General features: G+C 73.7%; 50 protein-coding genes (1 of these 50 cut by a window edge). 28 read left to right on the top strand and 22 right to left on the bottom strand.

Annotated elements, in window-relative coordinates; genetic code table 11:
• Together ASF50_RS10360 and ASF50_RS10355 are read right to left on the bottom strand one after the other, a co-directional pair.
• Positions 1-1,343, bottom strand: the 5' portion of a protein-coding gene (locus ASF50_RS10360; protein WP_056904437.1) for a sensor histidine kinase. 910 nt of this gene lie to the left of the window's left edge; 1,343 of the gene's 2,253 nt are visible here — the first part of the coding sequence; the start codon lies at positions 1,341-1,343; its stop codon lies beyond the left edge, outside the window.
• A gap of 393 nt (positions 1,344-1,736) precedes the next feature.
• The gene (locus ASF50_RS10355) at positions 1,737-2,330 is read right to left on the bottom strand and encodes a flavodoxin family protein (RefSeq protein ID WP_056904436.1); all 594 of its coding nucleotides are present in this window, start codon (positions 2,328-2,330) and stop codon (positions 1,737-1,739) included.
• Between the two features lie 276 nt (positions 2,331-2,606).
• Between ASF50_RS10355 and ASF50_RS19265 the strand changes: the two genes are divergently transcribed.
• Entirely contained in the window at positions 2,607-3,200 is a 594-nt protein-coding gene (locus ASF50_RS19265) for a universal stress protein (protein ID WP_162242379.1), read from the top strand.
• A 162-nt stretch (positions 3,201-3,362) separates the two neighbouring features.
• On the opposite strand, the gene ASF50_RS19470 is transcribed toward ASF50_RS19265, so the two are convergent.
• From ASF50_RS19470 to ASF50_RS10330, 5 genes are all read right to left on the bottom strand, one after another.
• Positions 3,363-3,530, bottom strand: a complete 168-nt coding sequence (locus ASF50_RS19470; RefSeq protein ID WP_165699016.1) for a hypothetical protein — start codon at positions 3,528-3,530, stop codon at positions 3,363-3,365.
• A gap of 69 nt (positions 3,531-3,599) precedes the next feature.
• A complete protein-coding gene (locus ASF50_RS10345; protein WP_056904434.1) occupies positions 3,600-5,810 on the bottom strand; it encodes an MMPL family transporter in 2,211 nt (736 codons plus the stop codon).
• A 94-nt stretch (positions 5,811-5,904) separates the two neighbouring features.
• Positions 5,905-6,738 carry a sulfite exporter TauE/SafE family protein gene (locus ASF50_RS10340; RefSeq protein ID WP_056904433.1) on the bottom strand — a complete coding sequence of 278 codons (834 nt, stop codon included), beginning with the start codon at positions 6,736-6,738 and terminating at the stop codon, positions 5,905-5,907.
• Positions 6,739-6,778: 40 nt separating this feature from the next.
• Positions 6,779-8,239: an MBL fold metallo-hydrolase gene (locus ASF50_RS10335; protein ID WP_156718240.1), complete on the bottom strand. Its 1,461-nt coding sequence runs from the start codon at positions 8,237-8,239 to the stop codon at positions 6,779-6,781.
• 5 nt (positions 8,240-8,244) lie between these two features.
• Complete coding sequence (locus ASF50_RS10330; protein ID WP_056904432.1) at positions 8,245-8,550, bottom strand: rhodanese-like domain-containing protein; 306 nt, start codon at positions 8,548-8,550, stop codon at positions 8,245-8,247.
• 140 nt (positions 8,551-8,690) lie between these two features.
• On the opposite strand from ASF50_RS10330, the gene ASF50_RS10325 reads away from it, so the two are divergent.
• The 5 genes from ASF50_RS10325 to ASF50_RS10305 all read left to right on the top strand — a co-directional run bounded on the left by ASF50_RS10325 (position 8,691) and on the right by ASF50_RS10305 (position 15,633).
• The gene (locus tag ASF50_RS10325) at positions 8,691-9,101 is read left to right on the top strand and encodes a DUF302 domain-containing protein (RefSeq protein ID WP_056862643.1); all 411 of its coding nucleotides are present in this window, start codon (positions 8,691-8,693) and stop codon (positions 9,099-9,101) included.
• Positions 9,101-9,364, top strand: a complete 264-nt coding sequence (locus ASF50_RS10320; RefSeq protein ID WP_056862644.1) for a metal-sensitive transcriptional regulator — start codon at positions 9,101-9,103, stop codon at positions 9,362-9,364. Before ASF50_RS10325 ends, ASF50_RS10320 begins: the two co-directional genes overlap by 1 nt.
• A gap of 373 nt (positions 9,365-9,737) precedes the next feature.
• The gene (locus tag ASF50_RS10315; protein ID WP_082503099.1) at positions 9,738-11,285 is read left to right on the top strand and encodes a DUF3375 domain-containing protein; all 1,548 of its coding nucleotides are present in this window, start codon (positions 9,738-9,740) and stop codon (positions 11,283-11,285) included.
• Positions 11,282-12,115 carry a DUF4194 domain-containing protein gene (locus ASF50_RS10310; protein WP_082503098.1) on the top strand — a complete coding sequence of 278 codons (834 nt, stop codon included), beginning with the start codon at positions 11,282-11,284 and terminating at the stop codon, positions 12,113-12,115. Before ASF50_RS10315 ends, ASF50_RS10310 begins: the two co-directional genes overlap by 4 nt.
• Positions 12,112-15,633 (top strand): ATP-binding protein, encoded by a 3,522-nt coding sequence (locus ASF50_RS10305; protein ID WP_235557636.1) that lies wholly within the window; start codon positions 12,112-12,114, stop codon positions 15,631-15,633. The genes ASF50_RS10310 and ASF50_RS10305 overlap by 4 nt, the downstream gene beginning before the upstream one ends.
• Before the next feature lie 217 nt (positions 15,634-15,850).
• Here ASF50_RS10305 and ASF50_RS10300 read toward each other — a convergent pair whose 3' ends face one another.
• A complete protein-coding gene (locus tag ASF50_RS10300; RefSeq protein ID WP_056862646.1) occupies positions 15,851-16,516 on the bottom strand; it encodes an AIM24 family protein in 666 nt (221 codons plus the stop codon).
• Between the two features lie 202 nt (positions 16,517-16,718).
• On the opposite strand from ASF50_RS10300, the gene ASF50_RS10295 reads away from it, so the two are divergent.
• Positions 16,719-17,093: a YciI family protein gene (locus ASF50_RS10295; RefSeq protein ID WP_056904431.1), complete on the top strand. Its 375-nt coding sequence runs from the start codon at positions 16,719-16,721 to the stop codon at positions 17,091-17,093.
• Between the two features lie 99 nt (positions 17,094-17,192).
• Complete coding sequence (locus tag ASF50_RS10290) at positions 17,193-18,191, top strand: hypothetical protein (RefSeq protein WP_056904430.1); 999 nt, start codon at positions 17,193-17,195, stop codon at positions 18,189-18,191.
• Between the two features lie 75 nt (positions 18,192-18,266).
• Here the strand turns inward: ASF50_RS10290 and ASF50_RS10285 are convergent, their stop codons facing one another.
• Complete coding sequence (locus ASF50_RS10285; RefSeq protein WP_056904429.1) at positions 18,267-18,806, bottom strand: YaeQ family protein; 540 nt, start codon at positions 18,804-18,806, stop codon at positions 18,267-18,269.
• A 136-nt stretch (positions 18,807-18,942) separates the two neighbouring features.
• Here ASF50_RS10285 and ASF50_RS19010 point away from each other — a divergent pair, with 136 nt between their 5' ends.
• The 3 genes from ASF50_RS19010 (at position 18,943) to ASF50_RS10270 (ending at position 21,087) form a co-directional block, all read left to right on the top strand.
• Positions 18,943-19,473 (top strand): hypothetical protein, encoded by a 531-nt coding sequence (locus ASF50_RS19010; RefSeq protein WP_156718239.1) that lies wholly within the window; start codon positions 18,943-18,945, stop codon positions 19,471-19,473.
• Between the two features lie 154 nt (positions 19,474-19,627).
• Positions 19,628-20,137, top strand: coding sequence for a hypothetical protein (locus ASF50_RS10275; RefSeq protein ID WP_056904427.1), 510 nt, complete (start codon positions 19,628-19,630; stop codon positions 20,135-20,137).
• 8 nt (positions 20,138-20,145) lie between these two features.
• Positions 20,146-21,087, top strand: a complete 942-nt coding sequence (locus tag ASF50_RS10270) for a hypothetical protein (RefSeq protein ID WP_056904426.1) — start codon at positions 20,146-20,148, stop codon at positions 21,085-21,087.
• 243 nt (positions 21,088-21,330) lie between these two features.
• Here the strand turns inward: ASF50_RS10270 and glnA are convergent, their stop codons facing one another.
• Positions 21,331-22,755: a type I glutamate--ammonia ligase gene (gene glnA, locus ASF50_RS10265; protein WP_056904425.1), complete on the bottom strand. Its 1,425-nt coding sequence runs from the start codon at positions 22,753-22,755 to the stop codon at positions 21,331-21,333.
• A gap of 207 nt (positions 22,756-22,962) precedes the next feature.
• Between glnA and ASF50_RS10260 the strand changes: the two genes are divergently transcribed.
• Together ASF50_RS10260 and ASF50_RS10255 are read left to right on the top strand one after the other, a co-directional pair.
• Positions 22,963-23,388 carry an RDD family protein gene (locus ASF50_RS10260; protein ID WP_056904424.1) on the top strand — a complete coding sequence of 142 codons (426 nt, stop codon included), beginning with the start codon at positions 22,963-22,965 and terminating at the stop codon, positions 23,386-23,388.
• A gap of 89 nt (positions 23,389-23,477) precedes the next feature.
• A complete protein-coding gene (locus ASF50_RS10255; protein ID WP_056904423.1) occupies positions 23,478-24,359 on the top strand; it encodes a DUF6612 family protein in 882 nt (293 codons plus the stop codon).
• Between the two features lie 77 nt (positions 24,360-24,436).
• On the opposite strand, the gene ASF50_RS10250 is transcribed toward ASF50_RS10255, so the two are convergent.
• The 5 genes from ASF50_RS10250 to lipB all read right to left on the bottom strand — a co-directional run bounded on the left by ASF50_RS10250 (position 24,437) and on the right by lipB (position 29,455).
• Complete coding sequence (locus ASF50_RS10250; RefSeq protein WP_056904422.1) at positions 24,437-25,174, bottom strand: DUF4191 domain-containing protein; 738 nt, start codon at positions 25,172-25,174, stop codon at positions 24,437-24,439.
• 34 nt (positions 25,175-25,208) lie between these two features.
• Positions 25,209-26,150 carry a lipoyl synthase gene (gene lipA, locus ASF50_RS10245; RefSeq protein WP_056862687.1) on the bottom strand — a complete coding sequence of 314 codons (942 nt, stop codon included), beginning with the start codon at positions 26,148-26,150 and terminating at the stop codon, positions 25,209-25,211.
• A 108-nt stretch (positions 26,151-26,258) separates the two neighbouring features.
• On the bottom strand, positions 26,259-27,251 hold the full coding sequence (locus ASF50_RS10240; protein WP_056904421.1) for a hypothetical protein: 993 nt from the start codon (positions 27,249-27,251) through the stop codon (positions 26,259-26,261).
• Positions 27,251-28,255, bottom strand: coding sequence for an ATP-binding cassette domain-containing protein (locus tag ASF50_RS10235; protein WP_056904420.1), 1,005 nt, complete (start codon positions 28,253-28,255; stop codon positions 27,251-27,253). The genes ASF50_RS10240 and ASF50_RS10235 overlap by 1 nt, the downstream gene beginning before the upstream one ends.
• A gap of 438 nt (positions 28,256-28,693) precedes the next feature.
• Positions 28,694-29,455: a lipoyl(octanoyl) transferase LipB gene (lipB, locus tag ASF50_RS10230; RefSeq protein ID WP_056904419.1), complete on the bottom strand. Its 762-nt coding sequence runs from the start codon at positions 29,453-29,455 to the stop codon at positions 28,694-28,696.
• Positions 29,456-29,564: 109 nt separating this feature from the next.
• On the opposite strand from lipB, the gene ASF50_RS10225 reads away from it, so the two are divergent.
• Positions 29,565-30,230, top strand: coding sequence for a hypothetical protein (locus tag ASF50_RS10225; RefSeq protein ID WP_056904418.1), 666 nt, complete (start codon positions 29,565-29,567; stop codon positions 30,228-30,230).
• A gap of 59 nt (positions 30,231-30,289) precedes the next feature.
• Here the strand turns inward: ASF50_RS10225 and ASF50_RS10220 are convergent, their stop codons facing one another.
• The 3 genes from ASF50_RS10220 to lpdA all read right to left on the bottom strand — a co-directional run bounded on the left by ASF50_RS10220 (position 30,290) and on the right by lpdA (position 34,829).
• Positions 30,290-31,186 carry a TIGR01777 family oxidoreductase gene (locus ASF50_RS10220; RefSeq protein WP_082503097.1) on the bottom strand — a complete coding sequence of 299 codons (897 nt, stop codon included), beginning with the start codon at positions 31,184-31,186 and terminating at the stop codon, positions 30,290-30,292.
• Between the two features lie 206 nt (positions 31,187-31,392).
• Positions 31,393-33,303 carry a 2-oxoglutarate dehydrogenase, E2 component, dihydrolipoamide succinyltransferase gene (sucB, locus tag ASF50_RS10215; RefSeq protein ID WP_056904417.1) on the bottom strand — a complete coding sequence of 637 codons (1,911 nt, stop codon included), beginning with the start codon at positions 33,301-33,303 and terminating at the stop codon, positions 31,393-31,395.
• A gap of 122 nt (positions 33,304-33,425) precedes the next feature.
• On the bottom strand, positions 33,426-34,829 hold the full coding sequence (lpdA, locus tag ASF50_RS10210; protein ID WP_235557635.1) for a dihydrolipoyl dehydrogenase: 1,404 nt from the start codon (positions 34,827-34,829) through the stop codon (positions 33,426-33,428).
• Between the two features lie 114 nt (positions 34,830-34,943).
• Between lpdA and ASF50_RS10205 the strand changes: the two genes are divergently transcribed.
• Positions 34,944-35,321, top strand: a complete 378-nt coding sequence (locus tag ASF50_RS10205; protein WP_227489137.1) for a hypothetical protein — start codon at positions 34,944-34,946, stop codon at positions 35,319-35,321.
• 55 nt (positions 35,322-35,376) lie between these two features.
• Here the strand turns inward: ASF50_RS10205 and ASF50_RS10200 are convergent, their stop codons facing one another.
• Positions 35,377-36,882 carry a leucyl aminopeptidase gene (locus ASF50_RS10200; protein ID WP_056904415.1) on the bottom strand — a complete coding sequence of 502 codons (1,506 nt, stop codon included), beginning with the start codon at positions 36,880-36,882 and terminating at the stop codon, positions 35,377-35,379.
• 42 nt (positions 36,883-36,924) lie between these two features.
• On the opposite strand from ASF50_RS10200, the gene gcvT reads away from it, so the two are divergent.
• Genes gcvT through ASF50_RS10175 form a run of 5 tightly spaced genes read left to right on the top strand, consistent with a single transcriptional unit; the run spans position 36,925 to position 40,636 of the window.
• Positions 36,925-38,124, top strand: a complete 1,200-nt coding sequence (gene gcvT, locus ASF50_RS10195; protein ID WP_082503096.1) for a glycine cleavage system aminomethyltransferase GcvT — start codon at positions 36,925-36,927, stop codon at positions 38,122-38,124.
• Positions 38,125-38,129: 5 nt separating this feature from the next.
• Positions 38,130-38,387, top strand: coding sequence for a hypothetical protein (locus ASF50_RS10190; protein WP_156718238.1), 258 nt, complete (start codon positions 38,130-38,132; stop codon positions 38,385-38,387).
• The gene (locus ASF50_RS10185; protein ID WP_235557634.1) at positions 38,384-39,304 is read left to right on the top strand and encodes a PhzF family phenazine biosynthesis protein; all 921 of its coding nucleotides are present in this window, start codon (positions 38,384-38,386) and stop codon (positions 39,302-39,304) included. Before ASF50_RS10190 ends, ASF50_RS10185 begins: the two co-directional genes overlap by 4 nt.
• 10 nt (positions 39,305-39,314) lie before the next feature.
• Positions 39,315-40,127 carry a thymidylate synthase gene (locus tag ASF50_RS10180; RefSeq protein ID WP_056862697.1) on the top strand — a complete coding sequence of 271 codons (813 nt, stop codon included), beginning with the start codon at positions 39,315-39,317 and terminating at the stop codon, positions 40,125-40,127.
• A complete protein-coding gene (locus ASF50_RS10175; protein WP_056904414.1) occupies positions 40,124-40,636 on the top strand; it encodes a dihydrofolate reductase in 513 nt (170 codons plus the stop codon). Before ASF50_RS10180 ends, ASF50_RS10175 begins: the two co-directional genes overlap by 4 nt.
• 300 nt (positions 40,637-40,936) lie before the next feature.
• Here ASF50_RS10175 and ASF50_RS10170 read toward each other — a convergent pair whose 3' ends face one another.
• Positions 40,937-42,988, bottom strand: a complete 2,052-nt coding sequence (locus tag ASF50_RS10170) for an ATP-binding protein (RefSeq protein ID WP_056904413.1) — start codon at positions 42,986-42,988, stop codon at positions 40,937-40,939.
• 93 nt (positions 42,989-43,081) lie between these two features.
• Between ASF50_RS10170 and ASF50_RS10165 the strand changes: the two genes are divergently transcribed.
• The 4 genes from ASF50_RS10165 to ASF50_RS10150 all read left to right on the top strand — a co-directional run bounded on the left by ASF50_RS10165 (position 43,082) and on the right by ASF50_RS10150 (position 49,937).
• Complete coding sequence (locus ASF50_RS10165) at positions 43,082-44,017, top strand: LLM class F420-dependent oxidoreductase (RefSeq protein ID WP_056904412.1); 936 nt, start codon at positions 43,082-43,084, stop codon at positions 44,015-44,017.
• 42 nt (positions 44,018-44,059) lie between these two features.
• Complete coding sequence (gene dapA / locus ASF50_RS10160) at positions 44,060-44,977, top strand: 4-hydroxy-tetrahydrodipicolinate synthase (RefSeq protein ID WP_056904411.1); 918 nt, start codon at positions 44,060-44,062, stop codon at positions 44,975-44,977.
• A gap of 161 nt (positions 44,978-45,138) precedes the next feature.
• On the top strand, positions 45,139-47,889 hold the full coding sequence (locus tag ASF50_RS10155) for an FtsK/SpoIIIE family DNA translocase (protein WP_082503095.1): 2,751 nt from the start codon (positions 45,139-45,141) through the stop codon (positions 47,887-47,889).
• Positions 47,886-49,937 carry a helix-turn-helix domain-containing protein gene (locus ASF50_RS10150; RefSeq protein WP_056904410.1) on the top strand — a complete coding sequence of 684 codons (2,052 nt, stop codon included), beginning with the start codon at positions 47,886-47,888 and terminating at the stop codon, positions 49,935-49,937. Before ASF50_RS10155 ends, ASF50_RS10150 begins: the two co-directional genes overlap by 4 nt.
• Positions 49,938-50,445: 508 nt before the next feature.
• Here the strand turns inward: ASF50_RS10150 and ASF50_RS10145 are convergent.
• Together ASF50_RS10145 and ASF50_RS10140 are read right to left on the bottom strand one after the other, a co-directional pair.
• Positions 50,446-51,123 carry a response regulator gene (locus ASF50_RS10145; protein WP_228942034.1) on the bottom strand — a complete coding sequence of 226 codons (678 nt, stop codon included), beginning with the start codon at positions 51,121-51,123 and terminating at the stop codon, positions 50,446-50,448.
• A 10-nt stretch (positions 51,124-51,133) separates the two neighbouring features.
• Positions 51,134-52,873: an ATP-binding protein gene (locus ASF50_RS10140; RefSeq protein WP_200920111.1), complete on the bottom strand. Its 1,740-nt coding sequence runs from the start codon at positions 52,871-52,873 to the stop codon at positions 51,134-51,136.
• Between the two features lie 181 nt (positions 52,874-53,054).
• On the opposite strand from ASF50_RS10140, the gene ASF50_RS10135 reads away from it, so the two are divergent.
• The 4 genes from ASF50_RS10135 to ASF50_RS10120 are packed head-to-tail and all read left to right on the top strand — an operon-like array spanning position 53,055 to position 56,612.
• Positions 53,055-54,020, top strand: coding sequence for a Bug family tripartite tricarboxylate transporter substrate binding protein (locus tag ASF50_RS10135; protein ID WP_056862704.1), 966 nt, complete (start codon positions 53,055-53,057; stop codon positions 54,018-54,020).
• Positions 54,017-54,577, top strand: a complete 561-nt coding sequence (locus ASF50_RS10130) for a tripartite tricarboxylate transporter TctB family protein (RefSeq protein ID WP_082499968.1) — start codon at positions 54,017-54,019, stop codon at positions 54,575-54,577. Before ASF50_RS10135 ends, ASF50_RS10130 begins: the two co-directional genes overlap by 4 nt.
• On the top strand, positions 54,577-56,139 hold the full coding sequence (locus tag ASF50_RS10125; RefSeq protein ID WP_056862705.1) for a tripartite tricarboxylate transporter permease: 1,563 nt from the start codon (positions 54,577-54,579) through the stop codon (positions 56,137-56,139). The genes ASF50_RS10130 and ASF50_RS10125 overlap by 1 nt, the downstream gene beginning before the upstream one ends.
• The gene (locus ASF50_RS10120; protein ID WP_082503092.1) at positions 56,136-56,612 is read left to right on the top strand and encodes a universal stress protein; all 477 of its coding nucleotides are present in this window, start codon (positions 56,136-56,138) and stop codon (positions 56,610-56,612) included. The genes ASF50_RS10125 and ASF50_RS10120 overlap by 4 nt, the downstream gene beginning before the upstream one ends.

The following is a 56,612-nucleotide window of genomic DNA, read 5'->3' as shown; positions in this document are numbered from 1 at the left end:
GCGGTGATCTCGACCGGTAGCACGCTCCCGTCGGAGCGGCGGAAGCCGTGCTCGGCGTCGCGCACGGCCCGGCCGCCCAGCGCGGCGTCGAGGGCGCAGAGCGGCTCGTCGACGACCGGTCCGGGGGCCGCCGTCGCCGCGGCCACCGGGTGCTCGGCCGCGGCGTGCACACCGTGCAGGCGCGGGCACGCGGGTGCGCCCACCAGCGCCGCCGCCGTCGACCCGAGCATCCGGGCGCCGGCGTCGTTGACGAAGTCGATGCGGCCGTCGGCGTCGAGGCCGAGGATCCCCTCGCCGACGGACTCCAGCAGGTGCACGTGGCGCGCGGTCAGCGCGAGGTTCTCCTCGGTGCGCTCGGCCACGCGCTGCTCGAGCCCGACCCGCAGGCGGTGGTTCTCCCACCCCAGCCAGACCTGGCGCACGACAGCGAGGACGACCACGAGGAGCACCAGCCGTGCGCTGGCCCCCTCCGACCCACCGACGGCCAGGGTGGTGGCCAGCGCGCCCAGCACCGCGAGGTCGGGGGCGGCGGCGCTGAGGAGGCGGGCCCGGGCCGAGGGCGTGCCCGGCTGCTCGGGGGGTGGGGCGAGGGCGGCCAGGCCCAGCACCAGGGGGGCGGCGATGTAGGGCACGTCGGTCAGGAGCATCGACTCGTAGGACCCGTCGAGGGTCACCAGCGCGAAGGCGGAGTCGGCCACGGCGTAGCAGATGAAGCCCAGCCCCAGCAGGGCCAGGTCGGCGCGGGGGCGGGCAGCGCCGCCGCGCAGCAGCAGCAGGCTCGCGACGCACACCAGCAGGACGTCGAGGACGGGGTAGCCGGCGTTCACCGCCGCGCCGAGGCCGCTGCCGAGGGAGGAGAAGACGTCGCGCAGCAGCACCATGAAGGCGACCAGGACGACCGCGCAGCACACCACGGCGGAGTCCAGGAGCACCCGCGCCCGGCTCACCGCGACCCCGCGACCGACGGGGAAGAGCAGCAGCCCGGCGAGCGCCGGGGGCGCTGCGAGCAGGTAGAAGAGGTCGGCGACCGAGGGGTAGGGCACCGGGGTGGAGGCGATGTCGTAGGCCGTCCAGACGCCGTCGGCCACGGCGTAGGCGACCAGCGCCACCAGCACCAGCCCCCAGGCGCGTCGCGCCGGGCCGGGCCGGCTGCGCCGCACCCGCAGCGCGACGGCGGCCACGGCGACGAGGTCGGCGAGCATCGTCGCGGCGTCGGCGGCGATCCAGGCGCGGTCGGGGCCGCTCCACGGCCCGAGCATGAGGGCCGTGGCCACCACCAGCACGGTGCCGGCCGCCGCTGCCGCCCACCGGAAGAGCCGCCAACCCTCGTCGTCTGCGCGCACCCGTGCCTCCCCTCCCGCCCGCCGTACGCCGGGCCCTGTCCGGCCCGGCTCCTCCGGGGCGATCGTCCCACGTGGCGCGCCCGGTCGGGACCGACTCAGTGACACCCGCCGCCTCGACCAGCAGCGGGGGAGCGAGGTGCGGCTGCGGTCGCCGTAGGTGGGCCGGTGGGTCGGGCGCGGTGGTGGCGTGCAGGCGCTCGGCCCCGTCGAGGGTGTCGTGGAGTGCGCCGGAGCCGTCGACCACCGGCAGCGTGGTGGCCGCGGCCCCGGCGAGCAGGGTCTCGGCCTGCTCCCGCCACCCTCGACCTGCGCGGGAGCGCCCGTCGGCCGGCGCCCTGGTGCCACGACTCACCGGGTCCACGGCGTCCCGGGCGCCTGTCGGTCGCGGTGCGCTCAGGCCCGCGGGGAGCGGCCACGCGCCACCTGGGCCGCGCCGAGCTCGGCGCCCCACTCCTCGGCGCGGTCGACCTCGCCCGCGACGAGCGGGCCCTGCAGGTCCTCGACGTAGAACGACCGCGGGGCGTCCTCGACGAGGTAGTGGTGGCGGCGCAGGATCCGCGCGGCCTTCACCGCGGCCGAGCCCGGCAGGTGCCGCACCTTGGTGACACGGGTGTCGAACGTCGCGGCGTGGTGCGCCCCGGGCGGGGGCTCGGGCACCTCGGCCAGCCACTCGCGCATGCCGCGCTCCTCGTGGTCGAGGGGCGCCCCCTGCTCGATCGCCTGCGCGCGCGAGGAGGCGCGGCTCAGCGAGAAGGCGTGGGTCGGGGCGCCGACCACCAGCACGTCGTAGTCGGGCACCGTGGGACCCACCGCGCCGGCCTCGGCCACGTCGACCACGTCGGTGCTGACACCGGCACGCTCGAGGCCGCGGGCGACGGCGTCGGCGACGAGGCGGGTGTTGCCGAACATCGACTCGTGGGCCACGAGGGCCCGGGCACCGCGCCCCCGGTCGCGGGCCTGGTCGGGTGCAGGGTCGGGCCGGTCCATCGGGTGCTCCTCGTGGGGGGGCTGCTGCCCCCAGGCTCGTACGTCGACCCTGCCGACGCACCGGCCGGGCGCCCCGGGTCGGCGGGCCGAAGGTCCCTGCGCGCCCGCCGACCCGCCGGCCCGCCGGCCCGCCCGCGGGAGTGCTCGCCGCTCGGGACTGAGGTCCGCCGGGGCGGGACGTACGTCCCTGTCGGCCCCGGCCCCCGTCGAGCAGGCTCGAGGGGCGTCGTCCCCGGCCGTCGGGGGCCCGGGCGCACGACCGAGGTGGGGAGTGCGGTGGCAGCCAGCAGGCGCGCGGAGCGGGGCAGCGGGGCCGGCGCGGACGTGGGCGTGGTCGCGGCCCTGGGCCGGTGGCCCGGTGACGAGGCGGTGCTGCGCCGGGCGGTCGAGGGGGCCGTGCGGCGCGCGACCTGCGTGACGGTCCTCCACGTGGACGACCGTCGCGCCTCGGGCGGACGGGTCGGCCCCTCCCGGCCGGTGCTGCCGCGCACCCACGAGGAGCACGCGCTGCTGGTGGCGGCCGAGCGCGCCGCGCGCGAGTGGCAGCCGGAGCTCGTGGTCCACACCGTGCTCTACGCGGGCTCGGTGCTCGAGGGGATCCTCCAGACCTCGCGGCGCGCCGACCTGGTGGTGGTGGGCACAGGCGGCGCACCGGCCGATCCCGTACGAGGCGGACCGGCCCCGGTGACCTCGGACCCGACGGACACGACGCAGGAGACGGACCCGACGCAGGAGACGGACCCGACGCAGGAGACGGACCCGACGCAGGAGACGGACCCGACGGAGGGCCGCGAGTCGGTCACGGCCGCGGTGGTGGCGCGAGCCGCAGCCCCGGTCGACGTCGTGCCGACCGGGACCGCGCCGCGCTGAGCCGAACCGGGTCGCGCTGAGCCGGGCTCAGCCGAGCTGGCCCGAGCCGAGCCGAGCCGGGCCGACCCGAGCCGAGCCGAGCCGAGCCGGGCCGGGCCGAGCCGGGCCGCTGGGAGCGCCTCCGGGCGCCCGGCCCGGCCCGGCCCGTGCCGGGCGGGGCGCTCAGGGCCTGCGGCCGAAGAGCCGCCCGAGCAGGCCGGGCCGCTCCTCGCGGGGGTGGCCGGCGCACCGGTCGGCGCGGGGCACGCGGGCCATGACCTGGTCGACGTGCTGGCCGCAGCCGGCCCAGGTGGTCTTGCCGCACTGCTTGCAGGTCACTGCTCGGCACACGGTGGTGCTCCTTCGGTTCGTGGTGGTGGTGGGGTGGTGCAGGTGGTCCGTGGTGTGGTCGGGGGGTGGTCAGCCGTGCGAGAACGTGATGGTGGGCAGCACCCGTCGCAGCCAGGCGGGGGTCCACCAGGCAGCGCGACCGGTGAGCCGCAGCACGACCGGCAGCAGCACGAGCCGCACGAGGAAGGCGTCGAGCAGCACGGCGACGCCGAGCACGATCCCCATCTCCTTGGGCGGCAGCGGCCCGGAGAGCGCGAAGGTGAGGAAGACCGCGACCATGACGGCGCCGGCGGCGAAGATGACGCGTCCGGAGTGGGCCAGCGAGCCGACCATCGCGTCCTTGGGGTCTCCGGAGCGCTCGTAGTGCTCCTTGGCGGAGGCCAGCAGGAACACGGTGTAGTCCATGGCGATGGCGAAGATCATCGCGAAGAAGAACACCGGCGCCCAGGCGTCGAGGAAGCCCTGGCTCTCGAAGCCCAGCAGGTCGGCGCCGATGCCCTCCTGGAACACCAGGCGGGCGACCCCGAAGGCGGCGGCGGTGGACAGCAGGCTCGCCAGGGTGCCGAGCAACGAGATGAGCGGGGCCTGCAGGGCCACGAGCAGCAGCAGGAAGCCGAGCACGAGCACGACGGCGATCACCAGCGGCGTGGACTCGTCGAGCTGGGCCTTCAGGTCGAGGTTCTCCACCGCCGCACCTCCGACGAGCGCGCTACCGGGCAGGTCGGTGCGCAGGCGGTCGACGGTGTCGGCGAGGGCGGGGTCGGAGGGGTCGACAGTCGGGACGGCCTGCAGGAGGACCAGCCCGCTGTCGTCGGCCGCCGGCTGGGCGGGCATGGCGCCCGCGATCCCGGGGTCGGAGGCGAGCACGCTGCTCGCGGCCTCGGAGTCGGCTGCCGAGGTCACGACCTGGAGCGTGCCGGGCGCGCCGTCGCCGAAGGAGTCCTGGACCAGGTCGTAGCCGATGCGGGCGCTGGCGTCCTCCGGCAGGACCTTGATGGACGGCATCGCCGTCGTCAGGCCGAGGACCGGCGCGGCGAGGGCGAGCAGCACGACCAGCGCGCCGAGACCCCACGCGACGGGGCGCCTCCAGAGCCGCTCACCCCACGCGGCGAAGGCCGCGGATCGGTGCTCCCCGGTCCTGGCCCAGGGCAGGGACAGCTTGTTGATCCGGTGGTCGAGCGTGAACAGCACCAGCGGCAGCAGGGTGAGGGTGGCGGCCAGGACGAAGACGACCGAGAGCATGATGCCGCCGGCCATCGACCGGAACGACGGCGAGGGCACGAGCATCACCGCCGACAGCGAGACCAGGACGGTGGCGCCGGAGAGGAGCACGGCCTTGCCGGCGGTGTCCATGGTCTCCGCGACCGCCTGGCGCGCGGAGCGGCCGGCGCCCATCCTGGCGGCGCGGTAGCGCACCACGAGGAAGAGCGCGTAGTCGATGCCGAGCGCGAGGGCGAACATCATCGCGAAGTTCATCGCCCAGATCGAGACCGGGACGAGCTCGTTGATCAGCACCAGCGATCCCGCGGAGGCGACCAGCCCGGCGAGGGTCAGGACCAGGGGGAGGCCGGCGGCCACGAGGGCGCCGAAGGCGAGCACCAGGATCGCCATGGTCACCGGCCACGAGACCATCTCGGACGTCAGCATGGCCTCGAGGTTGGCCTCGTTGAAGTCCGACCACAGCAGCGAGGAGCCGGTGGGGTTCACCTGGACCCCGTCGACGGAGAGGTCCTGGAGCTCCTCCTTGAGGTCGGTGGCCACCCGCACCATCTCGTTGGTGTCGACGCCGGCGCCGGCGAGCACGATCGCGGTCGAGCCGTCCTGGCTCAGGGTGGCACCCGGCTGCGGCGCCACGACGTCGGCCAGACGGGGCTCGCGCTCGAGCACGGCGGTGACCCGGGTCAGGACGTCACGGCCCGCGCCCTCGGTGACGGGTCCGTCGGTGGAGTGGACGACGACCTGGATCGCGGAGGAGGCGTTGCCGCCGAAGCTCTCGCGCGCCAGCTCGCGTGCCGCGACCGACTCCGAGCCGTCGGCCTGCCAGCCGGCGCCGGAGAGGTTGTGCTCGACCTGCGGGGCGAAGGCGCCGAGGCCGACGACGAGCAGCAGCCAGACCCCGGTGACGAGGCGGGCGTGGTCGGTGACCCAGACGCCGAGGCGCCCCAGCGGCCCGGGTCGCGTCTCGGAGGCGTGAGTGGCGGCGGGCTCAGAGTGTCGGCCGGTGCGCTGGTCGGGCGGGGTGTCGGCATCGCTGGCGCGGCGCGGGCTCGTGGTGCTCATGGTCGGTCCGTTCCTGGTGCGTCGGATGAGGGGCTGGTGGATTCGCGAGGAGCGCGACGTGGTGCGGTAGCGGTGCGGTCGCGGTGCGGTGGGGTCACAGCAGCGCGGGGAGGGCCTGGGTCGCGGTGTAGGCGGCGACGGCCAGGACGAGGGCGGTGAAGGCGGCGGAGAGCCGACGGGTGTCGACTCGGTCGGCGAGTCGGGCTCCGGCCACGGCGGCGAGGGCTGAGGCGGCGGTGAGGGTGAGCACGAGACCCCAGTCGGGGGCCGGTCCCACGCCGACACGGGTGCCCAGCGCGGCGGCGCTGGTGATCGTGATGACGACCAGCGACGTGCCGGCGGCGTAGGGCAGGGGGAGGGCGAGGGCCAGCAGCAGGGCGGGCACGACGAGGAAGCCGCCGCCCACGCCGAGGAAGCCGGTCAGCCCGCCCACGAGGGTCGCGGTGAGCAGGACCTTCAGCGCGCGCGGGCAGGCGCAGGCGAAGGTGGGGGAGAAGGTGAGGATCGGGTCGTCCAGGGCGGGTCGCGCGGCGTGGGAGGGCCCGTCTGCGGGGCGGCGCACGAGGCGCACCGCCATCAGGGCACCCACGAGGAGCATGAGCGCGGCGAAGGCCGCGAGGAGGACGTCGTCGTCGACGTGGGCCGAGGCCTTGGCGCCGAGCACCGCCCCGCCGGTCGCCACGGCCCCGAAGGCGACCCCCCGCGCGAGCAGCACGTGGCCGGACCGGGCGGCCGCGACGGCCCCTGCCAGGGAGGTCGTCGCGACCACCACCAGCGAGCCGGTCGTAGCCTGGGCGGGCGACTGGCCGAGCAGGTAGACCAGCACCGGCACGGCAAGGATCGACCCCCCACCGCCCAGCGCGCCGAGGCTGAGCCCGATGAGGGCACCGGCCAGGAGGGCCGCCAGCAGGGTCGTCTCGGGGGTCACGGCGCGCCCGGTCGGTCGGGTCGCCGCCCGGTCGGGCGGCTCATGCCGAGGGGCCGACGAGGTGCAGGCCCACCGCCTCGGCCTGGTCGAAGGTGTCGTCGATCGCGACGGGGCGCCGGGCGTGGGCGTCGAGGATCGACGCCGCCACCGAGGCGCGGTAGCCGCCGGCGCAGTGCACCCAGACCTCTCCCGGCGGCACCTCGCCGACCCGGTCGAGCAGCTCGTGCAGCGGCACGTTGACGGCGCCGGCGACGGCGGCCGCGGCGTGCTCGTCGCCGCGGCGCACGTCGAGCACCACCACGTCGCGGTGGTGGCGCACCTGGGCGAGGTCGGCGAACGTGGCGGTGGCGAAGCTCGCGGGGGCACAGGTGCTCCACTGCCCGGGGTCGCCGGTGGCGTGGGCCGCGGGCCGGTCGATGCCGATGCGCACCAGCTCGCGCTGGGCGGCGGCGACGTCCGCGGCGCTCTCGCCGAGCAGGGTGAGCGGGGTGCCCCAGGGCACGAGCCAGCCGAGGTAGGTCGCGAAGCCGCCGTCGAGGCCGAAGTTCAGGGTGCCGGGGGCGTGGCCCGCGGCGAAGGCGGTGCGGTGGCGCAGGTCGACGACCCACTCGCCGGCCTCGATGCGGCGGCGCAGCTCCTCGGCGTCGGCCCGGGCGGGCGGGCTGAGGTCGGGTGCCGAGGGGCCGGCGGCGTTGGCCGGGGCCATGTGGGCGTAGTAGGCCGGCCAGGCGCCGAGACCGGCGAGCAGCTCGTCGACGTAGGACTGCTCGTCCTGGGTCAGCACGGGGTTGGTCGTGCGCTCCCGGCCGATGGTCGAGGAGGTGGCGTCGGACTGGGTCGCGGAGCAGAAGGACCCGAAGCCGTGGGTGGGGAAGACCTCGGCCTCGTCGGGCAGCAGCGCGGCGAGCCGGTGCGCGGAGGCGTGCTGGTGGCGCACCAGGTCGTGGGTGTGCTCGGGCCCGAGCAGGTCGGGGCGACCGGTCGCGCCGAAGAGCAGCGAGCCGCCGGAGAAGACCCCGACGTCCGTGCCGGCGCCGGTGCCGGTGCCGAGGTCGCGCAGGGCGTAGGCGAGGTGGGTGAAGGTGTGGCCGGGCGTGGCCAGCGCGGTGAGCCGCATCCGCTCGCCCACCGCGACCACCTCGCCGTCGGCGACCGGGGTGCGCGCGAAGGCGACCTCGTCGGCGCCGTTGACGACGTACGACGCTCCGGTCGCCTCCGCGAGGGCGAGGCCGCCGGTGACGTAGTCGTTGTGCAGGTGGGTCTCGAGCACGTGGGTCAGCCGCACGCCGTGGGCGTCGAGCAGGTCGAGCACCCGGTCGATGTCGCGCTGCGGGTCGACGACGAAGGCGACCTCGCCGTCGTGCACGAGGTAGCTGCGGTCGCCCAGCGTCGGGGTCTCGATCGGCACGACCGTGAGACCCGTGCCGGTCGTGGTGCCGGCCGTGGTGCCGGTCGTGGAGCCGGCGGGGGAGGAGGTGGCGGGGGAGGAGGTGGCGGTCATCGGGGTCAGCCCCTCTCGACCGGGCGGCCGGAGCGGATCCACGCGGTGGTGCCGCCGGTGACGTTGACCGCCTCGAGGCCCTGGGCGGTGAGCAGGTCGGTCATGGCCGCGCTGCGGTTGCCGCTGGCGCACACGACGTGCACCGGCCGCGAGGGGTCGAGCTCGCCCAGGCGCGAGGGCAGGTGGCCCATCGGGATGTTGCGGGCGCCGGGCACGCGGCCCTCGGCGTACTCGCCGGGCTCGCGCACGTCGACGACCACGGCGCCGTCGTCGATCGCGGCTGCGAGCTGGTCGATGTCGATCTGCCTCATGTCGGTCCTCTCCGGTGCAGGTGATGTATCCCCCTGGGGGGTTCCTGTCGTTGACGCTAACATAACCCCCCGGGGGGTTGTAGCATCGACCGTGACAGCACCCCACGAGCACGATCGGCAGCACGAGGAAGGCCCCGCTGATGAGCGACTACACGATCCGCGTCACGACCCACCGCCCCTACGCCGAGGCGGTGGCCGCGGTGAGGGAGCAGCTCGCCGAGGTCGGCTTCGGGGTGCTCACCGAGATCGACCTCGCGGCCACCCTCAAGGCCAAGCTCGACGTCGACGTCGCGCCGCAGGTGATCCTCGGCGCGTGCCGCCCGCAGCTGGCGCACCAGGCGCTCCAGGCCGAGCCCTCGATCGCCGCGCTGCTGCCGTGCAACGTCGTCGTACGCTCCGTCGACGACACCACCACCGTGGTCGAGGCCTTCGACCCGGCCGTCATGACGTCGTTCGTGGGGGAGCCCAGCGACGCCCTGCGCGCGGTGTCGGAGGACGCCCGCACCCGCTTGACCACCGCGCTGACCGCGCTCGAGGACGGAGCACACTGATGGACCTGCAGCCCGACGACATCAAGGCGATCATCACGCGCATGAAGCGCGCCAACGGCCACCTGGCCAGCGTCATCCGGATGATGGAGGAGGGGTCGTCCTGCGAGGACGTCCTCACCCAGCTCGCCGCGGTCAACAAGGCCCTCTCGCGGGCCGGCTACGCCATCGTCGCCACCGGCCTGCAGCAGTGCCTCGCCGACGGCGAGGGTCTCGACGGGGTCGACACCAAGAAGATGGAGAAGCTCTTCCTCGCCCTCGCCTGAGGCCGCCGGTGCGCTGGGCCGCCCGCAGCGAAGGTGGTCGCTCGCGGGTGGTCCCGCACGGGACGTCATGCGATCGGTGGATGCGCATCCACGCCTCGTATGACGTCCGCGGAGGCGGCCCGCCGGTGGCGAGTGTGCTCGGCGGAGGGGCTGCGAGCGGTGGTGCCCGGCGGGCGCGGGTGGTGCCGCACGGGACGTCATGCGATCGGTGGATGCGCATCCACGCCTCGTATGACGCCACACCGCCCCCGGGGGACACAGCGCCCGCGGCCGGTGCGACCCCCTCGACCCCCGGGTCGTCGGCGCCCTCTGGGATGCTTGCTCGTCGCGGCGCGAGCCGCGTCGGGCGACGGTCGGCAGTGAGAGGGCGGGGATGAGCGAGATCGCGGGGGAGCTCGCGCGCGTGCGCGGCGCGTTCTCCCAGCCGACCCTCACGCTGCTCCACCAGCGCCAGGCGCCGGTGGTGATCACGATCTTCCGCGCCGCCTTCGGCCGCGACAACAAGCCGATCCCCACCGGGCGGCTGCACACGCAGGTCGAGGAGCACCTCGCCGCGATCCGGCACGCCGACGAGGGCGAGGTGCCGGTCGGGGAGGGGCGCGAGATCTGCCAGCGGTGGATGCGCGGACGCTGGCTGGTGCGCTCCCTCGACGAGGGCGGGCGCGAGGTCTACACGCTGACCTCCCACGCCCAGCAGGCCCTCGAGCTGGTCAAGAACCTCGCGCGTGACCGCGCCACCCTCAGCGAGCACCGCATCGCGACCCTGCTCGGCACGGTGCGCCGCTTCAACGCCGAGGCCAACCCCGACCGCGCCTCGCGGGTGGAGCTGCTCGACGCCGAGATCGCCCGGCTCCAGGCCGAGCGCGACCGTCTCGTCGACGGCGCCGAGCTGGTCGGCGTGAGCGAGGACTACATGCAGGAGGGCTTCACCGAGCTGCTCTCGCTGGTCTCCGCGCTGCCCAGCGACTTCGCGCGCGTCGAGGAGCGCTTCGCCACCATCCGCAGCGAGATCCTGGCCGCCTTCCGCGCCGAGGACCGCCCGGCCGGCGAGGTCATCGACGACTACCTCGCCCGCGCCGACGCCCTGATGACCGCCACCCACGAGGGCCGCGCCTTCGAGGGCGCCTTCGCGCTGCTGCGCGACGAGGAGCTGGTCGGCCGGCTGCGTGACGACCTCACCGCGCTGCTGGAGCACCCCGTCGCCGACGGCGTGCTCGGCGACGCCGACCGCGCCGAGCTGCGCGGCACGGTGCGCCTGGTGCGCGAGGGCCTCGACCGCGTGCTGGCCCAGCGCGCCCGGGTGACGGCCACGCTGCGTGACTACATCGTCTCCCGCGACGTCGAGCGCGACCGCGAGCTGGAGCAGACGCTGCGCCAGGTCGAGTCGGAGCTGGCCACCTGGATGGCCACCACCGGGCCCCGCGCCACCCTCGAGCTGGCCCTGCTGCCCAGCCGGGCCGGCGTCGAGCACCTGCGCGAGCGCTTCTACGACCCCGCCGACGACGTCCTGCCCGACCGCATCGCCACCGCCGGCCCCGACGAGGCGCCGGCGGTCTCCCTCGACGCGCTGCGCGCCCAGGGCGGCCCCCAGCTCGGCTCGCTGCGCGAGCGCCTCGACCTCGCCCTGGCCTCCACCCACCCGCCCGACTCCCTGGGCGCGCTCTTCGCCGGCCTCGAGCCCTCGCTGCGCCGCCCGGTCGAGATCCTCGGGCTGCTCCACCTCGCCGCCGACCACGGCTGGGAGGCCGAGCAGGAGCTGGAGACCTACGCCGCCGTGCGCGCCGACGGCTCCACCCGCACCTTCACCGCCCCCCGCACCCCGCTGCGCGGCTCGCCGCCGGGCGCCGAGGCCGGCACCGCAGGCACGGCCGGCGCCGAGACCCCCGACCCGCAGCACCGACCCGAGAGCGAGGCCCGATGACCGACGTCGACACCGCCGACCTGCGCCGCGACCCCGACCTCGCGCCCGAGCCCGGCCACGACTCCGGCCACGACTCCGGCCACGACTCCGGTCACGACTCCGGTCACGACTCCGACGGCGACCTGGCCGCCCACCTCGACGTGCGGGTCCCCGACGGGGGGTCGGTCTCGCTCTTCGAGGGCGACGAGGGCGGCCTGGAGCTGGCCCAGCGCCACGTGCTGGTCACGCTGCTCAAGCAGCGCTTCGTCAGCGCCCGCACCCACCCGCGCGACTGGCGGGTGCTGGTGGAGCACGAGCGGGTGCTGCGCTCGCGGCTCAACGACCTCTTCCTCGAGCTGGCGGTCGACCGCGAGCGCGAGGTGGCCTGGAAGCGGCAGGCGACCTCCGAGACGGGCGCCCGCTTCCCGACGCTGCTCTACGACGCGGCCTGGTCGCGCGAGGAGACCATCGTGCTGGTGCACCTGCGCGACCGGTTGCGTGCCGGCCTGGCCGCGGGTGACGCGCGGGTCTACGTCGACCGCGACGACCTGGTCGCCCACGTCGCGACCTTCCGGCCCGCCCACGTCACCGACGAGGCCGCGGAGGAGAAGCGGGCCCGCAACGCGGTGCTGGCCGTCGCGCGCACCGGCCTGCTGATCCCCACCGCGGCCGAGGAGCGCTTCGAGGTCAGCGAGGCCGTCGAGGCGCTGCTGCCGCTCGAGCTGCTCCAAGAGCTGCTGGAGGCGCTGCGGCGCGCCAACGGCTCCGACGTACCGGCTGCGCCGGAGGCGCCGGTCGACCTCTTCGGCGAGGTCGCGCCCGAGTACGACGCGAGCGAGGAGCAGGCATGAGCGTGCACGAGAGCGACCGGCTCGACGGCCCGGTCCCCGACGAGCCCACCGACGAGATGGCCGACGAGACCGGCGAGGGCCTCTTCGACCGCGGCGTCGTCGCGACGCCGAAGGACGACACCATGCAGTGGCGTGCCAGCCTGCTGCAGCTGGTCAACTGGGGTGGCTTCTCGGGGCTGACCACGATCCCGCTGCGCGGCGACGCCACGATGATCTCGGGCGCCTCGGGCGTGGGCAAGAGCACCGTGCTCGACGCCTACACCGCGCTGATGATGCCTTCCGACGCGAAGTTCAACGGCGCCTCCAACGACGCCGTGGCCGGTCGCGCGCGCGGCGCGGGCCAGCGCAACCTGCTGTCCTACCTGCGCGGCGCCGTCGACGTCGTCGACGACCCCCGCACCGGCCGGCCGGTGGAGCGGCTGCTGCGCGGCCAGGGCGGTGACACGTGGGGTGCGGTGGCGATGACCTTCGTCAACGACCGCGGCGGGCGCTTCACGGTGCTGCGCACCTACTACGTGCCGAGGCGTGCCACCCGCTCCGCCGACGTGCAGATGCAGCTGGTCACCCACGACTCCGGGCTGGAGCTGACCAGCCTCGAGGTCGCGGTGCCCGAGCGCTTCCACGCCACGACGCTGAAGAAGCTCTTCCCCGGCATCCGGGTGCATCGCACCTACGCCGAGTTCTCCGCCGTGCTCCACGCCCGCCTCGGCATCGGCGCCAACGGCGACGGCGCCAAGGCGCTGCGCCTGCTGGCGCGCATCCAGGCTGGCAACCAGGTGCGCAGCGTCGACGAGCTCTACAAGGACATGGTGCTCGAGAGGCCCGCCACCTACGCCGCCGCCGACCGCGCCATCGAGCACTTCGACGACCTCGAGGCCGCCTACACCGCCATGCGCACTGAGGAGGCCAAGCTCGAGCTGCTCGGCCCCATCACCGGGCTGGAGGAGCGCCGCCGCGGCGCCACCCGACGCCTGGCCGAGCTCGACTCCTACGGCGTGACCCGCTCCGGTGACACCCCGCTGCGCCGCTGGCTGCTCCAGACCCACCTGCGCCTGATCGAGACCGCCACCGACGCCAACCGCCGCGACCGCACCACCACCGCCGGGGAGCTGGCGGCCGCGGCGCGCGACGAGCGCCGCCTGGTCGCCGACCTCGACGCCGCCCGCGAGGCCCACCAGGACGCCGGCGGTTCCGCGCTGGAGTCGATCGCCCTCGGCCTGGAGCAGGAGCAGTCCGTACGCCAGGAGCGCCAGGCCCGCCGCGACGCCCTGGAGGAGCGGCTGCTGCCGCTGCTCGCCGCGGCCGACTCCGAGGCCCGCGACCTCGAGGCGTCGCTGCGGTCGGCGGAGTCCTTCAGCGTGCTCCAGCTCCACGCCCGCCAGTGGCTCTCGGGGTGGGACCGTCACCAGCAGCAGACCCGCCGCGAGCGCGACGCCGCCCGCGACCGGCGCTATCCGCTGAGCAGGCGGCAATCGGAGCTGCGCGCCGAGCGCGCCTCGCTGGAGAGCCGCGCCGGGCGCGTGCCGGCCCAGCTCCACGAGCTGCGCGCCGAGGTCGCCCGCGCCAGCGGGCTGAGCCCCGAGGAGCTGCCCTTCGTGGCCGAGCTGCTCGACGTCGCGCCCGACGAGGCGCGCTGGCGCACCGCGGTCGAGACCGTGCTGGGCGCCAGCGCCCGGGTGCTGCTGGTGCCCCTCGATCGGCTCCAGCACTTCTCCTCGGCCATCGACGGGCTGCGCCTGCGCGGGCGGCTGAGCTTCGAGGGCGCCCCGCTCGACCTGCCCGACCTCGGCCCCGCCGACCCCGAGAGGGTCGCGGGCAAGCTGGTCTTCCGCTCCTCGCCCTTCTCCGGGTGGGTGCAGGCCCACGTCTCCGAGCCCTCGCGCAACGCGCTGTGCGTCGAGGACGCCGCCGACCTCGCCGGCCCCGGCCTGCGGGTGACCCTGGCCGGGCAGACCCGCAGCGGTCGCCGCGGCAGCCACGGGCGCTCGGAGGCACGCAGCATCATCGGCTTCTCCAACGACGAGGCCGTGGCCGAGGTCGACGCCGAGCTCGCCGCGGTGGAGCGCGACCTCGGCGCGCTCGACGCCGAGCTGGTCGAGCTCGACCGGCGCAGCAGCGTGCTGGAGCTGCAGCGCTCGTCGTACGACGCCGTGGTGACCGCCCGCTTCGCCGACCTCGACGTAGAGGGCAGCCAGGAGCGCATCGACGACCTGGAGCGCCGGCGCGCGGAGATCCTCGGCGCCGACGACCAGCTGCGCGCCACCGAGTCGCAGGTCGAGGCCCTGGCCGCGCGGCTGGAGGACACGCGCCGGCGGCGCTTCGCCCTCGAGCAGCGCCAGCGCACCCTCGAGGAGGTGCACGGTCGCCTGGTCGACGACGAGGACCTGGTCAAGGACCGCCTCGAGACCATCCTGGCCTCCGGCGCGGTCGACCTCACCGACGCCCAGTCGGGCGCCCTGGCCGCCGACTTCGCCGCGGCCGCCGCCCCGGCCGACCCCGAGGACCTCGACCGCTTCGCCGAGACCTCCCAGCGCCTGGCCGAGCGGCTGCGCGCGGCCGTGGCCGACACCGAGACCGAGATCGCGCGGGTCGAGGACGAGCTGAGCGCGGTCTTCCGGCTCTACGTCGCGCGCTGGGAGTCGCCCAACCTCGGCACGTCGGTGGCCTCCTACCCCGACTTCGCCCGCATCCTCGCCGACATCCGCGGCACCGGGCTGGCCGAGCGCCGCACCGAGTGGCGCCGCCGGCTCACCGAGTGGAGCGGGCAGGACCTCGTGCCCCTGGTCGGGGCGATGGCGGCCTCGATCGAGGACATCGAGGACCGTCTCGAGCCGATCAACGCGATCCTGCGGCGCCTGGAGTTCGGCGGGGCCGGCGACCGGCTGCGCATCCGGCTGCGCCGGCTCAGCCCCGCCCACGTGCAGGTCTTCCTCAAGGACCTCCGCGCGCTCTCGGCCGCCTCACCGGCCCGGCTGGAGGAGGCCGACCTCGAGCGCCGCTTCACCGACCTGAGCCGCTTCATGGACCAGCTGCGCCCGCCCGCGCAGTCGGGGGAGCGCGCCGGCGAGCCGACCGACCGCGACCGGCTGCTCGACGTGCGCCGTCACGTCGAGGTCAGCGCCGAGCGCTACGACTCCGCCACCGGGGAGCTGCGCGCGACCTACCGCACCCTGGGGGAGAAGAGCGGCGGGGAGAGCCAGGAGCTGGTGGCCTTCATCGTCGGCTCCGCGCTGCGCTTCCGCCTCGGCGACGAGATGCGCTCGCGGCCCCGCTTCGCCCCGGTCTTCCTCGACGAGGGCTTCGTCAAGGCCGACTCCGACTTCGCCGGCCGCGCCGTGCGGGCGTGGAAGGGTCTGGGCTTTCAGCTCGTCGTCGGTGTGCCGCTCGACAAGGTCACCGGCCTGGAGCCGCACATGGACGAGCTGCTGGCCATCACCAAGAGCCCCGAGACGCACCAGTCGTGGATCACCCCGATCACCACCGCGGCGGCGTCGGCCGGGGTCGGGGCGGGTGCCTGACGCCGGCTCGACGCGCGGGGGAGAGGCTGTCTAGGCTCCTGCCCTCGCCTCACCCCTGGGGCGGACGGGCTACGGCAGGTCTCGATCCTGTGTGGCGTCCGTGATCCGTGAACAGTGGTCCGACCACATCGGCAGGGGTTGCCCGGCGGACCCGGTCGCTGACCGGGCCCGCCGAGGTCCGACGGCGGCGGCTGCGTGCCGCTGTCATGGCCCTGTCTCAGTGGGTGTGCGGCGCGACCGTGCGGCCCTCGCTGGCCTGCACGACGACGAAGCCCTGACCGCTGAAGGCCAGCTGGAAGGCCTCCCCGGAGCCGCGGCCGATGAGGGCGCCGGCGCCCGCGGTGCGGCGTACGGACGTGCTGAGCGAGGACGACCACGCCACGGCCGACTGGATGTCGGCGAAGGTCGGGGCGTCGACGTTGAGCACGACGGGCTCGCCGTGGGTGCTGATGGCGACCGTGCCGGTGCCGGTGAAGGTGGTGTTGAAGACGCCGCCGGCCATCATCGAGGCGCCCTCGACACGCTTGATGTCCCAGGTCAGCGAGCTGTCGAAGGCCAGCACGTTGCTGCCGTTGACGGTGAGCGAGTCGTTGTCGAGGGTGACCAGGTGGATCTCGGAGGCGTCGTCGGCGAAGAAGACGTCGCCGCGGCCGGTGACCTTCATCAGCGGCATGCCCTCACCGGTGATGGCCTTCTTGAGGAACTTCCCCATGCCGCCCGCGCCCTGGTAGGCGAAGTCGACCTGCCCCTGGTAGGCCACCATCGCGCCCTGTCGCGCCATCACCTCGCCGTCGAGGGCCACCTTGAGCATCCGGGGGTTCTGCAGCGTGAAGCGCTCCGCGCTCTCGGACTCGAGGTTGGTGCCGAACAGGTTGCTGCGCATGGGTTCTCCTTCGTGTCGTGGGGTGTCGCTCGCAGGCTACGGGCCGCCGGCGCGGGGCGGGGCGACTCAGGACGGATCGCTGCGAAGAGGTGCCAAGACGTGGCACAGGGACGTGGCGCCGGCGCCGCGCAGGTGTGAGGCTCGCAGGACCCAGGCCGCTCCCGCCCCGGCCGCGCCCGGCCCCGCCAGAGAGGAACGACAGATGCCGCACTACCTCATCTTCTTCAACCAGCAGTGGGTCGGCGACCACGACGAGGCGTGGTACCAGACCCGCGTCGAGCCCTCGACCGCCGTCGTCCGCGACATGAGGGAGCAGGGCGTCCTCGTCTTCGCCGGTGGCCTCGAGGAGGAGCTCGCGGAGGCCGCGAGCGCCGACGCCACCAGTGGCACCCCGGTCGTCACCGACGGACCGTTCACCACCACCGAGGAGTGGCTGGGCGGCATGACCATCATCGACGTCCCCGACGACGAGACCGCCCGCCGGTGGGCCGCCAGGGTCGCCGAGGGCTGCGGCTGGCCCCAGGAGGTACGCCGCTTCAAGGGCGGCTCGATGCGCGGTGCCACGGAGGGGGAGTGAGGCCGGGCGGGGGCCGTCGACCTGGGAGAGTCGAATGCCACTGCTGCGGGGAACCGTCGTACGGCGGTGTCGCGGAGGCCGCGGGGCTAGCCTTCGCGCATGGATGACCAGAGGCTGATCGGGCGGCTCAACGCGGTGCCGGCGCGCGAGGTGTGGCGTCACGAGGCGCTCGACTTCACGCCGTGGCTGCTCGACAACGCCGACGTCCTGTCCGAGGTGCTCGGTCTCGACCTCGAGCTCGACGCGGCCGAGCATGCCGTCGGCGACTTCAGCCTCGACCTGATCGGCCGCGACCGGCTGTCGGGCGACCTGGTCATCGTCGAGAACCAGCTCGAGCCCAGCGACCACACGCACCTGGGCCAGATCATGACCTACGCGGGCGGCACCGACGCCGCGCACGTCGTCTGGGTGGCGCCGTCGTTCCGACCGGAGCACCGACGTGCCCTCGAGTGGCTGAACGAGCGCACGGACGAGGCGACGAGGTTCTTCGCGGTCGAGGTGAAGGTCGTGCGGATCGGGGACTCTCCCTACGCCCCGCTGCTCTCGCTGGCCGTCCAGCCCAACGACTGGGGCAAGCAGGTCCGCACCAGGGCTGTGCAGCGATCGGGGACCACGTGGTCACCAGAGGACCTGATGCCCGCTGTGCGGGCGGAGGCGACGCCTGCGGTGGCGGGCGCCATCGGTGCGTTGATCGAGGCTCACAACCGCTTGGGTCCTGATGCCGGCCTGTACTACGGCGCTGCGCAGGCACCGTCGGTGACGGCCACGATGGTCGCTGGCTCCTTGCGCACCCAGCCGTGGAGCATCTTCACGCACCGCGGGGTCGTCTGGACGCTCAACCTCGACTGGATCCACAAGCAGGGGCGAGTGCTGTCCGCGGACTTCATGGAGTCACTCGCCGCCGAGCTCGGTGACCTGCCGGGCTTGGCTGCGGCGTTTGAGTCCGGGCGGTCGGTCGGCTGGAGGCGGCGGCCGACGATCGCCGCGGCCCCTCTCTTCACGCACCCGGGTGCTGTGGAGCGGATCGCCTCCGCCATGGGCCGGCTCTTCCGTGAGCTGCAGGCCACGGCGGCGCCGCTGCCGCTTGGCCCTTCGTAGCTCCGTCTGGGTCGCATGCGGCGCGTTGACGCACGTGGTCGCGCGCTCAGGACCGGGGACGGGACGTCGCTCCGGCTAGCTGATCGGGTGGTCGTGCACCGCCGAGGAGAGGTGCACGCCGTTCAGCTCAAGATAGAGCTGCCGCTCCGTGACGGTGAGCGTCATCGTGTTGCGGCGCTCCATCGTGTCCACCGCTGCATCGATGAACCCGGGATCGAAGTTGTGCAGCACGATCTCGGCGGCGCGGTGGATCCTCGCCCCGGCCCACTGCGCGAGCACCTTGGCCGGGTCGCGGTGCGTGTAGATCGTTGTGCGCTCGGCAGCCTTGCTGCCCGTGTGAAGCCGCGCGGCATCCGGTGCGCCGACCTCGATCCAGGCAAGCAGCTTCCCGCTCAGGTCCCGCACCAGCACCGCCGGCGCGTCGGCCGACGAGATGCCCTCGCTGAATGCGATGCCCTCTTCGTGCTCGAGACAGTATGCGAGCACGCGCGTCACGAGGTACGCCTCGGTCTCTGACGGATGCCGCGCCGCGCGCAGCGTGAACTGCTCATAGACGCCGCGATCCGTGTCGGCCAACTCGACCTCGAACGTGTGCATCGTCGCGCCGGCCGCCATGGGGCTCAGCCTAGTCCGGGAACGGGGGCCTCCCGCTCCGTCATCACCGTCGCCTGATCGCGGCAGAATGTCGCACCATGCCTGGCGCTGCCGCGAACGCACCATCGTTGTCGGTGGGCCCGTACATGCTGCGCCCATGGAACTCTTCATTGCAGTGGTCCCCGGCGTGGCCTCCGGGCTGCTAGGCAGTTACGCGGGATACCGGCTCTCGAGTCGCGCCACGCGCGCGACAGAGACGCGCGCCATCCGCCGCGAAGCGGCTGCTGACCTGAGCGCGCCGCTTCGAGACCTACGAAGCATGTCTCGCCGCTGGGGGCGAGTCGAGTTGGCACAGGTCGAGGTCGGCTCTGCCGTGGTTGCATGGGCCGAGGCATTCGATCGGCAGGGCCATCGACTGCCAGCTGACTGGCGACACGTGAGTCGGAGCGTCCGAGCCGCGGTCGGCGAGGTGTTCGGCGGCGTCGCCATTGCGCACTTACGACCTGAGATGGCCGCCTATCCATTGGCAGAACCAGACTTCAAGTGGCAGGACTTCGCGGACGACTACATCACCCACGTGCTCGACGCGCTTGTGCGTTGGGGCGATAGCGACCGTGAAGCCCGAGCGCTCCGAGACTTCGACAGATGGCTGGAGGAGACGGGTCGGCGCGCGGAGCGACCCGCCTAGCGGCGGAATGGGCTAGGTCAGCGCCGACACCGGAAGGTCCGGTGGACCCTTTCGCCGGGCGAGGTCCGCGTCTTATAGCAGTTGCGATGCGTGACTGTCGGCGGTAACTGGCACACTCCAATCACAGAGCTCAGCGACAAGGAGGTGCGCACACGTGATTCGATTCCGACTTCTTTGCTCCTCGCTTTCGCCGCTACTGGTAATCCTCGGCGTGCGCCTGTGGTCAGCACACACCGTCGTCGCGGCCACCCTGCTTCTGGCCGCAGTTGCATCCGTGGGGAGCTTGTTGCTCCTTATGCAAGCGCGTGAGCGTCTCAGCGCGCAGCGGTTCACCCTCACCACCGTTCACGACGAAAGCGGTCAGGTCCCTGCATATCTCGTGACTTACCTGCTCCCTTTCGTAACATTGAACATTGCAGGTCGGGACGATCTCCTTGGCTACCTACTGCTCGCTGCCGTCCTTATCATCTTGGTCGTCCGAACAAACCTGGTCTACGTACAGCCGGTCCTGCTTACCATCGGCTGGCACCTGTATCGCGCCGAGGTTGAGAACGGATTCAGCGAAATGGTATTCATCAGCAACCGCGATCTCCGGGTCGGACATCGAGTTGTTGCAGTGGGGGTAGGCGGTCCCGTTTCGCGCGTCGTCAGTATCGAAGATTAGGAACAGGCATGGCAGAGGCTATTAACATCAGCAATGTCGACATCGAAGGCATGCTGACACTCACCGTTGCGTGGCGCTCGGGGAGGAAGATCAAACTCGGGCGCGTCGAAACAGGGCCAGACGTTGACATCGCCTTTCGAGAGGTAATTGACGCGACGATCACGAATCTGGACACACGCGCTGCCCAGGACTGGGCGCCGGACGCCGACCTCACCGCTGAGACGTACCTCGTCATTGCCACGGACCGGCTGGGGGACGCCCCCATCCTTACAAGCGAGTTCAAGGGCGGCCTGCTTTCTGAAGTACTAAAGCAGCCTCAGACCGTCCCGACGCTGGACGCTCGCAACCTCCCGGCCGCGGACCTAGCCTTCTACGCCCTGACCATCGACCGAGCCGAGGGCAGCCGCGTTACATTCCTGCGTCGCAGCAACCCGCGCCGCGGCCTAAAGAAGGCGAACTTTTTCGCTGGTCTCGGCGATTCCCTGAGCCGCATCGATGAGCCGATTTTCGCCTTTGATGGCCTAATCGACCTCATCTTCGTCGATGATCAGGTCGCGATCCTGAGCAGTACCGCGTTTGCTGCGCTATTCCGCGATCAAGAGACACTTACCGCCCAGGTGCCCAAATGGATCGATGAGCTGAACACGCATGTTCCAATCGCGGAGTCCGGTCGCTCACGCCTCGCTGAGCGTGCCTTGGCTGTCACCCATCTGCGGACACGGCTCGAGGCGATCGTCACGCGAGGCCATCTCAAGGACGTTCCGCAAGAAGACTTGCGGAAGGCGATGAAGGCGAACGATCTCGACCCGGACAAGCTCCTAACCGCCGAGGGCGAGCTCGTCCTCGAAGCTGGAGACATCCAATCTGTCCTCTACTTCCTCAACGAGGATCTTTTCTATGGCTCCATTACCGAGGTTGGGTTCAGAGCCGACAAGAAGGCGACTCGGTAGTGTCCCACCGGTTGACTTCTGTGGGGACGGCTTCGAGTAGCTAACCTGTGCCGCGCGGATCGTGCCAGAAGCCCCAGACGCGGACGTTTTAAACCCTTGGAGGCCCACGATGCGCCGTCTCGCGCTTCGCTGCTCAGTCTCCTGCGGAATCCCCGCAGAATCGGGCCCACTCCGAGCTAACGAGAACGGCCCCTGATCCCGCGTTTCCGCAGGTCAGGGGCCGTTTCCGGGTTAAAACGCGACTCAGATGTCGTAGTAGAGCTCGAACTCGTGCGGGTGCGGGCGCATCTGCACGGGCATGATCTCGTTCTGGCGCTTGTAGTCGATCCAGGTCTCGATCAGGTCGGGCGTGAACACGTTGCCGGCCGTCAGGAACTCGTGGTCGGCCTCGAGGGAGTCGAGGACGGCGTTGAGCGAGGTCGGGACCTGGTCGATGTCGGCCATCTCGTCCGGCGGCAGCTCGTAGATGTCCTTGTCGATGGGCGACGGCGGCTCCATCTTGTTCTTGATGCCGTCGAGGCCGGCCAGCAGCAGCGCCGAGAAGGCGAGGTAGGGGTTGGCCGACGGGTCGGGGCAGCGGAACTCGATGCGCTTGGCCTTGGGGTTGGACCCTGTGATCGGGATGCGCACGCAGGCCGAGCGGTTGCGCTGGGAGTAGACCAGCGAGATCGGGGCCTCGAAGCCGGGCACCAGGCGGTGGTAGGAGTTCACCGTGGGGTTGGTGAAGGCCAGCAGCGAGGGCGCGTGCTTGAGGATGCCGCCGATGTAGTGGCGGGCCATGTCGGAGAGGCCGCCGTAACCGGTCTCGTCGTAGAACAGGGGCGAGCCCTCGTTCCAGATCGACTGGTGCACGTGCATGCCCGAGCCGTTGTCGCCGAAGATCGGCTTGGGCATGAAGGTCGCGGTCTTGCCGTTGCGCCAGGCGGTGTTCTTGATGATGTACTTGAACTTCATCACGTCGTCGGCGGCCTTGAGCAGCTCGTCGAACTTGTAGTTGATCTCGGCCTGACCGGCGGTGCCGACCTCGTGGTGGGCGCGCTCGACCTGCAGGCCCGACTTCTCCAGCTCGATGACCATCTCGTCGCGCAGCTCGCCGAAGTGGTCGGTGGGGGCCACGGGGAAGTAGCCGCCCTTGTACTTCACCTTGTAGCCGCGGTTGTCGTTCTCGAACGAGTCACCGGTGTTCCAGGCGCCGGCCGAGGAGTTGATCTCGTAGTAGCCGGCGTTCTGCTTGGTCTCGAAGCGCACGTTGTCGAAGACGTAGAACTCCGCCTCGGGGGCGAAGAACGCCGTGTCGCCGATGCCGGTGGTCTGCAGGTAGGCCATCGCCTTGCGCGCGATGTTGCGCGGGTCGCGGGAGTAGGCCTCGCCGGTGAGCGGGTCGTGGATGAAGAAGTTCACGACCAGGGTCTTGGAGGACCGGAAGGGGTCGATGTAGGCCGTGGTCGGGTCCGGGAACAGCGACATGTCGGACTCGTGGATGGCCTGGAAGCCGCGGATCGAGGAGCCGTCGAAGGACAGGCCGTCCTCGAAGACGGACTGGTCGAACGACGACACCGGCACGGTGAAGTGCTGCATGACACCGGGCAGGTCGCAGAAGCGCACGTCGACCATCTCGACGCGCTCGTCCTTGATATAGGCGAGCAGCTCGTCGCTGTTCTGGAACATTCGTCCTCCTTGGCTGTCCATCTCGTGGGGCAGCCGGCGGTCTGGGAGTGGACAGCCCGGTGCGACGTTGCGCCGGACGGATGCGGCCCACCCTAGGGAGATAGGCGTTTCCTGACCGTATCGGTTGTGTGTCGTGCATGTAACAGCAGGCACGCGGAGTGGTCAGGCTCCGGCGGCGGCGCAGGAGCCGCTGGCTAGCCTGGGGGAGTGACCAGCGCCGCCACCGGACCCGCCCCCGCCGTCGACACCGCGACCTGGCCGCGGCGGATGCTCGCGCTGCTGGTCGACTGGGCCGCCTCCACCCTGGTCGTGGTCCTCTTCGTCGGCTTCGAGGACTACTTCGAGGTCGGCAGCAACCTGCAGTCGTGGACCCTGCTGGTCTACGTGGTCGAGGCCACCGTGCTGACCTCCACCGTCGGCGGCTCCTTCGGCCAGGTCGCCACCCGGCTGCGCGTGGTCTCCCTGCCGTACGGCGCACCCGTGCCCCTGCTGCGCAGCCTGGTGCGCCACGTGATGGTCATCCTCGTCATCCCGCCGCTGGTCTTCCGCCCCGACGGGCGCGGCCTGCACGACGTCGTCGCGGGCTCGGCCACCATCACCCTGCAGACCTACCGCGGGATGCTCGCGCGCTGAGCCCGGATCGTGACCTCCGGGGAGGTTTGCCGGACGCCGGTCGTTGGGACTCTCGAGACAGACCCCCACGACGACACGAAGGGCACCCCATGTCACGCACCACCACCTGGAGCCGCACCCTGCGCCGCTCCGCCGCCGCCGCGGTCGTCCCGCTGGCCCTCGTCTCGCTGAGCGCCTGCGGCAGCGACGAGTCCGCCGACGACACCAGCTCCAGCAGCGCCGACTCCGGCAGCGACACCGGCAGCGACTCCGGCTCCGAGGGCGACTCGGGCTCGGAGGGCTCGACCGAGGAGACCCTCGCCGAGGGCGACGAGGTGCCTGCCGACGAGATGGCCGACATCCTCTCCGCCTCCTTCGAGGACGCCACGACCGCCACCTTCACCATGGAGACCGGCGGCTCCACGGCCATGCAGGCCGAGGGCGAGGCCGACTTCTCCGAGAACCCGTACTCCATGGAGATGCAGATGAAGGCCGGCGGCCAGGACCTCACGATGGTCCTGGAGGACAACGTCATCTACATGCAGGGCATCGCCGGCGACGGCTGGGTCAAGATGGACCTCAGCGACCCCAACAACCCCTTCGGCTCGCTGATGACCGAGCAGATGGACCCGCGCACGATGTTCGACTCGATGGAGAAGGGCATCCAGTCCGCCACCTTCGTCGGCACCGAGGACGTCGAGGGCGAGAGCCTCGACCACTACTCCATCGTGCTCGACGGCAAGGCGCTGCTGGAGAACCTCGACCCCGAGATGGCCGGGCTCGCCGAGTCGCAGATGCCCGACACGATCGCCTACGAGATCTTCCTCGACGACGAGGGCCTCTTCCGTCGCGCCGAGGTCGACATGGGCGCCACCGGCCCCATGACGATGACCTACGACAACTGGGGCGACCCGGTCGACATCGAGGCCCCGCCGGCCAGCGAGGTGCAGACCATGGAGGACCTGATGGGCTCCATGGGCGGCATGAGCTGAGCCCCACCACCCAGCACGACGACGAAGGGCGCCTCCCCGGCCGGGGAGGCGCCCTTCGTCGTACCTGGTGCGGTGGGTCAGCGGCCGCGCATGTTCTGCCGCATGCCCTTCATGTTGGTCGGCACCGGCCCCTTGGGCAGCGGTACGGCGGAGCGGTTGGCGTCGAGCGCCTTGAGCCGGTTGAGGATGTCGGTGATCTCGGCCGGCTTCACCTGGCGGCCCAGCTTCTGGACGTGCTTGACCAGCTTCGGCAGCGGCACCTGGCCCTCCTCGCGGCCGCAGACGACCTCGTGGATCGGGGCGCCGCCGGCGACGCGCTCGTGCTTGCGGCGCTCGGCGGTGAGCAGCTGGCGGGTGCGGTGGGCGTTGCCCTCACCGATGAGCACGATGCCGGGAGGGCCCACGACGCGGTGCACGACGTCCTGCTGGCGGGTGAACGCGACCGCCGGGGTGGTCGTCCAGCCGCGGCGCAGCATGCGCAGGGCGGCCGCGGCGGCGCCGGGCTGACCCTCCATCTGCCCGTAGGCCGAGCTCTGGGCGCGGCGGCCGAAGACGATCAGCGCGGCCAGCGAGCCGAAGAGCAGCGCACCGATGGTGGAGAGCACCCAGGCGAGGGCGCCGGAGCCGGGCAGGATCCAGAAGATCGCGAAGCCGACGGTGGCGGCGACCACGAAGGCCAGCAGCAGCCACAGCCCGATCTTGGGGTCGGTGCGCTTGGTGATCTTGTAGGTCTCGGCGAACTGCTTGCGCCGGCTCATCGCCTCCGGCGCTGCGGGTGCGCCGGACTTCGCGGCGGCGTCCTTCTTCTTGGCCATGCGGGCGTGCTGCTCCCAGTCGTGTCGGTCGTGCTCAGGCCGAGGCGCCGGAGCGGGCCTCGATGGCCTGACGGTACAGGCGCCCGGCGCGGTAGGACGAACGCACCAGCGGGCCCGAGAGCGCGCCGGCGAAGCCGATCTCCTCGGCCTCGGCCTGGAGCTCGACGAACTCCTGCGGCTTGACCCAGCGCTCCACGGGGTGGTGGCGCACCGAGGGGCGCAGGTACTGCGTGATCGTGATGAGGTCGCAGCCCGCCTCGTGCAGGTCGCGCAGCGCCTGCGAGACCTCCTCGCGGGTCTCGCCCATGCCCAGGATGAGGTTGGACTTGGTGACCAGGCCGAAGGCGCGGGCCTGGGTGATGACGTCGAGGGAGCGCTCGTAGCGGAAGGCCGGGCGGATCCGCTTGAAGATGCGCGGCACGGTCTCGACGTTGTGGGCCAGCACCTCGGGGCGCGACTCGAAGACCTCGGCCAGCAGGTCGGGCTTGCCGTTGAAGTCGGGGATGAGGTTCTCGACGCCGGTGCCGGGGTTCATGTCGTGGATGGCGCGCACGGTCTCGGCGTAGAGCCAGGCGCCGCCGTCGGGCAGGTCGTCGCGCGCGACGCCGGTGATGGTGGCGTACTTCAGCTGCATCTTCTGCACCGACTCCGCCACGCGGCGGGGCTCGTCGCGGTCGAGGGCCTCGGGCTTGCCGGTGTCGATCTGGCAGAAGTCGCAGCGGCGCGTGCACTGGTCGCCGCCGATGAGGAAGGTGGCCTCGCGGTCCTCCCAGCACTCGAAGATGTTGGGGCAGCCGGCCTCCTGGCACACCGTGTGGAGGCCCTCGGACTTCACCAGGCCCATCAGCTCGGTGTACTCCGGGCCCATCTTGGCCCGGGTCTTGATCCACTCGGGCTTGCGCTCGATGGGGGTCTCGGCGTTGCGGACCTCGAGTCGGAGGAGCTTGCGGCCGTCAGGAGCAGGAGCAGTCGTCACCCCTCGACTCTACGCCGGTGGGCCAGGTCACGAGGAGTCGGCGAGCCCGGGCCGGCACCGGGTGTGCCCGGGCGGGCGCCGGCCGCCCGGGTCGGGGGGCGGGCGGGCTCAGGGCACGTCGCGGCGGCGGAACGACACCACGGAGGCCGCGCCCAGCGCGAGCAGCACGACGCCGACGTAGGACCCGCCCTGCACGGCGCCGATGCGCTGGGTGGCGTCGCAGTCGAGGCGGGGTCGGGCCATGCCGGTGAGGCAGGCGGGCTCGAGGCCGGAGTCGTCGTAGTAGGTGACCTCGTTGGTGACCGCGGCCAGCACGTTGAGCTGGGGCTGCCAGCGCTGGGTCTCCTGGCCCCCGAGGACGCCGATGAGGGTGCCGCCGAGCACGGTGAGGGCGAAGACGACGCCGAGCGTGGCCACCGTGCTGCGCAGCAGCATGGTCAGCGCGTAGCCGCCGAACGCCGCGCCCGCGGCGACCAGGCCCGTGCGCAGGCACTGCTCGAGCCCGTCGAGCAGCACGCCGTCGCCGGTGCTCAGGTCGCGGGAGGAGGCGATCGCCATCAGCGCCAGCCAGCACGCCAGGCTCACCAGCAGCGCGACGAGGAGCCCGACCGCGCCGACGGCGAGCGCCTTGGCCGCCCAGACGCGCCCGCGGCGGGCCTCGAAGAGCAGCTGGTTGCTCATCGACCCCGTGTTCCAGTCGTGGCCCACGAAGGTCGTGCCGAGCATGACCATCAGCAGCACCAGCACCGAGGCGACGACGACCATCGCCCCGCCCTCCAGCGATTCGGACAGGTCGAGCGGGCTGCGCCCGGCGTACGACGACACCACCTCGAGGCGGCAGGCCTCGGGGAGCTCGGCGGCCGCGACGTCGTCAAGGCCGTAGAGCTCGGGCGTGCGGCCGCAGGAGCGCACCTCCTGGCGGAGGAACCGGCCGCCGTAGTCGGCCTCGGCCGAGGCCAGGTCGGCCTCGGAGAGGGGGCGGGTGCCCCAGGCGGTGGCGCCGACCACGACCGCCGGCACCAGCACGGCGGCCGCGAGCAGCAGCACGACCGCGCGGCGCCAGCGCAGGCGGGTCAGCTCGACCTTCAGCAGCGCACCCATCAGCGGCCTCCCAGGGTGTCGTCGGCGGTGAGGGCGAGGAAGTAGGACTCCAGGTCCTGGCGCACCGGGGTGAGCTCGCTCAGCCACACCCCGGCCTCGGCCAGGGCGCGGGTGACGCGGGCGGGGTCGTCGGTCTCGACGACGAGGGCGTGGTCGGGCTCGGAGCCCTGGTGGTCGGCGCGGTGGTCGGCGGGGTGGTCGGCGTGGTGGTCGCCTGGGTGGTCGGCGGGGTCCTCGGCGGGGCCGGTGACGGCCAGGCCGGCCTCGCGCAGCACGCGGGCGGCGAGGACGGGGTCGGGCGTGACCACGCGGTGGGCGGCGGCGCCGGCGAGGAGGTCGTCGACGGTGCCGCTGGCCAGCAGCCGGCCGTTGCCGATGATGGTGGCCGAGGTGCACACCTGCTGCACCTCGGCGAGGATGTGGGAGCTCAGCAGCACCGTGACGCCGGCGGCGCCGAGGTCGCGGACGGTGTCGCGCACCTCGCGGATGCCGGCCGGGTCGAGGCCGTTGGTGGGCTCGTCGAGGATGAGCAGGTCGGGGTCCTTGAGCAGGGTGGCGGCGATGGCCAGGCGCTGCTTCATGCCCAGGGAGTAGGAGCGGTAGCGGTCGGCGTCGCGGCCGGTCAGCCCGACGGTCTCCACCGCGGCGTCGACGCGCGCGTCGGGGGCGCTGATGGAGCGGGCCAGGAGGAGGAGGTTCTGCCGACCGGTGAGGTGGGGAGAGAACTTCGGCGACTCCACCACCGCGCCCACGCGGCCGATGACGCTCGGCAGGCGCCGCGGTACCTCCTCGCCGAAGAGGCGCATCGAGCCGGAGGTGGCCCGTGAGAGCCCCAGCAGCATGCGGATCGTCGTCGTCTTGCCCGACCCGTTGGGGCCCAGGAAGCCGTGGACCCCGCCGGCGGGCACCGCCAGGTCGAGGCCCTGCACGGCCACCCGCCTGCCGCCGCGGCGCGACGTGTACTCCTTGCGCAGGCCGCTGGTCTCGATCACGAGCGCGCTCACCGGTGTCCTCGATCCTCCCGACGTCACGGCGCCGGTCGGGTGATCAAAGCAGCCGCCCGCCGGTCGTGCGCGGGGGCGCGCCGTACGGGGTCTTTACCCGCGGGGGGTGAGCGGCGGCCGGTGCTCGGCGTGGGGTGTGACGTCATGCGGAGGGTGGATGCGCATCCACGGTGCGTATGACGTCCGGGCGTGGGGTGGGGGTGGGGTGTGACGTCATGCGAGGGGTGGATGCGCATCCACGGTGCGTATGACGTCGGGTCGGGTGAGGGTGGCGTGGGGTGGGACGTCATGCGGAGGGTGGATGCGCATCCACGGTGCGTATGACGTCGGGTCGGGTGAGGGTGGCGTGGGGTGGGACGTCATGCGAGGGGTGGATGCGCATCCACGGTGCGTATGACGTCCGGGCCCGCCGCGGCGAGGAGCGCCGGAGAGGCGCGGTCAGCGGGAGGAGGCGGGGGCGAGGATCTCGATGCGGGGGGCGCGGCCGGGCTCGGGGCGGGGCTCGTAGTCGGGGGTGGGGGTGTAGTCGGCCCACGCCAGCAGCGCGCGCAGGTGCTCGGTGAGCACCGGCAGGACCTCCGCGACGGTGACGTCGCGGCCGGCCTCCTGGCTCAGCGACGTGACGCCGGCGTCGGCGATGCCGCAGGGCACGAAGCGGTCGTACCAGCCCAGGTCGACGTCGCAGTTGAGCGAGATCCCGTGCATGGTCGCACCGCGGCTGACGCGGATGCCGATCGCGCCGACCTTGCGCTCGGGGCGCGTGCCGGAGCCGGTGGAGTCGGCGCGCAGCCACACGCCGCTGCGGCCGGGCACCCGGGCGGTGGTGACCCCGAAGGCCGCGCAGGTCGCGATCATCGCCTCCTCCATGCGGCGCACGAAGTCGACCACGAGCACGTGGTCGGGCAGGCGGACGATCGGGTACGCCACCAGCTGGCCCGGCCCGTGGTAGGTGATCTTGCCGCCGCGGTCGACGTCGAGCACGGGCGCGCCACCCGGGTCGGCGGGCCGCTCGTGGGGGTCGGTGCGCTTGCCCGCGGTGAAGGTCGGGGGGTGCTCCAGCAGCAGCACCGTGTCGGGCGCCTCGCCCGCCACGACCTGGGCGTGCACCTCACGCTGGAGGTCCCACGCGGCGAGGTAGTCCACGGCCTGCGCGCCGAGGCCCACCGTGCGTACGTCGAGGTCTCTCCCGCTGCTCGCCATGGCTCCGATGCTACTCGCGGCGCTGCGCCCCGGCCCCGGCCCGTGCACAGGAGGGTCCCGCCTGTGGACGGCCGGCGGGCGGTGGTCGCCAGGTGGGTAGGGGGGACCCATGCCGCGCCTGCTGCTGACCGCCGTCGTCGTCACCTCCGCCGTCGTGCTGTGCGGCGTCGTCCTGCGGGGAGGAGGGCCCGGCCCGGACCTGCGGCCCGCGGCCGCGGTGGCCGGAGGCCTCGAGGCGCTCGACGCCCCGCCCCCCTCGAGCGCCGACGGTGGGCCCGTGACCGCGGGTGGTGGCCACCCGAGCGGTGGGGCCGGGGCGGTGACCGAGCGCCCCGACCCGCGAGCGGGGGCCGCCGAGCGGTGGTCGGCCGAGGAACGCCGGGCCGCGCGCGTGGTGGCGCGGTGGGACCGGCAGCGGGCGGCGGCGTGGTCGCGGGCCGACCCGGAGCGGCTGGCGTCGCTCTACGTCGACGGGTCGGTCGCCGCACGCCACGACGTCGCGATGCTGCGCGCCTGGACGGCGCGGGGGCTGCGGGTGCGGGGCATGACCACGCGGCTGGTCGACGTCGAGGTGCTCCACGTCGGCGGCGCGGCTCGAGGGGCCGGTCGCCCCGCGGCCCGGCTGCGGCTGCGGGTGGTCGACCGGCTGGTCGGCGCGCGGGCGGTGGGGCGCGGGGTCGACGTACGGCTGCCGCGCGACCGGGCGACCGCCCGCGAGGTCACCCTGGTCCGTGAGCGGGGTGGCTGGCTCGTCGCCGAGGTCGTGCCTGCCTGAGCGGCGCCCGCCTGGCCCGACCGTCCGCACCGACCGGCCCGAGCCGCCGCGGGCAGCGGTCAGCTCAGGCCGCTGCGGACCACGGCCTCGACGTCGGGGTCGTGGAAGGTGTAGCCGGAGTCGAGCAGCGCCTTCGGGGTGACGTTGAGCGAGCCGAGGAGCTCCGGGCCCATCGCGCCGGCGGCGGTGCGCAGCAGCGGGGCGGGCACGAAGGCGACCGCGGGCCGCTTGACCCCGGCGGCGAGGGCCTTCGTGAACTCCGCGTTGGTCGGCGTGGTCACGCAGCACAGGTTGAAGGGACCCGAGGCCGACTCGTGCTCGGCGAGGTGGACGGTGGCGTCGACCCAGTCGCGCAGCGAGATCATCGCCATGTGCTGGCTGCCGTCGCCCAGCTTGGCGCCGAGCCCGAGCTTGAAGACCAGGCGCAGCTGCTTGAGCGGGGGAGCGGCGGCGTCCATCACCGGCGCGGTGCGCAGCACGCACACCCGGGCGCCGGCGTCGACGGCCGCGTCGGCCGCTGCCTGCCACTCCCGGGTGACGTCGGTGAGCAGCGCGTGGCCGCGGCTGTCGGCCGACTCGGTGAGCAGGGCGTCACCGTGGTCGCCGTAGTAGGAGATCCCGTTGCCCGCGAGGTACGCCGGAGGGCGCTCGGCCTCCGCGATCACCTCCGCCAGCAGCCGGGTGGTCCTCACGCGGCTCTCGCGCAGCTCACGGGCCCAGGTCTTGGAGTGGGGGTTGCCGGCGGTCGGGGCGCCGGCCAGGTTGACCACCACGTCGGCCGACTGCACGAGCATGCGGTCGACGGCCCCGGCGTAGGGGTCCCACGTCGACTCCGACGGGCCCTTCGCGGGGCGGCGGGTCAGCGCGGTGACGGTGTGGCCGCGCCCGCGCAGGGCACCCACGAGGTGGGAGCCGAGGAAACCGGACGAGCCGGCGATGACGACGTTCAGGGACATGGCCCCACCCTGTCACCCACCGGGAAACCCCGGCTCCCCCTTCGGGCCTGCACCTGCGCGGCCGGTCGGGCGTTGCCGCCGGACCAGGCGGGCCGTGGACGCGCCGACGGCGCGAGGTCGGTGACCTCGCGCCGTCGGGTGGTGCGGTGGTGGTGTCGGGACGGTCGCTGGCGCTCCCGGCCCGACCACCGTGGTGCGGTGGAGCGTCAGACCTCGAACTGGCCGGCCTCGAGGCGGGCCTTGACGTCCTGGAGGAAGCGGCCGGCGTCGGCGCCGTCGACCAGGCGGTGGTCGTAGGTCAGCGCGAGGTAGACCATGTGGCGCACGGCGATGGTCTCGCCGAGGTTGGCGTCGTCGATGACGACCGGGCGCTTCACGACGGCACCGGGGCCGAGGATGGCGACCTGGGGGCGGTTGATGATCGGGGTGTCCCACAGGGCCCCGACGCTGCCCAGGTTGGTGATCGTGAAGGTGCCGCCCGACAGCTCGTCGGGACCGATCTTGTTGGTGCGGGTGCGCTGCGCGACGTCGGCGATCTTCTTGGCCAGACCGGCGATCGACAGGTCGCCGGCGTCCTTGACGACCGGGGTCAGCAGGCCCTTGTCGGTGTCGACGGCGAAGGCGACGTTCTCCCGGTCGTAGTAGGTGATCTCGCCGGCGTCGATGTCGATCGTCGCGTTGAGCTTGGGGTGCTGCTTGAGCGCGTCGATCGATGCCTTGGCGAAGAACGGCAGGTAGGACAGCTTGACGCCCTCGCGGGAGAGGAAGTCGGCCTTCTTCGCCTCGCGCAGCCGCGCGATGTTGGTGACGTCGACCTCGACGACCTGGGTCAGCTGCGCCGCGGTGTGCAGCGAGTCGACCATGCGCTCGGAGATGATCCTGCGCAGGCGGCTGACCTTCTCCGTGGTGCCGCGCAGCGGCGACGGGGTGGTCGAGGGCGCCGCGGCACCCGACGCGGCGGGCGCCGCGGCCGGGGCGGCGGCCGCAGGAGCGGCGGCCGGGGCCGGGGCCTCCTTGGCCTTGGCGGCCTCGAGCACGTCCTGCTTGCGGATGCGACCGCCGACGCCGGTGCCGGTGACGGTGGAGAGGTCGACGTCGTGCTGGTTGGCCAGCTTGCGCACCAGCGGGGTGACGTAGCCGGCGGCGTCGTTGCTCGACGAGGAGCCGGACTCGCCGGTGGAGGGCGACTGCGCGCTGGGCGCCGGGGCCTTCTCGGCGGCCGGGGTGGTGGCCTCGGCGGGCTCGGGCGAGGCGGCGGGGGCGGCCGCGGCGGGGGAGTCGGACTTCTCCTTCTCCGGGGTCTCGTCGCCGGCGGGCAGGGAGCCCTTCTCCTCGACGATCCGCTCCTCCTGCTCGGCCTTCTTCTCGGCCTCGGCGTCGTCCTTGGGCTGGGCCTCGGGCGCGGCGGAGTCGGTGGGCTCCTCGACCGAGGCGCCCTTGTCGCCGATGACGGCCAGCTCGGCGCCGACCTCGACGGTCTCGTCCTCGTCGACCTTGATCGCCAGCAGCGTGCCGGCGACCGGGGAGGGGATCTCGGTGTCGACCTTGTCGGTGGAGACCTCGAGGAGAGGCTCGTCGACGGCGACCTCGTCACCGACCGACTTCAGCCAGCGGGTCACGGTGCCCTCGGTGACCGACTCGCCCAGCGCGGGCAGGGTCACCGAGGTGCCCGAGCCGCCGGCGGAGCCGGACTTCTCCGACTCGGGGGTCTCGTCGCCGGCGGGCAGCGAGCCCTTCTCCTCGACGATCTGCTGCTCCTGCTCGGCCTTCTTCTCGGCCTCGCCCTCGTCGGCCGGCTGGGCCTCGGGGGTCGCGGACTCGGTGGCCTCGGAGGCCTCGGGAGCGTTGGCGCCGCCGCCACCGTCACCGCCGGCCTCGCTCTCGTCGCCGATGAGGGCCAGGACGGCGCCCACCTCGACGGTGTCGTCCTCCTCGGCCTTGATCTCGAGGAGGGTGCCGGCGACCGGGGAGGGGATCTCGGTGTCGACCTTGTCGGTGGAGACCTCCAGCAGCGGCTCGTCGACCGCGACGGTGTCGCCCACGGCCTTCAGCCAGCGGGTGACGGTGCCCTCGGTGACGGACTCACCCAGGGCGGGGAGGTTGACTTCGGTGGCCAATGTGAGTTCCTTCGCTCGCGTTCTTCGTGTGGTGTGGGGCTGTGCGTCTGTGGTGGGGCGGGTGGAGCGGGGCTGGAGCAGGGGTGGCGCGCGCCGGCGGGCGCGGGGCCGCCGGGGCCAGCCTAGGAATGCGCGTGCAGCGGCTTCCCGGCGAGCGCCATGTGGGCCTCGCCGAGGGCCTCGTTCTGGGTGGGGTGGGCGTGGAGCAGCGGAGCGACGTCCTCGGCGTGTCCCTCCCAGTTGTAGATCAGCTGCGCCTCGCCGATGAGCTCCCCGACGCGGTCGCCCACCAGGTGGACACCGACGACGGGGCCGTCGACGCGGCGGACCAGCTTGACGAAGCCCTGGGTCTGCAGGATCTGGCTCTTGCCGTTGCCGCCCAGGTCGTAGGTCAGGCTCTGCACCGCGTCGGCGCCGTACGCCGCGACCGCGGCCTTCTCGTCGAGCCCGACCGAGGCGACCTCGGGGTGGGAGTAGGTCACCCGCGGGATGCCCGTCTCGTCGATCGGGGCGGGCTCGAGCCCGGCGATCTCCTCGGCGACGAAGATGCCCTGCGCGAAGCCGCGGTGGGCCAGCTGGAGGCCGGGCACGATGTCGCCCACGGCCCAGACGCCGGGCACCGAGGTGCGGCAGCGCTCGTCGGTGGTGACGAAGCCGCGCTCCATGGCGACGCCCTGCTCGTCGTAGCCCAGGCCCTCGGTGACGGGGCCGCGGCCCACGGCCACCAGGAGCAGCTCGGCCTCGACCACCTCCTGCTCGCCCTTGGCGGTGTCGACGGTGACCGCGACACCCTTCTCGGTGCGGGAGACCGACGCGAAGCGGGTGGAGGTGCGCACGGTGATGCCGCGCTTGCGGAAGGCGCGCTCGAGCACCTTGGAGCAGGCCTCGTCCTCGGCCGCGACCAGGCGCGGGAGGGCCTCGACCACGGTGACCTCGGCGCCGAAGCTGCGCCAGACCGACGCGAACTCCGAGCCGATCACGCCGCCGCCGAGCACCACCACGGAGGCGGGCACGCGCTCGAGGCGCAGGGCGTGCTCGGAGGTGAGCACCCGCTCGCCGTCGACCTCGAGCCCGGGCAGGCTGCGCGGGGTCGAGCCGGAGGCGAGGACGACGTGGCGGGCGGTGTGGGCGGTGCCGTCGACCGTGACCTCGTGGGGCCCGGTGAGGCGGCCCTCGCCCTCGATGACGGTGACGCCGCGCGAGCCGACGAGGCCGGTGAGCCCCTTGAAGAGCCGCGCGACGACGCCGTCCTTGTAGGAGTTGACGCCGGCCATGTCGATGCCCTCGAAGGAGGCGAGCACGCCGAAGCGCTCCGACTCACGGGCGGCGTCGGCGACCTCGGCCGCGTGCAGGAGGGCCTTGGTGGGGATGCAGCCGACGTGGAGGCAGGTGCCGCCCAGTCGGTCCTTCTCGACCAGGGCGACGCGCAGGCCGAGCTGCGCGGCGCGCAGGGCACAGGCGTAGCCCCCCGAGCCCGCACCGAGGATGAGAACGTCGAAGTCGGTGTCGTGAGCGGGGCCGGCCACCGTGGTCCTTCCGTGCGCCGTGAGCAGGGGTGCGCCTCGTGAGCGCGGACCCATCTTTGCACTTCTTCAGGGTGTGTCCACACCGGCCTTCGGCGGGGCGGGCAGACTAGGGGCATGGCGTTCCTCGACCGATTCCGACGAAGCAGCGCGACGAAGATGCGCAAGCCGGCCCGTGACGGCTTCCGCACGGGCTCGACGCGCGTGCGCGCCTCGGACTCCGTCGACCAGGAGCACCTGCAGTCCTGGGTCGGCGAGCGCCACGGCGTGGAGGGCTTCGTCGAGCCCCGCACGGCGGTCTCCGACGTCACCCTGCTGCTCGTGGCGCACGACGGGGAGTGGACGCGGCGGCGGGTGCCGTCGGTGGAGTGGGCGCACGCGTTCTGCAACCGCCACCAGGTGCCGTCCTACGACGCGGCCGTGGTCGGCGTGCCGCAGCGCATGCGCGACTACAACTCCCGGATGAAGGCCCAGCGCAAGCAGCAGGGCCTCTAGCCCGCCGCGGCGGGGCGGGCCCCGCCGGGCCCGCCCTCCGACGGTCGCGCCGGGACTACTCCGCGACGGCGAAGGCCCGGGCGTAGTCGACGAGCGTGGCGACGGCGAAGCCGGTGCCGCCGGCGGTCACGTGCCCCGAGGCGCCGGAGCCGAAGGACGGCCCGGCGATGTCGAGGTGGGCCCACGGGAGCCCGGCGGTGAACTCGCGCAGGAAGGCCGCGGCGAAGAGGCCGCCGCCCCAGCGCACCCAGTCGTGCTGGGCCAGGTCGGCGACCTTGCTCGAGCGGATCCGCTCGCCCATCTGCTCGGGGATCGGCATCGGCCAGTGCGCCTCGCCGGCGACCTCGGAGGCGGCGAGCACGTCGTCGACGACCGAGCGGGTGCCCATCACGCCGGCCACCTTGTCGCCGAGGGCGACGACCATGTGACCGGTCAGCGTGGCGACGTCGAGCACGACGTCGGGCTCGGTCTCGGTGGCCCGGACGAGGGCGTCGGCCAGCACGAGGCGGCCCTCGGCGTCGGTGTTGGAGATCTCCACCGTGGTGCCGCCGTAGATGCGCAGCACGTCGCCGGGGCGGGTGGCGCTGCCGGAGACCATGTTCTCGGCCATGGGCACGAAGGTGCTGACCTTGACCGGCAGACCGAGCCGGGCGATCGCCAGCGTGGCCTGCACGACCGCGGCGGCGCCGGCCATGTCGGACTTCATCTCGCTCATCGAGGCGGCCGGCTTGATGGTCAGACCGCCGGAGTCGAAGGTGATGCCCTTGCCGACCAGCGCGAGGTGGCGGGTGGCGCCCTTGGGGGCGTAGGTGAGCTCGACCAGGCGCGGCGGGGCGCTCGACCCGGCGCCGACGCCGAGGATGCCGCCGCAGCCCAGGTCGGCGAGCGCGGCCTCGTCGTGCACGGTGGCGGTGACCTTGTGGCCGCGCGCGACCTGCTTGGCGTTGTCCTTGACCGCGGCCACGACGGCGTCGGCGAAGGCCGGCGGGGTCAGGTCGCCGGGCGGGGTGTTGACCCAGTCGCGGGTGGTGGCGACGGCCGCGGCGACGACCTGGGCCTCCTCGAAGGCGGTGGTGGCCTCGGCGCGGCGCGCGACCGGCGACAGCACGGCGACCTCGGCGACCGTGGTGGCCGTCGCGGTGTCGCGCTGGTAGGCGGTGAAGCGGTAGCCGCCCAGCGCCCACCCCTCGGTGACCGAGCGGACCAGCGCGGCGGAGTCGGCCGGCAGCGCGAGCGCGACGCTCGCGGCGTTGGTGACGGCGCGGGCCGCGGCGCCGGCGCCGCGGCGCACGGTCTCCGGCGTGGCCTCGGCGCCGAGCCCGACGAGCACGAGGGTGGGGGAGGCGATGACGCCGCCGGTGGGCACGCGCGTGGTCTCGCCGACCTTGCCGGTCAGCGCCAGCATCGCCAGCAGCGGGCGCAGCTTGCGGCCGTAGGCCTCGACCACCGCCTCCGCGCCCGGGGCCAGCACGACCCCGTCGCCGCTGCCCACGACCCCCACCACCACGGCGTCGGCCTTGGTCTTGGCGGGGTTGGCGTTGCGCAAGGTGTACGTCGTCACCGGGGCAGGTTAGCCGTCGGCGCCTCACGCTAGGTTGAGGCCATGGCCGAGGACCGTGCACCCGACCCCTCCCGCGACCCAGCCCGCGACCCAGTCGGCGACCCGGCCGGTGGCGCGACGCCGCTCGACGCGCAGGGGCTGGTCCGCTCGCCGCTGCACGAGCGCCACGTCGCGCTGGGCGCCAAGCTGGCGGAGTTCGGCGGCTGGTCGATGCCGTTGGAGTACCCCTCGGGCGTGGTCAAGGAGCACACGGCCGTGCGCGATGCGGTGGGCCTCTTCGACGTGAGCCACCTCGGCAAGGCCAGCGTGACCGGTCCCGGCGCGGCCGACTTCGTCGACGCGACGCTCTCCAACGACCTGCGCCGCATCGGCCCGGGCCAGGCGCAGTACACGCTGTGCTGCGACGAGGAGACCGGCGGCATCGTCGACGACCTCATCGCCTATCTCCACGACGAGGAGCACGTGCTGCTCGTGCCCAACGCCGCCAACACCGCCGAGGTGGTGCGCCGGCTCACCGCGGCCGCGCCGGCGGGCGTGAGCGTGACCGACGAGCACCGCGACCACGTCGTGCTCGCGGTGCAGGGCCCGCGCAGCGACGACCTGCTCGCGGCCGTCGGACTGCCGGTGGGCCACGACTACATGAGCTTCGCCGTCGCGCCGTACGCCGCGCAGGGCCTGACCCACGACGTGGTCGTGTGCCGCACCGGCTACACCGGAGAGCGCGGCTACGAGCTGGTCGCCCCCGTCGCCGCGGCGCTGGGCCTGTGGGACGCGCTGGTCGCCGCGGGGGAGCCGCTGGGCCTGCTCGCCTGCGGCCTGGGCGCGCGCGACACCCTGCGCACCGAGATGGGCTACCCGCTGCACGGGCAGGACATCTCCCTCGACGTCACCCCCAACCAGGCCCGGCTCGGCTGGGCCGTGGGGTGGGGCAAGGACGCCTTCTGGGGCAAGGAGGTGCTCACCGCCGAGCGTGCCGCCGGGCCCCGCCGCCGCCTCCAGGGGCTGGTGGCCACCGGCCGCGGCATACCGCGCCCCCACATGACGGTCTCGCTGACCCCCGACGTGCTGCTGGGGGAGATCACCTCCGGCACCTTCTCCCCGACCCTGCGCAAGGGCATCGGCCTCGCGCTGCTGCCCAGCTTCGTGGCCGACGACGCCGAGGTCGGCGTCGACGTGCGCGGGCGGCGCGAGGTCTTCCAGGTCGTCCGCCCGCCCTTCGTCGCCCCCTCCGTCAGGACGTGATCCGCGTGAACCTGCCCGACCAGCCCCCGACCTTCCGCCAGCCCACCCCCGCCGAGCTGCCCTGGTGGTGGCGCCTCGAGGACGCCTCCGGCCAGGAGGTGAGCGTGGGCGCCGACCTCTCCGGCGAGCGCTTCGCCAACCGGGCCGACGCCGAGTCGTGGGTGGGGGAGTGCTTCGGCGACCTCGCCGCCGAGGGCGTCGACGCCGTCGTGCTCTTCGAGGGCGAGCGCCGCGTCTACGGCCCGATGTCGCTGCACCCGTGAGCGGGGCGCCGGTGCCCGGCGCGGTGGTCGGGCGTCGCTTCAGCCAGGTCGACGTGTTCAGCGCCGAGCCGCTGCGCGGCAACCCCGTGGCGGTGGTGCACGACGCCGAAGGTCTCGACGAGGCCGACATGGCCGCCTTCGCCCGGTGGACCAACCTGTCGGAGACGACCTTCCTGCTGCCGCCGACGACACCGGGCGCCGACTACCGCCTGCGGATCTTCACCCCCGGTCGCGAGCTCCCCTTCGCCGGGCACCCCACGCTGGGCTCGGCCCACGCCTGGCTCGAGGCCGGTGGCGAGCCGGGCGCCGACGGGGTCGTGGTGCAGGAGTGCGGCGCCGGGCTGGTGCGGCTGCGCCGCGGCGAGCGGCTCGCCTTCGCCGCGCCGCCGCTGGTGCGCTCCGGCCCGGTCGACGAGGCCGACCTCGCCCACGTGCGCCGCGTGCTCGGCGCCGGGCCCGGAGGCGGGCCCCGAGATGGCTCGGGGGTCGAGGTGCTCGACGCGGCCTGGGTCGACAACGGCCCCGGCTGGCTCGGCGTGCTGCTCGCCGACGCCGCCGCGGTCCTGTCGCTGGAGCCCGACCTCGCGGCCTTCGGCGACCTCAAGCTCGGCGTCGTCGGCGTCCACCCCGCCGGCACCAGCGACGCCGACGTCGAGGTGCGGGCCTTCGTGCCCAGCCTCGGGGTCGGCGAGGACCCGGTCACCGGCAGCCTCAACGCCGGCCTGGCCCAGTGGCTCGCGGGCGACCGGCTGCCCTCGGCGTACGTCGCCTCGCAGGGCACGGTGCTCGGGCGGCGCGGGCGCGTCCACGTCAGCACCGAGGCCGGCCCCGACGGCGAGCCCGTCGTGTGGGTCGGCGGCGACACCGCCACGACGGTGGCCGGGCAGGTTCGGCTGCCGGCCGGGCCGCGCCGGTAGGGTCGCGCTCGTGCAGGCCTACCTCGACCTCGTCCGGCGGATCCTCGACGAGGGCGTGGCCAAGGGCGACCGCACCGGCACCGGCACGCGCTCGGTCTTCGGCCACCAGATGCGCTTCGACCTCTCCGCCGGCTTCCCGCTGGTGACGACCAAGCGCATCCACACCCGCTCGGTCTTCGCCGAGCTCCTCTGGTTCCTGCGCGGCGACACCAACGTCACCTGGCTCCAGGAGCGCGGGGTGAGCATCTGGGACGAGTGGGCCGACGAGCACGGCGACCTCGGGCCGGTCTACGGCGCGCAGTGGCGCTCCTGGCCCACCCCCGACGGCCGCCACGTCGACCAGCTCGCCGAGGTCGTCGAGCAGATCCGTCGCGACCCCGACTCGCGCCGCCACCTCGTCTCGGCGTGGAACGTCGCCGACATCCCGTCGATGGCGCTGGCGCCCTGCCACGCGCTCTTCCAGTTCTACGTCGCCCCCGCGGTCGACGGCGGGCCCGCGCGGCTGTCCTGCCAGCTCTACCAGCGCTCCGCCGACGTCTTCCTCGGCGTGCCCTTCAACATCGCCTCCTACGCGCTGCTGACCCACATGGTCGCCCAGGTCACGGGCCTGGCCGTCGGCGACTTCGTGCACACCCTCGGCGACGCCCACCTCTACTCCAACCACCTCGACCAGGCCCGTCTCCAGCTGACCCGCGAGCCGCGACCGCTGCCGACGCTGTGGCTCGACCCCAGCGTCACCGACCTCGGCTCCTTCGAGCTCGAGCACGTCGCCGTCGAGGGCTACGACCCCCACCCGGGCATCAAGGCGCCCATCGCCGTATGACCCCCGGCGGGCGGCGGGTGCTGCTCGTCGCCGCGGTGGCGCGCAACGGCGTCATCGGCGCCGACGGGGCGATCCCGTGGCACCTGCCCGCCGACTTCGCGCACTTCAAGGCGCTCACCCTCGGCCACACGCTGCTCATGGGGCGCGCGACCTACGACTCGATCGGTCGTCCGCTGCCCGGGCGCACCACCGTCGTGCTCACCCGCGACCCCGCCTGGTCGGCCCCGGGGGTGCTCGTCGCCCACGACCTCGACGCCGCGCTCGCCCTCGCCGACGACCAGCCCGAGGGCGCGGAGGTGAGGGTCGCCGGCGGCGCCGCGGTCTACGCCGCCGTGCTGGCCGCCGTCGGCGCCGATGGCGCGGGCCTGGCCGACGAGCAGGTCATCAGCGAGGTGCACCTCGAGCCCGCGGGCGACACCACCTATCCCGCGATCGACCCCGCGCTCTGGCACGAGGCCTCCCGCGAGCCGCACGACGGCTTCGACGTCGTGCGCTGGGTACGCCGCTGACGCTCGGCCCGGACCGCCGCGGGGCGGGCCACGGGGCCGGCGGGGGCGTCGTAGGCGCCGGGACGTCATGCGGAGGGTGGATGCGCCTCCACCTCTCGCATGACGTCCGGGGTGGGGCGGGTGGCTGGTCCGGCGGTTGGGGTGGGACGTCATGCGGAGGGTGGATGCGCATCCACGTCCCGTATGACGTCCGGGGTGGGGCGGGTGGCCGCTCCGGAGGTTGGGGTGGGACGTCATGCGGAGGGTGGATGCGCATCCACCTCTCGTATGACGCCCGGGGCGGGGGCGGCCGGCCGAGCCTCAGAGGCGGCTCAGCGGCAGCCGCACGGTGAAGGTGCTGCCCTCGCCGAGCTCGGACTCCAGGCGGATCGAGCCGCCGTGGCGCTGGACGATGCGCCGCACGATGCTCAGCCCCAGGCCGGTGCCGGGGCGGGCGAGCGCCTCGGGGTTGGTGGAGCGGAAGAACTCGGTGAACAGCTCCTCCTGGTCGGGCTTGCTGATGCCCAGGCCGGTGTCGCGGCACACGAAGCGCACGAACCGCTCGCTGCGCTCGACCGAGACGCTGACCTCGCCGCCGGCGGGGGTGTACTTGACGGCGTTGCCGACGAGGTTGAGCGCCACCCGCTCGAGCTCGTCGTGGTCGCCGCTGATGAGCAGCGGCCCGCCGTGGGGCTGGAGCACGAGCCGCACGCCGTCCTCCTGGGCGTGGAGCCGGAAGGCGGCCACGGCGTCGACGGCGAGCTGGTGGAGGTCGACGATCGCGGCCTCGGAGGTGGCCTCGCGGTCGGTGAGCCGCTTGAGGGTCAGCAGGTCGTCGATGAGGGAGAGCACGCGGTCGAGGTTGCGGCGCACGACCTGGAAGCTGGCCGCGGGCGCCGCGGCCGGGTCGTCCTCGATCAGCTCCAGGTGACCCTGGATGGAGGTCAGCGGGGTGCGCAGCTCGTGGGAGACGGTGGAGATCAGGTCGTTCTTGTAGACGTCGAGGGCCTCGAGCTGCTCGACGAGCACGTGCTCGCGCTCGAGCAGCCGGGCGTTGAGCACCGCCTGACCGAGGTGGCGGGCGACCTGGCTGGCCGCGCGCACCTCGTGGGTCGTCCAGCCCGCGGCGGCGGTCTCCGCGCCGCTGCCCGCCCCGTCGGCGGGACCCTGACCGGACCCGTCGCCGGGCACGCTGCCGCCCCCGCCCCCGCCCCCTGCGCCGGCCCCCGCCCCGCCGCCGCTGCCAGGTCCGTCGCGCCGTGCGAGCACGACGTAGCCGAAGCAGTCGGTGCCGGCGCCCATCGGCGCCATCAGCATGCTGCTCAGGTCGTTGCCGTGCAGGTGGGCCAGCACGGCGGCGCGCTCGGCCTCGTCGCCGATGTCGGACCGTGGGCTCAGCGGCTGGCTGACCCAGCCCGCGGCCCCGCCGGCCACCGGGCGGCGGGTGGTGCCGTCGAGGTGGAGCGTGTGGGTGGTCAGCGAGGTGGCGCCGGGATCGACCGAGGTGAGCGACACCGTGCCGGCGGCCCAGTGGTCGCAGGCCTCGCGCGTCGCCCAGGCCACGACCGGGGCGGGGGTCTCCGCCTCGCCGGTGGGGAAGCGCGCCCCGTGGTCGGTGCCCGGCAGCGCGCCGGCGCCGACGACCCTGACCCGCACCCAGTCCGAGCGCAGCGCGGCGGCGATCGAGGTCGTCGCGCGGTCCACCACCTGCGCGGCGTCGAGGCTGGCCCCGGCCTCGCTGTTGATCGCGTCGACCGCCGCGCCCAGGCGCACCTGCTCGGCCAGGTCGACGGCGCGCCGGGCGTTGCCGAGGGCGATGCCGGCCAGGTCGGCGTACATCTCCAGCTGCTCGCGCCGCGCCGCGTCGGGGCGGCGGCCGTCGAGGGGCAGGTCGACCGAGAGCAGGCCGAGCAGCTCGCCCTCGGGGGAGCGCAGCGGTGCGCGCAGCGTGTCCTCCGGCCGCCACCGGTCGGGGTCGTCGGGGGCCGGCTCGTCACGGGGGACCGCCGTGTCGGAGACAGGGATCCAGCCGTCGGTCGGCAGGTCGGCCAGCCGCTCGGCGGGGATGAAGAGCAGCGAGCCCCACGCGTCGGCGAGCGCCAGCTCCTCCTCCATGAGCGCCAGCGGCACCCGGGTGCCGACGAGCTGCTCGCGCGCCTCGGCGCTGCCCGCGACGCTGACGATCTCCAAGGTGGCGTCCTCGCGCAGGTAGCTGATCGCCGCCACCGCGAAGCCGACCGTGGCCGCGGCGCCCTCGGCCACGGCGTCGAGCACCGAGGCGACGTCGCCGCCCAGGTTGAGCCGTCGCATGATCTGGTAGACCGGGCGCAGGTCGCCGGTGACCGTGCGCGCCGTCTCGTCTGTGGCCTCCACCGTCGCCTCCCGCGTGGTCGGAGGCGTCATCCTCGCAGGTCCGCGACGCTCCGGCGGGGTTGCGCCGCGCCGGGCTGCTGGCAGCATGGCGGCATGGATCTGCGCGTGTTCACCGAGCCCCAGCAGGGCGCCACCTACGACGACCTGCTCGCGGTGGCCCGCGAGGCCGAGGCCCTCGGCTTCGACGCCTTCTTCCGCTCCGACCACTACCTCGCGATGAGCGGCGACGGCCTGCCCGGGCCGACCGACGCCTGGACCACCCTGGCCGGGCTGGCCCGCGAGACCAGCACGATCCGCCTCGGCACGCTCATGACCAGCGCGACCTTCCGCCACCCCGGGCCGTTGGCGGTGCAGGTGGCCCAGGTCGACCAGATGAGCGGTGGGCGCGTCGAGCTCGGGATCGGCGCCGGGTGGTTCGCCGCCGAGCACGAGAAGTACGCCATCCCGTTCCCGTCGGTGGGGGAGCGCTTCGACCGCTTCGAGGAGCAGCTGGAGATCGTCACCGGGCTGTGGGCGACCCGGGGCGGCTTCACCTTCGAGGGGCGCCACCACGTCGTGCGCGACTCCCCGGGCCTGCCCAAGCCGGTGCAGACCCCGCCCCCGGTGATCATCGGCGGCCTCGGCAAGCGGCGTACGCCGGAGCTCGCGGCGCGCTTCGCCGACGAGTTCAACCTGCCCTTCGTCGACACCGCCACGACCCGCGAGCAGAGCGCCCGCGTCGCCCGGGCCTGCGAGGCCGTCGACCGCGACCCCGCCTCGATGACGTGGTCCAACGCCCTCGTGCTGTGCGTCGGCGCCGACGAGGCGGAGGTGGCCCGCCGGGCCGGGGCGATCGGGCGCGACGTCGACGATCTGCGCGCCCACGGCCTGGCCGGCACCCCGGCGGAGGTCCTCGACCGGATCGGGGCCTACGCCGCGGAGGGCTGCCAGCGGCTCTACCTCCAGGTGCTCGACCTGCACGACCTCGACCACCTGCGCCTCGTGGCCGCCGAGGTGGCGCCGCACCTGCCCGCCGGCCGTGCGGCGTGACCGGTCCCGCGGCGCGACGACCGGGCGGGATAGCCTGCCGCCATGACTGCTGAGGCGACTCCCGGGGCCCCGACGGCACCCTTCGGCACCGTGCTGACCGCGATGGCCACCGCCTTCGCCCCCGACGGGTCGCTCGACCTCGAGAGCACCCAGCGCATCGCCCGCCACCTCGTCGCCCACGGCCACGACGGCCTCGTCGTCTCGGGCACCACCGGCGAGTCGCCGACCACCACCCCGGCCGAGGACGGCGAGGTCCTCGCCGCCGTGCGCGACGCCGTCGGCCCCGACATCGTCCTGGTGGCCGGTGTCGGCACCAACGACACCCGCACCTCCATCGGCCTGGCCAAGCAGGCCGCGCAGGCCGGCGCCGACGGGCTGCTGCTGGTGACGCCCTACTACAACAAGCCCGGCCAGGCCGGGGTGCTGCACCACTTCCGCCAGGTCGTCGGGGCCAGCGACGTGCCGGTGATGCTCTACGACGTGCCGGGCCGCACCGGCACCCAGCTCAGCCTGGAGTCCTACGCCGAGGTCGCCCGCTGGGAGCAGGTGCTCGCGGTCAAGGACGCGGTGGGCGACCTGGCCCGCGGCGTGCGGATCAGCCAGCTCGGCCTGGCGCTCTACTCCGGCGACGACATCGCCAACCTCGGCTGGCTGGCCCACGGCGCGGTCGGCTTCGTCTCGGTCGTGGGCCACGTCGCCGGCGACCAGCTGCGCGCCATGCACGACGCGCACCGCGCGGGCCGTGTCGGTGAGGCCCTCGAGATCTACACCCGGATGCTCCCGGCGATCGAGGCCGTCATGGGGGTGGCCAACTACGGCGCCACCACGGCCAAGGCCAGCCTCGAGCTGCTCGGCGTGCTCGACAACCGCCGGGTCCGCTCGCCGCTGCTGGAGCTCGACGACACCGAGGTCGCCGCGCTGCGTGCCGGCCTCGAGGCCGCCGGCCTGCTGCCCGCCTGAGGCCCGCCCGGCGCGGGATGCCCGCCGTGCCACCACCGCCGTGCCACCACCGCCGGTCCACCGGGGTCCGCCCACCCCGGTGGGGGAGTGGTGACGGCTGGGGCGCGACACGCTTCCTGTGGTCCCTGTGACTGGAGTGGCGTTCCTCTAGGTTAACCAGCATGGCGACCCGTACGTCTTCCCCGCCGGGGTCGCGGAGCACGAGCACGTCCACGTCGACGTCCCCCACGACGTCCCGCAACGGCTCGAGCGCCCGACCACGGAGTACCCCGACCACCTCGACCGCGCGCAGCAAGGCCACCGGCAAGCGGCCTGCGCCCAAGAAGAAGACCGCAGCCCGTCCGGCGAGCCGGACGGGTGGTCGCTCGACGACCAAGCGGCCCGCGACCAAGCGCCCCGCCGCGCGTCCGGCGCCGCGCGCCGTGCGCACCGGTCGCGGCCCGGTCGCGCGCCTGTTCGACGCGGTCCTGCGCGGCGTGGTCGCCACCTGGCTCGCCGTGGCCCACGGCGTGGGCGCCCTGGCCCGCGGCATCGGGCACGGCGCCCGCGAGCTCGACCCCGAGCACCGTCGCGACGGTGCGGGCCTCTTCGTCCTCGCCCTCGCGGTCGTCGCCGCCGCCGCCGTGTGGTTCCAGCTCGGTGGCAGCGCCATGGAGATCACCCGCACCGCGGTCACCGGCTCCGTCGGCAAGGTCGGCTGGCTGGTGCCGCTGGCCCTGGTGGTCGTCGGCTGGCGCACCATGCGCGACCCGGTCGGCAACGGCCCGGCCGGTCGTCAGGTCATCGGCTGGAGCTCGCTGGCCCTCGGTGTGCTCGGCATCGTGCACATCGCCGGTGGCAGCCCGCAGCCCGTGCGCGGCGACGCCGGCCCGCTGCAGGAGGGCGGCGGCGCGATCGGCTACGTCGTCTCCTCGCTGCTGCTCGACCTGCTCCGCGAGGAGTACGTCGTCGTGCCGCTGCTCGTGCTGCTCGCCGTCTTCGGCCTGCTGGTCGTCACCGCCACCCCGCTCTACCAGGTGCCGGTCAAGCTCGCCGACCTGCGCGACCGCGCCCTGGGCCGCGACCTCTACGAGGACGACGACACCCGGGCCACCCGCTCGCGCCGCGGGCGCCACGACGCCGAGGACGAGATCGACCCCGAGATGGGCGACCCGGCCTACGACAGCCCGGTGCTCAGCGACCGCGAGCTGAAGAAGCGGCGCCGCAAGGACCCCATCGAGGTCGCCATGGAGCAGGAGGTCGCCACGGACGCCGGTGTCGACCTCTTCGCCCCCGAGCCGCGTACCCCGGCGGCGAAGCCGTCGGCGCGGCGCCCGGTCGCCCCCGACCTCCCCGACCTCTCCGACCTCGGTGAGGACGACGAGCCGGAGGCCAAGGAGGAGCTGGTCCCGCCGCCGCACACGCCGCTGCCGGCTCGCGTGGAGCAGCTCGCGCTCTCCGGCGACGTCACCTACCACCTGCCCGCCGGCGAGGTGCTCAAGCCCGGCTCGGTGCACAAGGCCCGCTCCAAGGCCAGCGACGCGGTCGTCGACCGCCTCATGCAGGTCATGGACGAGTTCAACATCGACGCCCAGGTCACCGGCTACACCCGCGGCCCGACCGTCACCCGCTACGAGGTCGAGCTCGGCCCCGCGGTGAAGGTGGAGAAGGTCACCGCGCTGAGCAAGAACATCGCCTACGCCGTCGCCTCGGCCGACGTGCGGATCCTCAGCCCGATCCCCGGCAAGTCGGCGATCGGCATCGAGATCCCCAACGTCGACAAGGAGATCGTCTCCCTCGGCGACGTGCTGCGCTCCACGACGGCGCGCTCCGACCACCACCCGATGATCGCCGGGCTCGGCAAGGACGTGGAGGGCGGCTTCGTGGTCGCCAACCTCGCCAAGATGCCGCACCTGCTCGTCGCGGGCGCCACCGGCTCGGGCAAGTCGTCGTTCATCAACTCGATGATCACCTCGATCCTCATGCGCTCCACGCCCGACGAGGTGCGGATGATCATGGTCGACCCCAAGCGGGTCGAGCTCAACGCCTACGAGGGCGTGCCGCACCTGATCACCCCGATCATCACCAACCCCAAGAAGGCCGCCGAGGCGCTGGCCTGGGTCGTGCGCGAGATGGACATGCGCTACGACGACCTGGCCAACTTCGGCTTCCGCCACATCGACGACTTCAACAAGGCCGTCAGGGCGGGCAAGGTCGAGGTGCCGCTCGGGTCCGAGCGCCAGCTCTCGCCCTACCCCTACCTGCTGGTCATCGTCGACGAGCTGGCCGACCTGATGATGGTCGCCCCGCGCGACGTCGAGGACGCGGTCGTGCGCATCACCCAGCTGGCCCGCGCGGCCGGCATCCACCTGGTGCTCGCGACGCAGCGGCCCTCGGTCGACGTGGTCACCGGCCTGATCAAGGCCAACGTGCCCTCGCGCCTGGCCTTCGCCACCTCCTCGCTCGCCGACAGCCGGGTCATCCTCGACCAGCCGGGCGCCGAGAAGCTGGTCGGCCAGGGCGACGGCCTCTTCCTGCCCATGGGCTCCTCGAAGGCCGTGCGCGTGCAGGGGTCGTGGGTCACCGAGGCCGAGATCGCCCAGGTGGTCAAGCACTGCAAGGAGCAGCTCGAGCCGACCTACCGCGAGGACGTCACCGCCCCCGCGGCCAGCAAGCGCGAGCTCGACGACGACATCGGCGACGACATGGACCTGGTCATCCAGGCCATCGAGCTCGTCGTGTCCACGCAGTTCGGGTCGACCTCGATGCTGCAACGCAAGCTGCGTGTCGGCTTCGCCAAGGCGGGCCGCTTGATGGACATCATGGAGAGCCGTGGCGTCGTCGGACCCAGCGAGGGCTCCAAGGCCCGCGACGTGCTGGTCAAGCCCGACGAGATCGACGGCGTCATCGCGACCCTGCAGGGGGAGATGTGAACGACATCCGCACCGACCTGACCGAGCCCGCCGAGGGCGCCACCGAGAGCCTGGCCGCCGACGGGCACGGCGCCGCGCCGCGCACGGTGGAGGTACGCCGCAACGGCGTGCTGGCCGGCGCCATCGGGGGCGTCGCCGCCCTCGTGGCCGCGGCCTACCTCGCCCGCGCCACCGCGACGGGCGCGGCGCTCGACTGGGTGCTCTGCGTCGTGATGGCCCTCGTGGCCGTCGGCCACGCCCTGGTCCTGCGCGACGCCCGCACCCCGCTCTTCGTCGCCGACGACCTCGGGGTGCGCCTGCGCACCGGCCGCACCTGGCGCGGCCTGCCCTGGACCCAGATCGAGGCCGTCGAGGTGCTCCCGCGCCGCCGCGTCGTGCGCGACGGGGCCATCGACGTCCTGGCCGGTGACGACGACCCGATCTCGGTGCCGCTGTCGGTCTCGACCCGCGTGGTCGGCGTCGAGCCCGGCGCCACCGTCGTCGACGCCCTCGACGCCCTCGCGGGCGGTGCCGTCGAGGTGGTCGAGATCGAGGGCTACGAGTACCTCGACGACGAGGCCTGGGCCGCCGTCCACGACGGCGACCCGGCGACCGGGCCCACCGGTTACGCCGACGCCGCCGAGGCCGCCGAGGCCGCCGCGGGCACCGCAGCACCCGCCGAGGCCGACGCCGACGCCGAGCGTGCGGTGGCCCAGCGGGTCACCACCGAGCAGCCTCCGGCGGCCGGGACCGACGAGGTCCCCGCAGCCACCGCGCCGCCCGCCGGAGCCGACGACACGGCCGTGCGCCCCGCGGTGGGTGCGAGCGCTGCGGCGTACGCCCCCAGTGACGGTGACCGTCTCGCCCACGAGGGGACCGAGGAGGACGCGGGTCGCTCCCACGACCCCCGTCCCGCGCTCGCCCAGGCCATCGGCGACCTGGCCTCGCGGCTGCCCTGGCGCCGTGAGCGGGCCACCGACGGCGGACCCGCCGACGGCGACTCCTCCCACGACGCCCCCGCCGGGACCGGCGCCGTGCGCGGGCCGGGCTCGCCCGTGGGCGCGCCCGTCATGGGGCGCCCCGAGGTCACCCCGAGCGCGACGCCGAGCCCGCTGCGCGAGCCCGTCGTGGCGGTGCGCAGCGAGATCCGCACCGACCTGGTGCACGGCGCCAACGCCCTCGACCTCGCCGACGACGAGTCCGACGACCACACCCGCCGCGGCCTCCCCGAGGCGCGCGAGCTGCGCCGCAGCGGCAGCGTGAGCCTGGTCGAGGACACCGTGGTGTGGGGCGACCGGGTCAGCCCGATCGCCACCGCCGGCGACGCCGTGGCCCCGATCGTCATCGACGACCTCGGCGCCGAGCCGGCCGAGGACCCCGTGATCGGCCCCGAGCTGGCCGCGGCCCGGACCCGCCTGGGCCTCAGCGTCGACCAGCTGGCCGAGCGCACCCGCATCCGCCCGCACGTCATCGAGTCCATCGAGGTCGACGACTTCGCCCCCTGCGGCGGCGACTTCTACGCCCGCGGCCACCTGCGCACCCTCGCCCGCGTGCTCGGCGTCGACGTGGCGCCGCTGCTCGCCGACTACGACGCGAGGTACGCCGACGCGCCGATCAACCCGCGCCGCGTCTTCGAGGCCGAGCTCGGGGCGGGCGGGGCGATCCGCGGCACCCGCGGCGGCCCCAACTGGTCGATCATGATCGCCGCGGTCATGGCGCTCGTGCTCTGCTGGTCGGTCGCGCGGCTGGTCATGGACCAGCCGGTCGACCTGCGCGACCCGGCCCCGAACCTGCCGGCCGCCGTGCAGTCCTCGGCCGGCGCCCGCGTGCCGGTCACCCTCACCGCCGCCGGCGGCGGCGCCACGGTGTGGGTGCGCGACGGCGACAACGAGCTGGTCTTCAAGGGCACGCTGACCTTCGGCCAGGTCAAGGTCATCGACAAGGTCTCCCAGCCGGTGCGCGTGCAGTCCTCCGACGGCTCCGTCGAGGTCGCCGTCGACGGCCAGGACCGCGGCGCCCTCGGCGCCACGGGCAAGACCGCCCAGGACACCTTCACCGTCGAGGACTGACCACACGGGCGCGACCCGCACACCGCCACCCGGCCCCGAGGAGCATCTGCTCCTCGGGGCCGCGGTGCGTCCGCGGCCGGGTCGGGCCGCGGCGGGAGCGGGACGTGTGGCGGCGTGGCGGCGGGAGCGGCGTGGCGGCGTGGGACGTCATGCGGGGGGTGGATGCGCATCCACGGTGCGTATGACGTCTGGTGCGGTGGCGTCGCTCGGGTGGCGGCGGGTGCGGGACGTCATGCGGGGGGTGGATGCGCATCCACGGTGCGTATGACGTCTGGTGCGGGGGCGTCGCTCGGGTGGCGGCGGGTGCGGGACGTCATGCGGGGGGTGGATGCGCATCCACGGTGCGTATGACGTCCCGTGCGGGCGCTCAGAAGGGGTGTGGCGGCTGTCGTGGTGCGTCCGAGGTCGGGTCGGGTGGCGGCCGGGTGCGGGACGTCATACGAGAGGTGGATGCGCATCCACGGTGCGCATGACGTCCGCGGCGGGCGCGTCGTCGGACCCCGCCGCGTCAGGCGCGGCGGTAGCGGCGCTCGGGGCGCCCGGAGCCGCCGTACTGCAGCCGCACGGCGAGGCGTCCCTGGGCGACGAAGTGCTCGAGGTAGCGCCGGGCGCTGACGCGGGAGATGCCGACCGCCTCCGCGCACTCCGCGGCCGAGCGCTCCACACCGTCGTCGAGGGCGGCGAGCACGGTGTCGGCGGTCTCGCGGCTCAGGCCCTTGGGCAGCACCTCGCGGCCGCGGTTGAGGGGGGCGAAGGCGGCGTCGATGTCGTCCTGGCCCGGCGTGGCCGAGCCGGCGAGGGCGGCGCGGGAGGCGCGGAAGGCCTCGAGGCGCCAGTGCAGGTCGTCGGCCTCGAAGGGCTTGACCAGGTAGTGCGCCGCGCCGCCGGCGACCGCCGCGCGCACGGTGTCGGCCTCGCGGGCCGCGGTGACCATGACGACGCCGACGTCGTTGCCGGCACCCCGCAGCCGGCGCAGCACCTCGATGCCGCTGAGGTCGGGCAGGTGCACGTCGAGCAGCACCAGGTCGGGGGAGAGTCGCTCGATCTCGGCCAGCGCGGTCTCGCCGGTCGCGGCGACGCCCACGACCCGGAAGCCCTCGGCGCGCTCGACGAAGCGGGTGTGGATCGAGGCGACCATGAAGTCGTCGTCGACGACCAGCACGGTCAGGTCGGTCGGCTCGGTCACGGCGCTGGGGTCACGGTCCTGGGGTCGGTGGGATCGGCTCGGTGGGGGCGGGCAGGCGCGCGGTGAAGACGGCGCCCTCGGCATTGTGCACCGAGACCGACCCGCCGCGCCGCTCGCACACCACCTGCACCAGCGCCAGACCCACCCCGCGCCCGCTCGCGTCACCGGGCTTGGTGGTCACCCCGCGGCGGAAGACGGCCTCGCGCCGGTCCTCGGGCACCCCGGGTCCGGTGTCGGCGACCTGCACCACCACGGTGCCGTCGTCCTCGCGCACCAGGCGCACGTCGACCCGGCCCGCGCCGCCCGCGCCGCCGCCCGCGCCCCCGGCCACGACCGCGTCGACGGCGTTGTCGACCAGGTTGCCCAGCACGGTGCCGACGTCGGCCGACAGCTCGGGGTCGAGCCGGGGGAGCGAGGTGTCGTCGCGCAGCAGCAGCTCGACGCGCCGCTCCGCGGCCAGGGTGGTCTTGGCGATGAGCAGTGCGGAGACCGCCGGGTCGTCCACGCGGGCCAGCACGTGGTCGGTGATCTCGGCGCGACGCCGGTTGAGGGTGCCGAGGAAGCCCTGGAGCTCGTCGTACTCCTCGAGCTGGAGCAGCCCGGAGATGGTGTGCAGCTGGTTGCTGAACTCGTGGGTCTGCGCGCGCAGGGTCTCGGTGACGCTCTCGCGGGCGGTGAGCTCGCTCTGCATCGCGAGCAGCTCGGTGCGGTCGCGCAGGGTGGTGATGGTGCCGATGCGGCGCCCGCCGGCGGTGACCTGGTTGCGGTTGGTCACCAGCACCCGGCCCGCGACGACGAGCACGCCGTCGCGCAGGTCGTCGGGGGCCAGCAGCAGGTCGCGCACGGCGTCGCTGACCGGCAGGTCGGCCAGGGCGCGGCCCTGCGTGCCGGGCGGCAGGCCGAGCAGCTCGCGCGCGCTGTCGCTGACCACCGTGACGACGCCGTCGCCGTTGACCGCCACGACCCCCTCGCGGATCGAGGTCAGCAGCGCCTCGCGCTGGTCGGCGAGCGCGGAGATCTCCGCCGGCTCCAGGCCCCGCGTACGCCGCTTGATCAGGCGCGCCAGCAGCCAGGAGCCGGCCAGGCCGAGGGCCAGCCCGCTCAGCAGCACCACCAGCAGGTCGGCCGTGGTCTGGCGCAGCCGCTCGGTGATGGGCGGGTAGTCCTCGGTGACGACCACCAGCCCCACCACGCGCGGGGGCCGGCCCGCCCGGCCCGGCGTCGCGGCGCGGGCGCCGGCGTAGACCGGCACCTGCGCGGCGATGACCCGGTTGCCCCGGTCGACGATGTCGCCGGTCCAGGTGCGTCCCTGCGCGGCGTCGGGGCCCAGCTGCACCTGCTCGCCCTCGCGGGTCGGGTCGGTGGCGACGAAGGCCGTGCCGTCGGGGGAGGTCAGGTAGACGGTGCTGGCGCCCACGTCGTTCTGCCGCTGCTGGGTGTAGAAGGCCAGGGAGCGCGCGTCGTCCTTGCGGAGCAGGCCCAGCTGCACCGCCGGGGTGTTGGCCAGGCTGTCGGCGGCGGCGCGCAGCCGGGCGCCCCGGGTGTCGCGGAAGTCGGCGTCGCTCTGGCGCACCGACACCACGCTGGTCACCAGCACGACGAGCAGCAGCACCACCAGCTGGAGGATCAGGAACTGCCCGGCCAGGCTGAGGTGGCGGCGCGACGAGGGCTCGCGCTCGGTCGCCGCCCCGGGCGACGGCGGCGTCGAGCCGGCCCCGGCCCGGGCGCGCTCACCGCGACGTGACCACAAGTTCCACAACCTCCTTTGGTTGCCTAATCGTGACGGCCGACACAGCCTGCGTGACGATCGACACGTCCCACCCCGTCGACTCCCCAGGAGAGACATGTTCCCCGCAGCACCCCGGGCCCCGCGAGGGGGCCCACGCCGTGACCGCCGGCCCGGTCGGCCCGGTCCGCGACGCGCCCGCGTCGTGGCGGCCGCGCTCGCGACCGCCCTGGCCCTCACCGCCTCCTCCTGCGGCGTGACCCGCGGCGACGACAGCGCCGACCTCGACATGTGGATCCCCAACAGCCCCGGCGGCGGCTACGACCAGACCGGCCGCGCGGCGGTGGGGGTCATGGAGCAGGACGACATCACCGGCGGCAGCTTCCAGGTCACCAACATCCTCGGCGCGGGTGGCGCGGCCGCGATGAGCCAGCTGATGGGCCAGGAGGGCAACGAGCACCTGCTGATGACCATCGGGCTGGGGGTCGTGGGCTCGACGTACTCCTTCGCCTCCGACGCCCGGCCGCAGGACGCGACCCCGATCGCACAGCTGATCGAGGAGCAGGAGGGCGTGCTCGTGCCGGCGGAGTCTCCGTTCGAGACCATCGACGACCTGGTGGAGGCCTGGAAGGCCGACCCCGGCTCGATCGTCGTCGGCGGCGGCTCCTCGCCCGGCGGCCCCGACCACCTCTTCCCGATGCAGCTGGCCGAGACCGTGGGCATCGACCCGCAGGAGGTCCGCTACGTCACCTACGACGGCGGCGGCCCGCTGACCAGCGCCCTGCTGGGCAACAAGATCCAGGTCGGCTTCTCCGGCCTCAGCGAGTTCGAGGGCCAGATCGCCGCCGGCGACCTGCGCGTGCTCGCGGTCTCCGGCGAGGAGCGCCTGACCGGCGAGGCCGTCAAGGACGCCCCGACCCTGACCGAGTCGGGCATCGACCTGGTCTTCATCAACTGGCGCGGCGTCCTGGCCCCGCCCGGCATCTCCGAGGAGCGTCAGGACGAGCTGATCGCCTACCTCTCCGAGATGCACGACTCCCCGCAGTGGCAGCAGACGCTCGAGAAGAACGGCTGGATCGACGCCTTCCGCACCGGGGACGACTTCGAAGCCTTCCTGCTGGAGCAGGACGACCGCGTCTCGTCGACGCTCGAGGAGCTGGACCTGCTGTGAGCACTCCCACCACGACCTCGCCCGGCGCCCCGGGCACCCCCGGCGGGCACGCCCCGGCCGGTGACCACCGGCCCGAGGGCGGCGTCGACAAGGCGCAGTACCCGCTGGCCGCCCTGCTCGTCGTCGTCGGCGCCTACACCTTCTACGACGCCTCCACCCTCAGCGTCGGCTTCGGCGACCCGGTCGGCCCGCGGGTCTTCCCCTACGTCATCGGCGCCGTGCTGGTGCTGCTCGGCGTGCTCCTCGCCATCGCCACGGCCCGCGGCTCGAAGGCCGAGCCCGAGGGCGGCGAGGACGTCGACCTCGCCCAGCGCGCCGACTGGGCCACCGTGGCCAAGCTCGTGGGCGTCCTGGCCTTCACGATCGCCACGGTCGACCTGCTCGGCTGGGCCGTCACCGGTGCCGTCCTCTTCGCCGGCGCCGCCTGGGCGCTCGGCTCCCGCACGCTGATCCGCGACGTGATCGCCGGCCTCGTGCTGGCGATCGGCAGCTGGTACGCGTTCTACGTCGGCCTGGGCATCCCCCTGGCCCCCGGCATCCTCGATGGGATCTTGTGATGGGTGACTTCGACCTCCTCTGGGGCGGCCTGCAACAGGCCGCGACCCCCGAGAACCTGCTCTTCGCCGCCGTCGGCGTGCTGCTCGGCACCTTCGTCGGCGTGCTGCCCGGCATCGGCCCGGCCATGGCCGTGGCGCTGCTGCTGCCGGTGACCTTCGGCCTCGAGCCGACCCAGGCCTTCATCATGTTCGCCGGCATCTACTACGGCGGCATGTACGGCGGCTCCACCACCTCCATCCTGCTCAACACCCCCGGTGAGTCGGCGTCGGTGATGACCGCGCTGGAGGGCAACAAGATGGCCAAGCGCGGCCGGGCCGCCCAGGCGCTGGCCACCGCCGCGGTCGGCTCGTTCGTCGCCGGGACCATCGGCACGCTGCTGGTGGCCTTCTTCGCCCCGCCGCTGGCCGACGTCGCGGTGCAGATCGGCGCTCCGTCGTACTTCGCGATCATGCTGCTGGCGCTGGTGATGACCACCGCCGTGCTGGGCTCCTCGGCGCTGCGCGGCTTCATCGCGCTCTTCCTCGGCCTCACCATCGGCCTGGTCGGCCTCGACCCCAACACCGCCCAGGCCCGCCTCGACCTCGGCCTGCCGCAGCTGATCGACCCCCTCGACATCGTCGTCGTCGCGGTCGGCATCTTCGCCCTCGGCGAGGCGCTGTGGGTCGCGGCCCACCTGCGCCGCAGCCCGCTGCAGATCATCCCCGTCGGTCAGCCCTTCATGGGCAAGGACGACTGGAAGCGCTCGTGGAAGCCGTGGCTGCGCGGCACGGCGCTGGGCTTCCCCTTCGGCGCCATCCCCGCCGGCGGCGCGGAGATCCCGACGTTCCTGTCCTACGTCTCGGAGCGCAAGCTGGCCAAGAACGACGAGTTCGGCAAGGGCGCCATCGAGGGCGTCGCCGGGCCCGAGGCCGCCAACAACGCCTCGGCGGCCGGCATGTTCGTGCCGATGCTGGCCCTGGGCCTGCCGGTCACCGCGACCGCCTCGGTCATGCTCGCCGCGCTCCAGGGCTACGGCATCCAGCCCGGCCCGCAGCTGATGACCGACCAGGCCGACCTGGTCTGGACCCTGCTGGCCAGCCTGCTGATCGGCAACCTGCTGCTGCTGGTGCTCAACCTGCCGCTGGCCCCGCTGTGGGCCAAGCTGCTGCGCATCCCGCGGCCCCAGCTCTACGCCGGCATCCTGTTCTTCGCCTGCCTGGGGGCCTACGCCACCAACCTCGACCCCTTCGACGTGGGCCTGCTGCTCGTCTTCGGCCTGCTCGGGCTGATGATGCGCCGCTTCGGCCTCCCGGTGCTGCCGCTGATCCTCGGCGTCATCCTCGGCCCCCTCATGGAGGGCAAGCTGCGCGAGGCGCTGAGCATCTCCGGCGGCGACTTCTCCGGCCTGGTGAGCGAGCCGCTGGCGGTCGTGGTCTACGCGATCATCGCCCTCGCCGTGCTGGCGCCGGTCGTGGTGAGCCGGGTCCGTGGACCCCAGGCACCGGCCGCCCCGGGCGGTGCCACCGACGAGGCGGTCGCCGACGCGGCCCCCGCGAGCGACGATGAGAAGGTGGGTCGATGAGCGACCAGACGCACGACCGCACGCAGGACCAGGCCGGCGCCCCGGCGTCGCACGACGCGAGCAGCGCGAAGGGCTGGGTCGTGGTGGCCTGGGCCCCCGACGAGTTCGGCGCCGTCGCCCTGGCCCACGGCGTCTTCGAGGCCCGCGACCGCGGCCGCGGCGTGCTGGTGGTCAACGCCACCAAGGGCGACGCGCTCGTCGACGACCGCTACGCCGGACCCGAGGCCCTGCAGCAGGTCGAGCGCGAGCTCGCGGCGGCCGGCGTGCCCTTCGAGGTGCGCCAGTCGGTCGGTGGCGACGTCGCCGACCAGGTGCTGCAGGTGACCAGCGACGTCGACGCCCGCCTCGTGGTCATCGGGCTGCGCCGGCGCACCCCGGTCGGCAAGCTGCTGATGGGCAGCGTGGCCCAGCGGATCCTGCTGGCCGCCACCTGCCCGGTGCTGGCGGTCAAGCCCGGCGAGCAGCCCGGCTGA

It is taken from the genome of Nocardioides sp. Leaf307 (genome assembly GCF_001423135.1).
Taxonomy (GTDB): domain Bacteria; phylum Actinomycetota; class Actinomycetes; order Propionibacteriales; family Nocardioidaceae; genus Nocardioides; species Nocardioides kribbensis.
The sequence above is the reverse complement of the archived record's forward strand: the minus strand, read 5'-3'. Positions and strand labels throughout refer to the sequence as shown.

Excerpts from the sequence above, each read along its gene's own strand:
- ASF50_RS10355 (WP_056904436.1), bottom strand. The coding sequence starts at position 2,330 with ATGGACCGGCCCGACCCTGCACCCGACCAGGCCCGCGACCGGGGGCGC.
- ASF50_RS10345 (WP_056904434.1), bottom strand. The coding sequence starts at position 5,810 with ATGAGCACCACGAGCCCGCGCCGCGCCAGCGATGCCGACACCCCGCCC.
- ASF50_RS10335 (WP_156718240.1), bottom strand. The coding sequence starts at position 8,239 with ATGACCGCCACCTCCTCCCCCGCCACCTCCTCCCCCGCCGGCTCCACG.
- ASF50_RS10330 (WP_056904432.1), bottom strand. The coding sequence starts at position 8,550 with ATGAGGCAGATCGACATCGACCAGCTCGCAGCCGCGATCGACGACGGC.
- ASF50_RS10325 (WP_056862643.1), top strand. The coding sequence starts at position 8,691 with ATGAGCGACTACACGATCCGCGTCACGACCCACCGCCCCTACGCCGAG.
- ASF50_RS10320 (WP_056862644.1), top strand. The coding sequence starts at position 9,101 with ATGGACCTGCAGCCCGACGACATCAAGGCGATCATCACGCGCATGAAG.
- ASF50_RS10315 (WP_082503099.1), top strand. The coding sequence starts at position 9,738 with ATGAGCGAGATCGCGGGGGAGCTCGCGCGCGTGCGCGGCGCGTTCTCC.
- ASF50_RS10310 (WP_082503098.1), top strand. The coding sequence starts at position 11,282 with ATGACCGACGTCGACACCGCCGACCTGCGCCGCGACCCCGACCTCGCG.
- ASF50_RS10305 (WP_235557636.1), top strand. The coding sequence starts at position 12,112 with ATGAGCGTGCACGAGAGCGACCGGCTCGACGGCCCGGTCCCCGACGAG.
- ASF50_RS10300 (WP_056862646.1), bottom strand. The coding sequence starts at position 16,516 with ATGCGCAGCAACCTGTTCGGCACCAACCTCGAGTCCGAGAGCGCGGAG.
- ASF50_RS10295 (WP_056904431.1), top strand. The coding sequence starts at position 16,719 with ATGCCGCACTACCTCATCTTCTTCAACCAGCAGTGGGTCGGCGACCAC.
- ASF50_RS10290 (WP_056904430.1), top strand. The coding sequence starts at position 17,193 with ATGGATGACCAGAGGCTGATCGGGCGGCTCAACGCGGTGCCGGCGCGC.
- ASF50_RS10285 (WP_056904429.1), bottom strand. The coding sequence starts at position 18,806 with ATGGCGGCCGGCGCGACGATGCACACGTTCGAGGTCGAGTTGGCCGAC.
- ASF50_RS19010 (WP_156718239.1), top strand. The coding sequence starts at position 18,943 with ATGGAACTCTTCATTGCAGTGGTCCCCGGCGTGGCCTCCGGGCTGCTA.
- ASF50_RS10270 (WP_056904426.1), top strand. The coding sequence starts at position 20,146 with ATGGCAGAGGCTATTAACATCAGCAATGTCGACATCGAAGGCATGCTG.
- glnA (WP_056904425.1), bottom strand. The coding sequence starts at position 22,755 with ATGTTCCAGAACAGCGACGAGCTGCTCGCCTATATCAAGGACGAGCGC.
- ASF50_RS10255 (WP_056904423.1), top strand. The coding sequence starts at position 23,478 with ATGTCACGCACCACCACCTGGAGCCGCACCCTGCGCCGCTCCGCCGCC.
- ASF50_RS10250 (WP_056904422.1), bottom strand. The coding sequence starts at position 25,174 with ATGGCCAAGAAGAAGGACGCCGCCGCGAAGTCCGGCGCACCCGCAGCG.
- ASF50_RS10240 (WP_056904421.1), bottom strand. The coding sequence starts at position 27,251 with ATGGGTGCGCTGCTGAAGGTCGAGCTGACCCGCCTGCGCTGGCGCCGC.
- lipB (WP_056904419.1), bottom strand. The coding sequence starts at position 29,455 with ATGGCGAGCAGCGGGAGAGACCTCGACGTACGCACGGTGGGCCTCGGC.
- ASF50_RS10225 (WP_056904418.1), top strand. The coding sequence starts at position 29,565 with ATGCCGCGCCTGCTGCTGACCGCCGTCGTCGTCACCTCCGCCGTCGTG.
- ASF50_RS10220 (WP_082503097.1), bottom strand. The coding sequence starts at position 31,186 with ATGTCCCTGAACGTCGTCATCGCCGGCTCGTCCGGTTTCCTCGGCTCC.
- ASF50_RS10205 (WP_227489137.1), top strand. The coding sequence starts at position 34,944 with ATGGCGTTCCTCGACCGATTCCGACGAAGCAGCGCGACGAAGATGCGC.
- gcvT (WP_082503096.1), top strand. The coding sequence starts at position 36,925 with ATGGCCGAGGACCGTGCACCCGACCCCTCCCGCGACCCAGCCCGCGAC.
- ASF50_RS10175 (WP_056904414.1), top strand. The coding sequence starts at position 40,124 with ATGACCCCCGGCGGGCGGCGGGTGCTGCTCGTCGCCGCGGTGGCGCGC.
- ASF50_RS10165 (WP_056904412.1), top strand. The coding sequence starts at position 43,082 with ATGGATCTGCGCGTGTTCACCGAGCCCCAGCAGGGCGCCACCTACGAC.
- dapA (WP_056904411.1), top strand. The coding sequence starts at position 44,060 with ATGACTGCTGAGGCGACTCCCGGGGCCCCGACGGCACCCTTCGGCACC.
- ASF50_RS10155 (WP_082503095.1), top strand. The coding sequence starts at position 45,139 with ATGGCGACCCGTACGTCTTCCCCGCCGGGGTCGCGGAGCACGAGCACG.
- ASF50_RS10125 (WP_056862705.1), top strand. The coding sequence starts at position 54,577 with ATGGGTGACTTCGACCTCCTCTGGGGCGGCCTGCAACAGGCCGCGACC.
- ASF50_RS10120 (WP_082503092.1), top strand. The coding sequence starts at position 56,136 with ATGAGCGACCAGACGCACGACCGCACGCAGGACCAGGCCGGCGCCCCG.